This window comes from Streptomyces sp. NRRL S-646 (assembly GCF_000720765.1).
GTDB lineage: Bacteria > Actinomycetota > Actinomycetes > Streptomycetales > Streptomycetaceae > Streptomyces.
The window spans coordinates 284,516-341,698 of sequence record NZ_JODC01000006.1 but is presented as its reverse complement, the minus strand read 5'-3'; the positions used below and the strand labels follow the sequence as shown (position 1 = coordinate 341,698).

The following is a 57,183-nucleotide window of genomic DNA, read 5'->3' as shown; positions in this document are numbered from 1 at the left end:
TTGGGCGCGGGCTCGCCGGGGAACGCGTCGTAGATCGCGTCGAAGGCGAGCGCCGCGCCCTCCTCGTCGGCGGTCACCAGCGCGGCCACGCCCCGGTACCAGACGACCCGCCAGTCGTCGGGCCGCTCCGTCTCCAGGGTCTGCAGGGCGTTCAGCGCGGTGGCCGAGTCGCCGTTCTCCAGCCAGGCGCGGATCTGCCTCAGCCGGGTCTCGACCGAGGCGGCCGGAGCCGCGGCGAGCGCCCCGAGCAGCTCGGCCGGCGCGGTCGTCATCAGGCCCGCCAGGAAACCCGCGTTCGGGTCGGAGGGGTCGACGCGGGGGACGGGCAGGGCGAGGGCCGCGGTGGGGGAGTTGACGTGCTTGACGAGGGCCGCGGTGCCGTTGGACGCGGGGAGCTGCGGCTGCTGCCCCTTCCGCGGCTGCACCACCCGCGCCCCGAGCCGCGACACGTCCCCCGCCTGCTTCGGGAACAACTCCGTGTCCGTGACCTTCAGTTCGGGTCCGAACAGCGTCGACAGCGCGGGCCGCGCACGCCCCGTCTGCAGCGACACCACCTCACGCAGCACGCCCGTGAGCTGCTCCGCCATCTCCTGCGCGGACGCGAACCGGCGGGCCGGGTCGGGGTCGGTGGCGCGGACCAGGAGCCGGTAGAAGGACTCGTACTGGCGGAAGACCTCGATGTTGTCGGGGTCGGGCAGGGAGTCCACGAAGACGTTCGTGTAGCCCTGGAAGTCGAAGGACAGCACGGCCAGCGTGCGCGCGACCGTGTACAGATCGCTCGCCACCGACGGGCCGACCTCGGCGACCTCCGGCGCCTGGTAGCCCACCGTGCCGTAGATGGCCGACTCCTCGTCGTCCATCCTGCGCACCGCGCCCATGTCGATCAGCTTGAGCTGGTCCTCGGTCTGGATCGCGTTGTCGACCTTGAAGTCGCAGTACAGCAGGTTGCGGCTGTGCAGATGGCCGAGCGCCTCCAGCGCCTCGATGCCGTACGCGCAGGCCTGCTCCACCGGCAGCGGATCCCGCTTCCCGCCGGGGGTGCGGCGGTCGTTGGCGATCTCCTTCAGCGACTTGCCGCCGACGTACTCCATGACGATGTAGCCGTCGAGCGAACCGGTGCGCTGGTCGAGGTGCTCCACGAAGTTGTAGATCCGCACGATGTTGGAGTGCTCGATCTCGGCCAGGAAGCGCCGCTCCGAGATCGCCGCCGCCATCGCGTCCTGGTCACCGGTGTCCAGCAGGCCCTTGAGGACCACCCACCGGTCGGAGACCGCCTTGTCCACCGCGAGGTAGACCCAGCCGAGGCCGCCGTGCGCCAGACAGCCCACGACCTCGTACTGGCCGTGCACCACGTCGCCGGCCTTCAGCTTCGGTACGAAGGAGTACGGGTGGCCGCACTTGGTGCAGAAGCCTTCCGTCCGGCCCGGCCGCTCACCGCGCGAACGTCCCACCGGCGCCCCGCAGTCGGAGCGCGAGCAGAACCGCTTGCGCTCGGGCACCTCCGGGTTCTCCAGCACCATCGCGCGCGGATCGGGCCGCGGCACGTCCGGCACCTGCACCAGGCCCACGCCCAGCCGGCCCCGGGAGCCGGTGCTGGTGCCGGAACCGGAGCTGCGCACCGACACCGAACGGCCCGTGGATCTGCCCGACAGGGAGCGCGAGAGCCGCCCCGACACCGAGCGCCGGGACTTCGACGACTGCGAGGACGTACGCGAGCTGCTGCGGCTGCCCGCCCGTGAACTGCCGCTGTCCTGCGAGCCCTTGCCGCCGCCGGTGATGCCGGTGGCCGACGAGCCCACCATGCCCTTCGCCGACACGACCGGCGCGAGACCGCAGGTGTCGCAGTACAGCTCGCCGCCGCCCACGTCCTCGTACGTGCCCTCGCAGTCCGGTCGTTGACAGGTCTGCTGTGCCTCACTCATGACGTCTCCCCCCTGCCGTCCTGCGGCCCGCCCTGCGGCGGCACGCGCGGGGCGCCCAGCACCTCGGCGGCCGCCTGCTGGTAGCGCAGCACGGCCTGTTCGGCGACGCGCAGGTCGCACGGTGCGCTCCACAGCATGCGGCGCGCTGCGTCGTACCGCTCGATCAGGAACGGGTCCTCGGCATACCCGAGCCGGGCGACCTTCGCCTTGTACGCGTCGAGGCGGCCGCGCAGCTCGGCGCGGACCGCCAGTGGCGCGGTGACCGCGGTCAACGACTCGCGGGCGCGCAGCAGTTCGTCCTCCGCCTTCTGCTCCAGGGACTCCAGGAGCGGGGACAGGCGGTGCCACTGGGCGTGTCTGCGGTACTCGGCGGCCGTCGCCAGCTGCTCCTGCAGCACGGTCGGCGGGCCGCTGACGACGGGCACCTCCGTGGCGGCGATCTTCGCGAGGACCTCCCCGCGCGCGTTGCGTGCCTCCGCGAGCGTGCGGTCCGCGCGGCTGAGCACGTCCCGCAGCTTCACCAGCCGCTGCTCCGCGTCCTGCCGGACGGTGAGCACGGCGTCGATCTCCCGGCGCACCTCCTCCAGGGCGCGCGCCTCCCGGTCGTACACCGTGGTGTCCGGGCGGCCGCCGCCCGGCGCCGAACTCCCCTGCGCGGGAATCCAGTACGCGAGCGGGTCGGAGATCACCTGCTCGCGCAGGGCGGTCAGGGTGCGGGTGATGCGCTCCAGGTCGTCACCGGAGGGGTGCTCGCCGGGGCGCACACCGACGGAGTGGGCGAGCGTACGGGTGCGCTGGAGTTCCGCGGCCAGTAAATCGATCCGGGCGGGCAGCGCCGACCAGACCGCGTCGGCCGCGACCACCATGTCCAGGCTCGTCGCATACAGCTCGTTCATCAGGTCGACCAGGGCGGCCAGGGAGAACTGCCGGCTGAGCCTGCCGGGGGCGGACAGCAGCGTCGGTGCGTTCGCCGCGGCCGTCGTCGAGCCCGCGACCGTGACGGACTCGCCGCGCAGCAGCTCCGTCAGCTCCACCAGGTCCTCGCGGCTGGACCAGCGGCGGCGTGAGCGGATCGCCTGGGCGGAGCGCAACGCGTCCGTGTACGCGTCGAAGTACGCCCACAGCAGCGTGATCGACGCCTCCGCGGCCGCCCACCGCTCCTTGGTGATGCCCGTCAGCTCGGCGCCCTCGAGGAGTCTGCGGCCCGCGTGGTCCTGCAGGGCGAGGAGCGAGGTCTCGATCGCCTCGTGCTCCGCGCCGAGCCGCGCCAGCGCACGGTCCACCTCGTCCCGGTCCATCACCGGCCCGGCGGGGTCCGTGACGCCCATCGATCACCTCTCGCTGCTGTCGTGTTCCGTCGTGTTCCGTCGTGTTGTGCCGTACGTCCGTCAGTTGATGGTCGGTCACTTGTAGTGGGCTTCGGGAGGGGTCGCCGACGCCGATTTCTTGTCGCCCTGGTCCATGGTCGGGTGCAGCCACTTCTCGTACGAGGCCGCCCAGTCGCCGTCCTTGATGTAGTTCTGCAGGGTTCGGTTGACCTGGCGTATCAGATCGCGGGAGCCCAGCTTCATCGCCACGCCGTAGTACTCGTCGCTGAACAGGCCGCCCTTCAGCTGCACCGTCGGGTCCTGTGCGGCCTGGCTCGCGGCGAGCGCGCCGTCCGTGACGACCGCGTCGACCTCGCCGAGCTGCAACTTCACCAGGCAGTCGAGCTGGTTGGGGACCACCGTCCGGATGTCCGCGCCGGTGGGGAGAGTTCCCTTCCCCTGGTCTCCCTGCAGTCGCTCCAGCGCCGTCGAACTGTCCGCCGAGCAGATCTTCTTGTGGGCGAGGGTCTTGTTGTATCCCGTGATCGCCGAGGTCCGCGGGGCGAGGACCTGCTGTCCGGTCCTGAAGTAGGGGGCGGAGAACGCGACTTGCTTGATCCGGTCGCAGTTGATCGTCATGGTGCGGACCACCATGTCGACCTCGTCGTCCTGAATTGCCTTGATACGGCGGCTGGTGGGGATGGCCTTGAACGAGACCAGGTCCGGGTCGCCCAGGATGTCCTTGGCGATCTGGTGGACGAGGTCGATGTCGAAGCCCTCCGGCGCACCGGACGTGTTGTTCGGGTTGAGATAGCCCCAGCGGTAGCTGTTGGTGTCGATGCCGACGATCAGACGCCGGTCCTTGCGGGCCTTGATCCTGTCGATGATCGGGGTGCTGCCGTCGCTGCCCGACGGCGACAGGCTGCGGTCCTGCGGGTTGTCGCACTTGGCCGCCGCCCTGACCTGCAGCCCCTGGGCGACACCCTGGCCGCCGATGCCCGCGGCGTCGTCCGTGCCGCTCGACTGGGTCACGGGCAGCAGCAGCGCGAACGCCAGGGCCAGGGCGCACAGAGCCGCCATCGCGCCGACCCCGCCCCAGCCCCTCAGGCCGGTCCGCAGCCGTTGTGCCAGACGCCGTGCATCCATCGTCACGCCCCCTCTCACCGGTACTCCGACAGCCTGCGCCCGATGCCGACCACCGCGCCGGCCGCACCCAGCACCGCGAGGACCGCGGCCCCGTACGGCAGGCCCGTCAGCGCGTCCTTGCCGTCGCCCGCGGCCTGCTTGAACTCGGCCTGCTCATGGTCGAGCGCCGTCTCCAGAGCGATGTCGATGTTGTCGAAGCACTCGCTCGTCGGGTCCTTGCCGACGCCGATGACCTTGTCCCGGGCCTGCTGGTACTCGCCCTTGTCGTTCCAGCCCTGCGCGACCTCGTGCCGCTGCTTCCACGCCTTCATGAAGCCGTTCGCGTCCTGTACGGGTTTCCGGCCCGACGAGTCGTCCGCGAGACCGTCGGCCCTGGTCAGCGACTTGGCCAACTCGTCGATCTGCTCGTCGTACCCCGCGGCGTAGGCGTCCACCGGATTGCCGCCCACGACCTTGGTGTCCGCGCCCCGGCGGATCAGGCTCAGGTTCTCGTCGCTGCGGGCCGTCAGGGACGCGATACGGGCGTCGTGCAGCACGTTCAGTGAGCGGACGCCGTGGTTGTACGAGGCGTTCAGCCCCGAGCGGGCGACCGTGTGGCCGACGACCAGCCAGAGCAGCACCACCACGGACGCGGCGGAGGCGGTCACCAGGCCGTGGTTCAACACCCGGTTGGTGCGCAGGTAGTTGCGGCGCTGGGCCCAGGCCAGCCCGCCCAGGGCGAGCAGACCGAGGCCGATCGCGGCCCAGGGGAACGACTTCGCGGCCGCGTAGTCGGAGCTCAGCCGCTGGTTCTCCTTCTGGTACAGGGCCTCGGCCTTCGGCAGCATCTGCTTCTGCATCTGCTCGTTCGCCGCACGCAGATACGCGCTGCCCACCGGGTATCCCTGCCGGTTGTTGGCCCGGGCCGTCTCGACCAAACCCTTGTACTGGGGCAGCAGCTTGTTGAGCTCGGCGATGGTCTTCGCCGACTGGGTTCCCGGCTCCGAACTGGAGGCGGCGGTGACCAGCTTTTCCGCGGCCCTCCTGATGCCGTTCTCGTACCGCTGCCGCGTCTCGGGCTTCTCCTGCGGGCCCGCGAGATAGCCGCTGGCCGCCGCCGTGTTGGCGTCGGCGAGCGAGCGGTAGATCTCGGCCGCGTCGGAACTGAGCGGCTGGCTGCGGGTGAGCACTTCGTCGGCGGCCGTCGCCCGGGCCGTCATCTGCCAGGCGGTGACCGCACCGAACGCGACGACCAGGACGGCGAGGAGCGCACCGATGATGCGCAGCCGCCCGGGCTCCGTGGTCGCGGCCTCGCGCAGCCGGTCGACGCCCTCCGCGAAGGCCGTACGACGTGCGGATACGGCGTCGGGAACGGCTGCGGGGCCCGTCGGGGTGGGGGGAACGGGCGGGCCCGGCTGAGGCGGTACGGCCGGCATCGTGGGCACGGCGGTGCCCGGCCTTGCCGCACTGCTCTTCGGCGGGTGTGTCACTTTTGACCTCCCCCATGGTCATCCGTCACAGCAAGTATCGCCGCCGGGACCGACATCCGCACGGGGTGCCTGCCGACGGCTGCAGGATCCGGTACCACCCCTGCCCATGAACACGTCTTGGGAATCAGTTCGGTTCCGTCTGGGGGCTGCCCTCGGTGGACGGGTGCTTCGGCCCTTGAGTGGCCTCGTCCTCAAACTCCCCCACCTTCGGCTTCGCTCGAGCGGGGGGACCCCACGACGGGCTGAAAATACCTGATGGCGTTCAGCCTTCGAAGTGTGCCCGCACCCGCTCGTGCACCTCCGCTTCCGCGCCCACCCTGTCCAGGCCCAGCAGTGCCGCCCCCAGTACCGGGCTCGCCGTCACCACCCGGGGTACCGCCTTCGGGGCGCGTGCTGTCAGCAAGTCGCGGATGCCGTCCGTCAGTTGGGGGTGCTGGGCGGCCAGGACGCCGCCGCCCAGGAGGACCGGGGTCTCCTCCTCCAGGAGGTCGAGGCGGGTCAGGGCCACCGTGGCCATGGTCACCACCTCGTCGGCCAGGCGGTCGACGATCGCGCGGGCGACCGGGTCGCCGTCCGCCGCCGTGGCGAAGAGGACCGGGGTCAGTTCGTGGCGCCGGGCGGGCGGTACCTGCTCCAGGTGGAGGGCCTCGACGAGGGCGAGCATGGTGTCGTGGCCGAAGTGGGCCGGGAGGGTGTGTGCGAGGGCGGTGGGGTCGCCGCGGCCGTCCTCCGCCCGCGCCGCGTGCCACAGCGCCTCCTCGGCGAGGCCCCAGCCGCCGCCCCAGTCGCCGGAGATGCGGCCGAGGGCGGGGAAGCGGGCGGTGCGGCCGTCGGGGCGCATGCCCACGCAGTTGATGCCCGCGCCGCAGACGACGGCGACCCCCCGGGGCTCGGTGACGCCGGCACGAAGAATGGCGAAGGTGTCGTTGCGGACCTCCACGCCCGCGCCCCACGCGCGCGCGTGCAGCGCGGCCGCCAGCTGCTCCTCCTCGACGGGGAAGTCGGCGTTGGCGAGGCAGGCGGAGACGTGGTCCACCGAGCTCACCGAAGCCGCGGCGAAGGCCCGTTCCACCGCCTCGGCGACCTTGTCGACGGCCGCCTCCACACCCACCACGGGCGGGCGGAACCCGCCGCCGCGGCTCGTTGCGAGGACGGTTCCGTCGGCCGCCACGACCGCGACGTCGGTCTTGCTGTTGCCCGCGTCGACGGCGAGGACACGTGCGGTCATGCCCACGCGAGATGCTCCCGGTTGTGTGCGATCAGTCGGTCGGTGAGGGCTTCTGCGTACTCGTACTGGCCGACGAGGGGGTGGGCGAGGAGGGCTTTGAACACCCGGTCGCGGCCGCCGCGCAGCGCCGCCTCCAGGGCCAGGTCCTCGTACGCCGTCACATTCGCCATCAGGCCCGCGTACAGCGGGTCGACGGGCGGCACCGGCAGCGGGAGCGGCCCCTTCGGGCCCACCGCCGCCTGCACCTCGATCACGGCGTCGTCCGGCAGGAACGGCAGCGTGCCCCGGTTGAGGGTGTTCACGACCTGGTACGGGCTGCCGGCCGAGCCCAGCAGGGCGGCGGCAAGGTCCACCGCCGCCTCCGAGTAGTAGGCGCCGCCCCGCTTGGCGAGCAGCTCCGGCTTCTCGTCGAGGGCCGGATCGCCGTACATCTTGAGCAGGTTCCGTTCCATCTCGGCGACTTCGGCGGCCCGGGAGGGCTTGGTGCGCAGCTCCCGTACGACCTCGTCGTGTGCGTAGAAGTAGCGCAGGTAGTACGACGGGACGACGCCCAGGCGGTCGAGCAGGACCCGCGGCAGCCGCAGGTCGGCGGCGATCGCGTCGCCGTGTTCGGCGAGCAGCTTGGGCAGGACGTTCTCGCCCTCGGGGCCGCCCAGGCGTACGCCGGTCTCCCAGGTGAGGTGGTTGAGGCCCACGTGGTCGAGGTGGATGTCGGCCGGTGAGACGCCGAGCCGGTCCGCGAACTTCCGCTGGAAGCCGATCGCCACGTTGCACAGGCCGACCGCCTTGTGGCCCGCCTGCAGCAACGCGCGCGTGACGATGCCGACCGGGTTGGTGAAGTCGACGATCCAGGCGCCCGGGTTCGTACGGCGGACCCGTTCCGCGATGTCCAGCACCACCGGGACCGTGCGCAGCGCCTTGGCCAGGCCGCCCGCGCCGGTGGTCTCCTGGCCGACGCAGCCGCACTCCAGCGGCCAGGTCTCGTCCTGCTCACGGGCCGCCTGCCCGCCCACGCGCAGCTGCAGCAGCACGGCGTCGGCGCCGTCCACGCCGGCGTCGAGATCGTCGGTCGTCACGATCCGGCCGTCGTGCCCCTGCTTGGCGAAGATACGGCGGGCCAGGCCGCCCACCAGCTCCAGGCGTTCGGGCGCCGGGTCGACGAGGACCAGTTCCTCGACGGGCAGGGTGTCGCGCAACCGGGCGAAGCCGTCGATGAGTTCGGGGGTGTAGGTCGAGCCTCCGCCGACCACGGTGAGTTTCACAGGAGGATCCCTCCCTTCCGGGCGCCGGGGACGGGCTTGATCGGCCGGGGGTCCGGGGGTTGTCCCCCGGGGAGACGCAGCATGAATGGTTAACCCTTCACTCCGGTCAGCGTGACGCCCTCGACGAACGCCTTCTGGGCGAAGAAGAACACGAGGATCACTGGGGCCATGACCAGCACGGTCGCGGCCATGGTGAGGTTCCAGTCGGTGTGGTGCGCGCCCTTGAAGGACTCCAGTCCGTAACTCAGCGTCCAGGCGCCCGGGTTCTCCGAGGCGTAGATCTGGGGGCCGAAGTAGTCGTTCCAGGCGTTGAAGAACTGGAAGAGGGCCACCGCTGCGATGCCCGGCTTGGCCATCGGAAGGACGACCTTGAGCAGGGTCCGCAGTTCGGTGCAGCCGTCCACCTTCGCTGCGTCCAGATACTCGTTCGGGATGGTCAGCAGGAACTGGCGCAGCAGGAAGATGGAGAACGCGTCCCCGAACGCCAGCGGGATGATCAGCGGCCACAGTGTGCCCGACAGGTCCAGCTGCTTCGCCCAGAACAGGTACATCGGGATGATGACCACCTGGGGCGGCAGCATCATCATCGAGATGACCAGCATCAGGGAGAGATTGCGGCCCCGGAAGCGGAACTTGGCGAGCGCGTACGCCACCGGGATCGACGAGACGACTGTAAGGACTGTTCCCAGTCCCGCGTAGATCAGCGTGTTCTTCCACCAGGTGAGGAAGCCCGGGGTGTCGAAGACCTTCTTGTAGTTGCCCCACTCCCAGGTGTGCGGGAACAGGTCCCGGCTGAGGGCCTGGGTGTCGCTCATCAGGGAGGTCAGGAGGACGAAGACGAAGGGGAGGGTGAAGAAGAGCGCGGCGGCCACCCCGAGGGAGTGGATCGCGATCCACTCCAGCAGCGTCTTCCGGCGGGCCGTGCGTTCGGCGGGGGTGACGGGTGTCGTCAACCGCACGGGCTTGTCCAGTACTTGGGCCATGGTCAGTCACCTGCCAGGTTGAGACCGCCCCGGCGCCGCATCAGGAACGCGGTGAACGCCATGGACAGGGCGAACAGGACCAGGGCGACGACGCACGCGGAGCCGTAGTCGAAGCGCTGGAAGCCGAGGTTGTAGACGAGTTGGGGGAGGGTGAGGGTCGACTTCTCCGGGTAACCGGGCTCGAACTGGGTGCCCGCGCCCTGGATCACGCCCGAGGCGACCTTCCCCGCGATCAGGGGCTGGGTGTAGCACTGCATGGCCGCGATCACACCGGTGACGACGGCGAACATGATGATCGGCGAGATGTTGGGAAGGGTGACGAACCGGAACCGTTGCCAGGCCGACGCGCCGTCCAACTCGGCCGCCTCGTACTGCTCCTGGGGCACGTCGAGCAGCGCGGCCATGAAGATGACCATGAGGTCGCCGATCCCCCACAGGAACAAGAGGGTGAGGGCGGGCTTCGACCAGGCCGGGTCGTTGAACCAGCCGGGGGCCGGGATGCCGAGCTTCTCCAGGATCGAGTTGACCGGGCCCGTTCCGGGGTTGAGGAGGAACGCGAAGGCCATGGTGGATGCCACCGGCGGAGCCAGGTAGGGCAGGTAGAACAGAGTGCGGAATACGCCTGTGGCTGTCTTGATCTTCGTGATGAGCAGGCCGATGGCGAGCCCGAACAGGACCCGGAGCGTGACGGTCACCAGGACCAGCCAGAGCGTGTTCCGCAGGGCGGGCCAGAAGTAGGGATAGTGCTCGAAGACGTAGGTCCAGTTCTTCGTGCCGCTCCACGTCGGCGGTTTGAAGCCGTCGTAGTGCATGAAGGAGAAGTAGACCGTGGAAAGCATCGGGTACGCGAAGAAGACCGCGAACCCGATCAACCAGGGCGACATGAAGGCGAGGGTCCGAAGCGCCGATTTACGGCGCTTCGACGCCAAGGTGATCGTGGCCATCTACTTCGCCTGCGCGATGTCCGTGTCGATCTGCGCGGCCGTCTTCTTCAGGCCCGCCTCGAGGTCGGTGACCTTTCCGCTCTCGTAGTCGTAGCCGAAGTTCTGGATCGTCGTGAGGTACACCCCGCCGTTGATGGAAGCGGGAGAGGTGGTCGAGTTCGGGTTCGCGGCGATGTCCAGGAATGTCTTGAAGCGCGGGTCGTACTTCAGCTTCGGGGACTTCAGGGCGGCCAGCGTCGAGGGCACGTTGTGGATGGCGTTGGAGAAGTTCACCACGGCGTCCGTGTCCGTGGTCATGTACTTCACCAGCTCCCAGGCCGCGTTCTGCTTGTGGCTGGCGGCGGAGATGCCGGTGATGGTGCCGGTGATGTAGCCCTTGCCGTACTGGCTCGCCTGGTCGTCGGGGACGGGCAGCGGGGCCACCCCGATGTCGAACTTCGGCTTGGCGTCCAGGGCCATTCCCAGGCGCCATTCGCCGTCCAGCTGCATGGCCACCTGACCGGTGTGGAAGGGGTGCTTGACACCCCATTCGTCACCGAGCTTGGAGCGGTAGGTCTCCAGCTTCTTGAAGCCGCCGAGTTCGTCGACGAGCTTCTTCTGGAGCGTGAATCCGGCCTCGAATGCGGGGTCCGTGGCGAGCTGAGACTTGCCGGCCCTGTTGAAGTACGTCGGAGAGAACTGGCCGAAGTAGTGCTCGGTCGTGGTCTCCCAGCCGTGGTAGTCCGGCATGAAGCCGAGCTGCTTGTAGCTGTCGCCGTCCGGGACGGTCAGTTTCTTGGCGTCGGCCTCGAATTCGGACCATGTCTTCGGCGGAGTCCTGATACCCGCCTTCGCGAAGGCCGTCTTGTTGTAGTAGAGCCCGTACGCGTCGCCCAGCAGCGGTGCCGCGCAGCGGTTGCCGTCGAACTGGGTGTACTCGCTCATCGCCTTCGGGAACGTCGTCGCCGGGTCGATGCCCGCCTTCTTGAAGAAGGGGCCCAGGTCGACCAGCGCACCCGACGAGCAGAACTTTCCGACGTTGTTGGTGGTGAAGGAGGAGATGACGTCCGGAGCCTTGTCGCCGCCCGTGCGCAGGGCCTGGTTGATCTTGTCGTCGGTCATGTTGGCGACGACGTTCACATGGATGTTGGGGTGTGCCTTCTCGAAGCCGGCGATCAGGGAGTTGACGGCCTTCACTTCATTGGGCGCGCTCCAGGCGTGCCAGAAGTTGATGGTCGTGTCCTTCGAGGCGTCGTCGTCGGCGCTCGAGGAGGACTGGCCGGTACATGCGGTGGCGAGCAGGGCGAGGGAGGCGGAGGCGGCGAGAGCGAGGGCCGCTTTCCGGGATATTCCGGGCATGGCAGGGTCTCCCAGGGACAGGGCAGGGGATGGTGAGGGAAGGCGGGGGGTGAGTGCGGGGGCCCGTACGCGGTGCGGACGCGGTGCGTACGGGGTGTCAGCGCGAGGTGTCGAAGACCTCGTCGCGGGTGGTCGCGAGGGCGCTCTCCAACGCGCCGCGCAGCACGGGGTGTTCACGGACGTCGCCGACCACGAGCCGGGGCCGGGAGGCCGCCAGCTCCTCCAGCTCGGCCTGGACGAGGGCGCGCAGCACCTCGCCGCCGGAGGTCAGCGAGGCGCCGCTGAGGACGACGAGTTCGGGGTCGAGGACGGAGACGAGGGAGGCGAGACCGGTGGCCAGCCGGGTCGCGTACGTCTGCAGCAGCTTGCGGTTCAGGACGGTGTCCTCGGCGGCGGCCCGCTCGACGAGGGCGGCGGCGACCTCGGCGTACGGCCCTGAGGGGATGTTTCCGATGCCGAGTTCACCGGCGAGGTGCGGGATGGCCTGGGAGCCGGCCAGCTCCTGGTAGCCACCACTGTTGGCTTTGGTGACATGCCGGACCAGCGGCGCACCGGGAACAGGAAGGAAACCCACCTCTCCCGCGCCGCCGGTCCAGCCGCGGTGCAGTCGCCCGCCGAGGACGAGGGCGGCACCGAGGCCTCCCTCGTTCCACAGCAGTACGAAGTCCTCGTGTCCGCGGGCCGCGCCCAGCCGCTGTTCGGCGACGGCGGCGAGGTTGACGTCGTTCTCGTACTCGACCGGCATCGGCAGGGCGGCGGCGAGTTCGTCGAGGAGGGCCGGGGTGTGCCAGCCGGGCAGATGGGAGGCGTAGCGCAGGCGGCCGGTGTTGGGGTCGAAGGCGCCGGGGGTGCCGATGACGAGCCGGTGGATGTCGTCGCGGGCGAGCCCCGCGGCCTTCACGGCGCCGTCGAGGGCGTCGGTGACCTGCCGGACGACGGGCTGGGTGGGCCGCCTGCCGGGGGTCGGGAGCTCGAAGGAGCCCACCGTGCGGCCGGTGATGTCGGCGACGGCGGCGAGGACACGCTCGGGGGTGACGTCGAGCCCGGCGGCGTATGCCGCGGCCGGATTGACCTCGTACAGCTGGGCGTTGGGGCCGGGGCGTCCCTCGGTGGTGCCGGTGGCGAGGACGAGCCCGGCCGCTTCGAGGCGGGCGAGCAGCTGGGAGGCGGTCGGCTTGGAGAGGCCGGTGAGCTTGCCGATCCGCGTGCGGGACAGCGGGCCGTGCTCCAGGAGGAGGTCCAGGGCGGCGCGGTCGTTCATGGCGCGCAGGACGCGCGGGGTGCCCGGCGTGCCGGCTGTTCCTGCCATGTGGGTCGCCACCTGCCTTTCGACTGCCCAGCTTCTCATTGATCACTGTGTCGAGGACCCACTGATCACTGTTAGGAAAGTTTCCTATTGGCTGGAAAGGAACGTAAGCCCAGGGCGAAGGAGGCGTCAAGAGAAACCGCCCCCGAGGCAACGGACTCGTTACCTCGGGGGCGGCGGGAGTGACTGGTGGGGCCGGCCGGGCCTTACTTCGGCGCCGACCGCTGCTGGATGATCGGTGATGCCGCTGCCGCCTGCGGGGAATCGGAGTTGGAGAACACCGACGGAGCCGCGACCGCCGCCGTCGGGTCGGCGGCCTCCTCCTCGTCCAGAGGGGCCGTCGCGCCGCCCACGATGCGGATGTTCGCCGCGTCGAAGGCGCGCTTGATGCGCCAGCGCAGTTCCCGTTCGACGGTGAGGGACTTGCCGGGCATCGTCTTCGCGGAGACGCGGACCACCATCGAGTCCAGCAGCACGCTGTCCAGGCCGAGGACCTCGATCGGGCTCCACAGGAGCTCGTTCCAGGGCTCCTCCGCGCTCATCTTCTCGGCGACCTCGTCGAGGGTGGCCTTCACCCGGTCCAGGTCCTCGTTCGCCTTCACGGTCACGTCCACGCCAGCCGTCGCCCAGCCCTGGGAGAGGTTGCCGATGCGCTTGACCTCGCCGTTGCGGACGTACCAGATCTCGCCGCTCGCGCCGCGCAGCTTCGTCACGCGCAGGCCGACCTCAATGACCTCACCGGACGCGACGCCCGCGTCGATCGAGTCGCCGACGCCGTACTGGTCCTCCAGGATCATGAAGACGCCGGAGAGGAAGTCCGTGACCAGGTTCCGGGCGCCGAAACCGATCGCCACACCTGCGACACCGGCGGAGGCGAGCAGCGGGGCCAGGTTGATCTGGAACGCGGCCAGGATCATCAGGGCCGCGGTGCCGAGGATCGCGAAGGACGCGACCGAGCGCAGCACCGAGCCGATCGCCTGGGAGCGCTGGCGGCGGCGCTCGTTGTTGACCAGCAGGCCGCCCAGCGAGGTGCCGTCGACCGCCTCGGCGGTGCGGGTCATCCGGTCTATCAGCTTGGTGATCGCCCGCTGCACGACCGCTCTGAGCACCCCGGCTATCACCAGGATCAGCAGGACCCTGAGGCCGATCGCGAGCCACGTGGACCAGTTCTGCTCCACCCAGCTGGCGGCGTTGGTCGCGCTCTCCTGGGCGTCCTGGAACGTGGGGACCGCCGGGGTCGTCGACTCCGAGGGGGTCGGCGACGGCGACGAACCGGCGGCCAGTAGGACGGCGGGCAAGGACACGGCAGGTACCTCCAGGTGCAACGGTCTGCCGTCCCGTACGTCGACTCGGTCAAGGTCACGAAAAGGTCACCGGGAGGGCAGGCCCACCACACTATCGGGGCATGGTGTGCGAATCCTTGCCATCTTCTGAGGAGAGACCGTGCCCACCCCGGGTTGAGCAGGTGGGATAAACCGATGCCCCTCCGGGGGATGAATCAGATGTGGTCGAAAACACTCCCAGCCCGTTACCGGGACATGGTGGCGCTTCCACCAGGCAAGAGGGGAGACTGACTACAGATCGTCCCGGCGCGAGCCACGCGCCGCCGACGCCCAAGGAGGCATCCGTGCCGCATGTCCTGGTCCTCAACGCGTCGTACGAGCCACTCGGCGTCGTACCGCTCCGTCGCGCGCTCGTCCTCGTCCTGGAGAACAAGGCTGTCTCCTTGGAGGAATCCGGCGCCTTCATGCACAGCGCAACCGTCACAGTCCCCGCACCCAGCGTGGTCCGGCTCAAGCGATTCGTCCGGGTTCCCTATCGGGGGCCCGTTCCTCTGACCCGTAGGGCGCTCTTCGCGCGCGACGGGGGCCGGTGCATGTACTGCGGTGGCGTCGCAACCAGCGTCGACCACGTCATCCCGCGCAGCCGCGGGGGCAAACACGTCTGGGACAACGTGGTGGCGTCCTGCCGCCGCTGCAACCACGTGAAGGCCGACCGACACCTCTTCGAGATCGGCTGGCGGCTGCGCCACAAACCCGCTCCACCCACCGGCCTGGCCTGGCGCATCATCGGCACCGGCCATAGGGACCCGCGCTGGCTGCCGTACTTGCAGCCGTACGGCGCGGAGGACGCCATGGCCCGGATCGACGGCATTTCCGCCTGACGATCCGGGCCTTCGCATACCCCCGGTGACGGGGCCTGCGGTCACCGCCCGGCCCCGGGAGTCCCCCGTGCTCCCGGAGCCGGACCGTCATGCGTAGCGCAGCTCCGCGGGGCGGATCGAGCGGCGCAGCAGCGGCAGCGAGGTGGCTGCCGCCAGCAGACAGGCCGGGTAGACGGCGAGCGGGACCAGGAGCGCGGCGTACGGCACGGGCAGTGCCGCGTGGGCCGAGGCGATCGAGCCGTACCAGAAGCTGATCACCGTGCCGCCGAGGCCGGCCGCCGCGATCGCGGGCGCCAGCGGCACCGCGGTCTCCAGCAGCAGCGCCCGGGCCAGTACGCCGTGCGGCACCCCGGCGGCGGCCTGTGCGGCCAGACCCCGGCGCCGGGTGGCGACGGACTCGGCGGTGCCCACGGCGAGCGCGGTCAGCAGGAGCGCGAGGGCGACGAGGATCGCGGCGCCGGTCAGGTTCAGACCGTTCTCGTAGAACCCGTTCCCTTCGGCGTACTGCTCGTGCGAGGAGTGCAGCTGCGACAGCATCACCTGCCGTACGCCCGCGAAGCCCGAGGCCACCACCGTCACCAGCAGCACCGCGGCATGCGTGCGTGCCGCCGCCCACGGGTCGTCGCGCAGCCGTCCCGCCGCGATCAGCACCGCCGGGCTCTTGGCGCGGGCGGTGAGTCCCTCGCCCAGCTGCCGGGCCGACGCCCCGGTCAGCCACACCGCCACCGCGCCGACCAGCAGACACACGGCGAACACGGTCAGCGGGGCGAGCGCGAACTCGAACGGGATGTCATGGAAGAAGGGGATGACGACGATGTACACCACCGTCAGCGCGAGCACCGCGGTCGCCACCCGGAACATCCGCCCCGGACCCTCGGCCGGCCGCACCCGCCGCACCCGCCCCAGCGGCGAGGCCACCACGCCCCGCAGCACCAGCACGCTCACGGCCGCGCCAAGCACCGGCACCCCGACCGCCACCACGGCGACGCCCGCCCAGGCCAGGGGGTCGGGGCTGCGCCACAGCCGCAGCAGCATCAGCACGGAGAACACCGTGGCCACCGCCGAACCCGCCAGACACGCCAGCCCGGACTCCAGCGCCGCGATCCGCCGCACCTGGGCGGGCGTGGCCCCCGCCAGCCGCAGCGCGGCCAGCCTGCGGTCCCGGTGCACGGCGCCGATCCGAGCGCACTGGCCGAGGAATCCGAGCACCGGGATGAACAGCATCAGCAGCGCGAAGATCACGCCGATGCGGGTGCCGGGGTCGTCGAGCAGGCCGCCGCCCACGGACATGCTGTGGTGGCCCTCCAGCGGCAGCAGCACGGCGATCACCAGCCCCAGTCCGGTCGCCAGGGCCGCGCCGACCGTGGTGAGGAGCACGCGCCAGCCTTCGCGGCGGTCGGAACTCCGGGTCAGCAGCCACGCCAGCCGCAGCTCGGCCCTCATGCGGTCACCCCCGCCGGCAGCACGGCCCCGTCGCTCAGCCGGACCTCGCGGTCCGCGTAGGCCGCGACCTGCGCGTCGTGCGTGATCAGCAGCACCGCCGTGCCCGCCTCGCGAGTCGCATGGACCAGGGACGTCATCACCTGCTCGGTCGCCAGGGAGTCCAGTGCACCGGTCGGCTCGTCGGCGAAGACGACCTTGGGGCCGGTGACCAACGCCCGCGCCAGCGCCGCCCGCTGGGCCTGGCCGCCGCTCATCTCGCCGGGCCGCAGCGCCTCCTGCCCCCGTACGCCGAACCGCTCCAGCCACTCGCCGGCCGCCGCCCGGGCGTCCTTGCGGGAGGCGCCCGCGAGCATCAGCGGCAGCGCCACGTTGTCCAGCGCCGTCAGCTCCGGAATCAGCTGCCCGAACTGGAACACCACCCCGAAGTCGGTCCGGCGCAGCTCGCTCAGCCGCTTCTCCGGCAGCTGGTCGAGCCGCTGCCCGTCGAACGTCACCGAGCCCGCGTCCGGGCTGACGATGCCGGCCAGGCAGTGCAGCAGAGTGGACTTCCCGCTGCCGCTGGTGCCGGTCACGGCCAGGATCTCGCCGGCCCGCAGCTCCACCGAGGCGCCGCGCAGCGCCTCGGTCCTGCTGTGCGCCTTGGTGAGGTCACGGGCCGCCAGGAGCGGCACCGTGCTGTCCCCGTTGCTCATGCTGCGTCGACCTCCGCGGTCAGGGTGGTGAGCCGGGCCGCCGTCGTGGTCATCCAGCGGAGGTCGGCGTCGAGATGGTTGAGGGCGTAGTCCGTCGAGAGCACGGTCGCGAGATCGGCGCCGGGCGCCGTCTTGACCGCCGTGAGCTCCCGCATCCGTTGCATGTGTGCGGCGCGCTGGGCGGCCAGATAGGCGTCCGCGTCGCCGCCGGAGAGGATCGAGACGACGACCTTGGCGAAGATCTCGTTCGTCACGAAGGGGGCCGGCGGGGCGACCTCTCCGGCCCACTTGGCCAGTTCACGCGCCCCGTCGTCGGTCGAGCGGTACGTCGTCCGCTCCGGGCCGCCGTCCGAGTCCGTGCCCTCGACCTCCGCGAGGCCGTCCCGGACCAGGCGCTGCAGGGTCGTGTAGACCTGCCCGTAGGCCAGCGGACGGGCCTGCGGGAAACGTTCGTCGTGCCGCCGCTTCAGGTCGTAGCCATGGCTCGGCCCCGAGGCGAGCAGCCCCAGCAGGATGTGGCGGGTGCTCATGGCGATCATTATGCACTCGATACATGTACTGAGTGAATAGTGGCGGCTGCCGGGTCTTGGAGTTGACGCAGAATGTGAGGAGGGGCACGTAGTCCCCTTCTGTACGTCTGCCGCCGCGCCCCGTGGGTAGGGCTGCGTTAACCCGCAACCTCGCCGTACTCGACAAGGAGGCCCCCGTGGCCGCACCGGCTTACCCCCTCTCCAAACCCGTGGCGCAGCTGCCGTCCCTCGATCCCGAGCCGCACTTCTGCGTCTTCAGCGCGGAGGGCGCCTGCGCCGAGACCCCGCTGACCAGCGAACCGCCACTGCCCGAGGCCGAGCCGCTCACCAGTGAGCCGCCGCTCGCCGACGCCGCGCCCCTGACCAGCGAGGCGGTGGCCCCCGAGCCGGACGCTCCGAGGTTCTAGATGATGGTGCAGGGGTCGGCCGACCCGCCCTCCGAGGACCTGTCCCGGCTCGCCGCACTGCACGGCGTCGCCACCTCCTACAGCCCCTCCCCGGACCGCACGGTCGCGGCCTCCGCCACCGCCGTCACCCTCGCCCTCGCCGCCCTCGGCATCGACGCGAGCACCGACGACGTGACCCGTGCCGCGCTCGCCGCCCGCGAGCGGGAGCTCGGCGAACGGCTGCTGCCGCCGACGGTGGTCCTGTGGAGCGGCGCCACGTCCTCCGCCCTCGAAGCCCTCCCGGCCGGTACCCGACTGCGCATCGAGACCGAGCAGGGCGAGACGCGGGCGTCCGCCGAGCACCTCCCGCCCGGCGTCCACCGGTTGACGGTCACCGCCCCCGACGGCCGCAGCGCCGAGGCCCATCTCGTCGTAGCCCCGCCCCGGCTGCCCACGCCCACCGCACGCTCGTACGGCCTGCTCGTCCAGCTCTACTCCCTGCTCTCCCGGCGCTCCTGGGGCATGGGCGACCTCGGTGACCTCGCCGAACTCACCGCCTGGGCCGGACGTGCGCTCGGCGCCGGATTCGTCCAGGTCAACCCGTTGCACGCGGCCGTGCCCGGCGCCCCCACCGACCCCTCCCCGTACCGCCCCTCCTCCCGCCGCTTCCCCGACCCCGTACACCTGCGCGTCGAGGACATCCCCGAATACGCCCACGTCGAGGACCGGGAGCGGGTGCGGGCGCAGCTGGGGCGCGCCGCCGAACTGCGCGAAGCGGTGCTGGAGAAGGGCGCGCTGATCGACCGGGACGCCGTGTGGGAGCTCAAGCGTCAGGCGCTGGAGCTGATCCGCGAGGTGGAGCTCGGGCCCGGCCGGCGCGCCGCGTACGTCGACTTCCTCGCCGAGCAGGGCGAGGCCCTGGAGGACCACGCCACCTGGTACGCCCTCGCCGAGGTGCACGGCTCCGACTGGAGCCGCTGGCCCGCCGCCCTGCGCGATCCCCGCTCGGCCGAAACCGCGCGCGCCCGCAGGGAGTTGATGGACCGCGTCGACTTCCACTCCCGCCTCGCCTGGCTCACCGACACCCAGCTCACCGACGCCCAGCGCGCCGCCCGCGAGGCCGGGATGCCGGTCGGGATCGTGCACGACCTGGCGGTCGGGGTGCACCCCGGCGGCGCCGACGCCTGGGCGCAGCAGGAGTACTTCGCCGCCGGGATGTCGGTGGGCGCACCGCCGGACGCCTTCAACGCGCGCGGCCAGGACTGGGGCCTGCCGCCCTGGAGACCGGACCGCCTCGCCGAGTCCGGCTACGCGCCGTACCGGCGATTGCTCCGAGCCCTGTTCCGCTACGCCGGCGCCCTGCGCATCGACCACGTCATGGGCCTGTTCCGCCTCTGGTGGGTGCCGCAGGGACATCCGCCCACGGAGGGCACATACGTCCGCTACGACGCCGAGGCCATGCTCGCCATCCTCGTGCTGGAGGCCTCGCGCGCCGGGGCGGTCGTCATCGGCGAGGACCTGGGCACCGTTGAGCCGGGGGTGCGGGAGACACTGCGCGAGCGCGGGGTGCTCGGCACCTCGGTGCTGTGGTTCGAGCGGGACTGGGAGGGCGACGGACAGCCGCTGCCGCCTCAGGCCTGGCGTGCCGACTGCCTCGCCACCGCCACCACCCACGACCTGCCGCCCACCGCCGCCCGCCTCACCGGCGAACACGTCGAACTCCGCGAGCGCCTGGGCCTGTTGACCCGCCCGCTGGAAGAGGAGCGCGCGGAGGCGGCGAACGACACGGGGGAGTGGCTGGGCCTGCTCGCCCGCCTCGGCCTGCTGCACGGCACCGGCGGCGCGCACGGCGTGTCGGAGGAGGAGGCCGAGATCCAGGCCGTCCACCGCTTCCTGCTGCGCACCCCGTCCCGCATGATCGGCATCTGGCTCCCCGACACGACCGGCGACCGCCGCCCGCAGAACCTCCCCGGCACCTGGGACCAGTACCCGAACTGGCGACTGCCGATCGCGGACGCGGAGGGTCGCCCGGTGACGCTGGAGGAACTGGCCGGGTCGCCGCGGCTGCATGCGCTGATCGACGTACTGCGGACGGTACGGCCGGAGTGAGGAGAGGGGGGCGTAGAGCACTCCCCGAACGAGCGGCCCCACGCTCTCAGAACCTGCCGGGGACCTGGGGCCAGTACCCAATTGGCGACTGCCGATCGCGGACGCGGAGGGTCGCCCGGTGACGCTGGAGGAACTGGCCGGGTCACCGCGGCTGCATGCGCTGATCGACGTACTGCGGACGGTACGGCCGGGGTGAGGAGGGGGCGGATCTCGTAGGGCACCCCCCGAACGAGCGGCCCCAATCGTCGTTCGATACTTTTGACAGCGTGGACAAGAAGAACGCCCTGCGCGCCGGCGCCCTGGCCGCCGGTACGACGCTGATGATGCTGCTCATGTCGTCCCCCGCCTCCGCGCTGATCCGCGACGACGGCGACGACCCCGGCAAGGGCCTGAGCGTCGGCGAGACGCTGGGCCTCTACGTCCTGGCACCGCTGGCACTGTTCGCGGTCATCGCGGGCCTGGTGATGGTGCTGGACAAGTCCAAGGACCGTCAGCCGAAGGCCAAGGCGAAGGCCTGACCTCCGACTGACCCCACACGTCTTTCGAGGGCACCGGTCCCGCCGTACAACGGGCGGGACCGGTGCCCTCGGCATGTTCTGCAGGGGGCTCAGCCCCGGGGCGCTCGGTCTCAGGGGCTCGGCGCCGTCAGGTACCGCTGCAGCGTCGGGGCCAGCCATGCCGTGAGCTCCTCGCGGCTCAGCGCCACGGTCGGCGGGAACCGCAGGACGTAGCGGGTGAGCGCCAGCCCGAGCAGCTGCGCCGCAGCGAGCGCGGCCCGTGCGGGGGCCTGCTCGGGATCGGGACACACCGTGCGGGCGACCGGCATCATCTGGTCCCGGAAGATCTCCTGCATCCGCTCGGCCCCGGCCCTGTTGGTCGCCCCGACCCGGAGCAGGGCCGTCAGCACCTCGTTCTCCTCCCACATCGCGAGGAAGTGCGCCACGAGCACCCAGCCGACCTGCTCCCGGGGGAGCGCGGTCACGTCCGGCATCCTCAGATCGATGGAGACGGCCGCCGCGAACAGGCCCTCCTTGTTGCCGTAGTAGCGCATCACCATGGAGGGGTCGATGCCCGCGTCCTTGGCGATGGCGCGGATGGTGGCCCTGTCGTAGCCGTCGGTCGCGAAGCGTTCGCGGGCCGCGATGAGGATGGCGTTACGGGTGGTCTCCGAGCGGCGGCGGGTGCCACCGGAACCGGAATCCGTGCTGCTGCTGTCGCTGACTTTCACGTCAACAAGCGTAGGCCAGCGCGCGTTGGCCAACAAGTGTTGACTTCCCTCGCGCCGCCGCCCTACGCCCGTCGGCAAGCGTTGGTCAACAGATCTGCGCGGCGGCAGGTTCCTACTGATCACCCCGGAGGTCTACGAGGACCAGGGCGCCCGCAAGGACCGGCTGGCCGTGGAGCGCTGGGCGAGCGACCGGCGTACGACCGTCCTGGTCCGCCCCGACGGGTACGTGGCCTGGGTGGCGGACTCGGCGGACGCGGCGCGCATCGAGGACGCGGTGGCCCGGTACGTGGGCTAGTGCCCGGCCTCCTGTGTACCCGCCATCAACTCCCGTAGTAGGTCGGCCAGTTGGCCGGCCTGTTCGTCGTTCATGGTGGCCAGGGCCTCCGTCTGGACGGCGAGGCCGGCGCCGACCGCCTGGTCGATGACCGCCAACCCCTTCTCGGTGAGGGTCACCTGGAGGGCCCGGCGGTCGTGCGGGTCGGGGGAGCGGCGCAGCAGGCCGGCGCGTTCCAGTTTGTCGAGGCGGCCGGTCATGCCGCCCGTGGTGAGCATCAGGGTCGCCGAGAGCTGGCGCGGCGAGAGGGCGTACGGCTCTCCGGAGCGGCGCAGGGTCGCCAGCACGTCGAACTCGCCGCGCGAGATGCCGTACGGGGCGTAGGCCTTCTCCATGCGGTCGCCCATGGTGCGGGAGAGGCGGTAGATCCGCCCGAAGACCTCCATCGCCCTGGTGTCGAGGTCCGGTCGCACCTCCGCCCACTGCTCGATGATCGCGTCGACGGCGTCCTTGCGCTGTGCACTCATGTCCCGAGTATCCGCATGCGCAGAGTCACTCGCAAGAAAGTAGCTTGACGGAAAGTGGCTTAGCGCTAAGCTAATCACTGCCAAGTTAATCGTCGGCGGGCTGTCTTCCGCTCGTCGTCGAGCGCATCCGATTCCGAGAGGTCAACCGTGAAGAAAGCGGAGAAACCGGACCGCATACCCGGCCAGTGGGCCCTGCCCGTCGCCGCCGCCGTCAACGGCGTCGGCACGGGCATGTACGTGCCCTTCACGCTGGTCTTCTTCCACTACGTCACCGGCCTCTCCTTCACCACCGTCGGGCTGGTGCTCACCGTGACCGGGCTCGTCGGTATCGCCGCCCTGCCGCTGGCCGGTGCGGCCGTCGACCGGTTCGGCGCGCGGCGCGTGCAGCTCGCGCTGTACGGGGTGCGTGCCGTAGGTTTCGCCGTCTACCCCTTCGCCGGCTCCCTCGCCGCCTTCGCCGCGGTCGCGCTGGTGACCGCCGCGGCCGACCGCGCCTTTCCCGCCGTGCAGTCCTCGCTCCTCGGCGAGGTGGCGCAGGGTGCCGGGCGGGACCGGCTGCAGGCCGCCACCCGGGCGCTGCAGAACGGCGGCAACGGCGCCGGCGCCCTGCTGGCCACCCTGGTCATCGCCTTCGCCGGACCCACCGCCTACACCTACGCGGCCTGGGGCAACGCCCTGTCCTTCGCCCTCGCCGCGCTGCTGCTGCGACCGCTCAGGCCGTTGCCTGCCGCCGACGATACGGCGGCTCGGCGGCCCGGGGCCGGTTACCGGCTCGTGCTCGCCGACCGGCCCTTCCTGGTCGTCACCGGCGCCAACTTCCTGAACGCGCTGAGCTATTCGGCCCTGTCCGTGCTCTTCCCGCTGTTCCTCGTGGAGTGGCTGCACGGGCCCGCGGTGCTCACCGGCGCCGCCTTCACGATCAACACCGTGCTGTGCGCGGCGGCCGGGGTGTTCGTCGGCGGACGGGTACGCAGGGCCGGTGCCCGGCGCACCCGGGCTGCCGCGCTGGGCGGGGGTCTGTTCGCGGTGGCGTTCCTCGGGCAGATCGCGCTGGGCACCCTGCGGCCGCACTCCGGCCCGGTGCTGGGCGGGGCCCTGGCCGCCGTGGTCCTCGTCTACACGCTCGGCGAGCTGATCCACAGCCCCGCCGCCGAGGTCCTCGCCGTGTCGGCTGCGCCCGGGGCCGCGCGCGGGCGCTACCTGGCGGCGTACCAGATGTCCTGGTCGCTGGCGAAGGCGGTGGCGCCGTCGCTGTTCACGGCGCTGCTCGCGGTGGACGGCCGGGCGCCCTGGGCGGTCCTGGTCCTCACTTCGGCGCTGGCGGCCGCCCTCCTGATCCGCGCGGAACGCCGGCTGCCGGCCGACGCGGTACGGCCGGTCGCAGAGACCGTCGTACGCAAAGCACGCTCCGAGGGGGCCCGGACGGCCGGAATTCCGTCCCTCTCCTCCCGTCACCCCGAAGGAACCCGGTCATGAAACGGACCGCGACCGTCCTGGTCACCGCCCTCGCCCCCGTCTCGTGGGGCACCACCTACGCCGTCACCACGCAGTTCCTCCCGGCCGACCGTCCGCTGTTCACCGCTCTGGCCCGAGCCCTGCCCGCCGGTCTGCTTCTGCTGGCCGTCACCCGGGTGCTGCCGCGCGGTGCCTGGTGGTGGAAGTCGGCGGTGCTCGGTGCGCTGAACATCGGTGCCTTCTTCCCGCTGCTGTTCCTGTCCGCATACCGGCTGCCCGGCGGCATGGCGGCCGTCGTCGGCTCGGTCGGGCCGCTGTTCGTGGTCGGACTGTCGGCGCTGCTGCTGGGGCAGCGGCCGACGAGGCGGGCGCTGCTCGCCGGGGTCGTGGCGGCGTTCGGTGTCAGCCTCGTCGTACTGAAAGCGGCCGGAGCGCTCGACCCCGTCGGTGTGCTGGCCGCCCTCGCGTCGTCCGCGTCGATGTCCACCGGCACGGTGCTGACCAAGAAGTGGAGGCGCCCGGAAGGTGTGGGTCCGCTCGCCCTCACCGGCTGGCAGCTGACAGCCGGCGGGCTGCTCATCGCCCCGCTCGCCCTCCTCGTCGAGGGCGCCCCGCCCGCCCTGGACGCCCGCGCGGTCGGCGGCTACCTCTACCTCGCCCTCGCCAACACGGCCGTCGCCTACTGGCTCTGGTTCCGCGGCATCGGCCGGCTCACCGCCACCCAGGTCACCTTCCTCGGCCCGCTCTCCCCGCTGACCGCGGCGGTGGTCGGCTGGGCAGCCCTCGGCCAGGCGCTCACCCCGGTCCAACTCGCGGGCATGGCGCTGGCGTTCGGCGCGACGGTGGCGGGTCAGGCGGCAAAGCCTGCTCGCCCTCAATTGTTCAGTTCTGCTGAAATGAATCGTCGAAAAGATTCGATGGACCTGACAGGTGTGTCGCTGCGACGGTAGATCCACCGAGATCACCCGTCACCGAAAGGACCTCCGTGGCCGTCGCCCTGGACCGGACCGCCTCCACCCTCACCACCCGCTCCCTCCGCGGGCTCGCGCCGGCCGCGCTCGCCACCGTCGTCTGGTCCGGCAGCTTCGTCACCTCGCGGGCACTGCACGACAGTGTGCCGCCGGTGCAGCAGGCGTTCTGGCGATGGGTGGTCGCATTGGTGGCCGTGGCGCCCTTCGGGGCCCGGCAGGCCTGGCGGCAACGCGAGTTGATACGACGTCACCTAGGGTTCGTGCTGCTCGCCTCGCTCCTCGGTGTCACCGTCTACAACACCCTGGTCAACCAGGCCGGGCTGACCGTCCCGGCCGCCGACATGGGCATGATCATGGCCGCTTCGCCGGTGCTGATGGCGCTGTTCGAGCGGGTGGGCGGTGCCCGGCTGGGGGTGCGCCGGGCCGTCGGGCTGCTGACGGCGTGCGGGGGTGTGGTGCTCCTGGTCGGGGGCGGAGCCGCAGATCCATCCGGCGCGCCCGGCGACCTGTGGATGATCGCCGCCGCCTGCTGCTTCGGCTCGTACAGTGCGCTGCTGCGGCGCAGGCCGACCGGGCTCGGCGGTACGGCCTTCCTGTTCACCACCTTCCTGTTCGGCACCGCCCTGCTGCTGCCCGCCCAGGCTGTGAGCGTGGCGGCGCAGGGCACCTTCACACCGACGCCCGGGACCGTCCTCCCGCTCCTCTACGTCGGCGTCGCCTCCTCCGCCGTCGCGTTCTTCGCCTGGAACAAGGCGATCGGCCTGATCGGTGCGGCCCGCGCGGGAGCGGTCTACTACCTCCAGCCGGTGTGCGTGGCACTGCTGTCCTGGGCGGTGCTCGGTGAGCAGGTCGGCCGGACGCAGGCGCTGAGCATGGCGCTGATCCTCGGCGGGGTGGTGCTGGGCGCGGCCGTATAGGTTGCCGCCATGGTCGACTGGGACATCCGGAAGCTGCAGATCCTGCGGACGCTCGGGGAGCGGGAGACGGTCACCGCGACCGCCGAGGCGCTGCGGATGACGCCGTCCGCGGTGTCCCAGCAGCTGACCAACCTGGCCAAGCAGCTCGGGGTGCCGCTGTTGGAGGCGCAGGGGCGGCGGGTGCGGCTGACGGACGCGGCGCGGCTGGTGCTGCGGCATGCGGAGGCCGTGTTCGAGCAACTGGAGTGTGCCGACGCCGAGTTGGCGGCGTACACGCAGGGCGAGGTCGGCGAGGTGCGGGTCGGCGCCTTCTCCACGGCCGTACCCGCTCTGGTCGTGCCTGCCGTACGGGCGCTGCGGACCCGGCACCCCGGAGTGACCGTACGGGTGCGGGAAGCGGAGGCCGGGGAGGCGTACGAGCTGCTCGCCGCAGGGGACGTCGACCTCGCGCTCTCCCTCGCCGCCCAGGCCCCGACCGCCGCCGATCCCCGCTTCACCCGCGTCCCGCTGCTCGCCGACCCCCTCGACCTCGCCCTGCCCCGCGACCACCCCCTTGCGGCCGCCGACGGGCTGCGGCTGGCCGACCTCGCCGGGGAGCCGTGGATCTTCGGCGGCAGCGGGCCCTGGTCGGACATCACCCGCGGGGCCTGCGAGGCGGCCGGGTTCAGCCCCGTGCAGGGGCATTCGGCGGCCGGGTGGACGGCGATCCTGGCGATGGTCGAGGCCGGGATGGGGATCGCGCTGGTGCCGCGCATGGCGGTCGTGGGCAGGGAGGGCGTCGCGATGCGGGAGCTGACGGAGGACCGGCCGCGACGGCATGTCGTGGCGGCCGTACGGAAGGGGGCCGGGGAGGGGGCGGCGGTGGGACGGGTGCTGGGGGTTTTGCGGGAGGTATGCGGCTCCGCCGCGGGGGCGTGATGCCGTCGGCCGTCTGCGGCGCCGTTGTGGCTGGTCGCTCCCCATCGCGGCGGAGCCGCAGATCGATGGAGCCCCGCGACCCTTTGTCGCGCTGCCGAACCCGCGGCAGACTGCGCCCGACCCGCTCAGGCGAAGTAGTGCCCCTCCTCCAGATCCTCGATCAGGCTGGGCCCCGTCGGCTCCCAGCCGAGCCACTTGCGGGTCAGCGTGTTCGAGGCCGGTGCGTCGAGGCCGGCGACGTTCGCCAGCCAGCCGAAGTGGGCGGGCGCCTCCTCGGCGGTGATGCTCCTGACCGGGACGTCCAGGTGGTGACCGATGGCGGCGGCGATGTCGCGGAACGGGACGCCCTCGTCGGCCACGGCATGCAGACGGGTGCCCGCGGGCGCCGACTCCAGGGCGAGGCGGACCAGGCGTGCCGCGTCCGTGCGGTGCACGGCGGGCCAGCGGTTGGCGCCGTCGCCGACGTAGGCCGCGAAGCCCTTCTCGCGGGCGATGCCGATCAGCATCGAAACGAAGCCCTTGTCTCCCCGGCCGTGCACGGTCGGGGAGAACCGGACGGCCGCCGACCTGACCCCGCGGCCGGCCAGCGCGACGGCCGCGTCCTCGTTCCGCGCCCGGACCGCCCCGAACGACTCCGGCGGGGCCGTGTCCTCCTCGGTGTTGAGCCTTCCCGGCTGCAGCAGCGCCGTGCCGGAGGACATCACGAAGGGCTTGTCCGAGCCCTCCAGTGCCGTCCCGATCGCCTCGATGGCCCGCAGATCGGCCGCGCACGCGGCGGCGAAGTCGAAGTCGGCCGAGAAGTCGTGGATGAAGGCGAAGTGGGCGACGCCGTCGGCCGCGGCCGCCCCCTCGCGCAGGCTGTCCAGGTCGTCCAGCGCACCGCGCCGCACTTCGGCCCCAGCGGCCGCCAGCGCCGCGGCGGAGGAGTCCGAGCGGGCCAGCCCCGTGACCTGGTGCCCGGCGTCGAGGAGTTCGCGGACGACCGCGGAGCCAATGAAACCGGTCGCGCCCGTGACGAATACGCGCATGGTGGAGCCCCTTCGAGGGTGATGAGTGGGTGTGCCTCCATCCTCCGGAGCGGGTGGCGGCCGCGTCCAAAGCCTGTTCCGAATAGCGCAATACGGTTCGGGCATCACCGCAGGTGAGTAGGGTGGATACATGGCTGACCTCGACCTGCGTCTGGTCCGGTACTTCACCGCCGTGGCCGAGCACCGCCACTTCGGGCGTGCCGCCGAGGCTCTGCACATCACCCAGCCGTCCCTGAGTAGGCAGATCGCGGCCCTGGAACAGCAGCTGGGCGCCCGGCTGCTGGACCGCACCCCGCGCGGCACCCGGCTCACCGAGGCCGGCGAGGTGTTCCTGCCGCGTGCGAGGGCGCTGCTGCGCGCCGCCGAGCAGGCCGCGGCCGAGACCCGTGCCGCCGCCGAGCCCAGCCGGTTCACCGTCGGCTTCACCAGCGGCCTGATCGTCACCTCGGCCGTGCGCGAGCTGCGGCGCCGGCATCCGGACGCGGACGTACGCAGCCGGCATCTGCGCTGGGACGGGGCGCGCGCCGCTCTGCTCGAACGCCGGGTGGACGCCGTGGTGACCCGACTGCCCTTCGCCACCGACCAGTTGGAGGTGACCGTCCTCTACGACGAGCCCAGGGCCGTGGTGGTCCCCGTCGATCACCGCCTGGCCGGCAAGGAGTCCGTCACCGTCGACGACATCGCGGACGAGCCGATGCCCAGGATCACCGGCGCCGACCCCGCCTGGGCGTCCTTCTGGCGCCTCGAACCCCGGCCGGACGGCCGCCCGGTGCCCGAGGGCCCCGAGATCCTGGATCTGGAGGACAAGTTCGAGGTCGTGGCCGCCGGGGAGGCCCTGGTCATCACGGCCTACCCGACCGGCGTCCGCCTGCGCCCCGACGTCACCGCGGTCCCGCTGCACGGCGTGGAGCCCAGCCAGGTCGCCCTCGCCACCCGCGCCGGTGACCGCAGCCGTCTGGTGTCCGCGTTCCGCAAGATCGCCCGCACCCACCTCACCCGGCCGTCCGAACCGGCGTGACCGCAGGCCCCCTCGGGCCCCCGTATCGCGATAGCGTCACACCGTCCCCGCGTGACGCAATGCCTTCCCTACTCCGGAGGTGCCCCGTGGTCGCCGACACCTGTGCCCACTGCGGCAAACCGCTCCCCGCACGGGCGGGCCGCACCGGCCGCAGCTCCGTGTACTGCTCGGCCGCGTGCCGGCAGAAGGCATACCGGGAGCGGCAGGGGACCGGGACGGGAGCCAGTGTGCAGGGTCTGATCGACGACATCGGGCGGCAGGTCAAGGAACTCACACCGCAGCCGCCGTCCGTGCTGTACTCCGGGGTGGCCGACCTGTCTTCCGCCGTGGCGCGGCTGCGGCGGGTAGCCCGGACCGCCCGGGACACCGCGAAGGAGCCCCAGGGACCCACCGAGGCATCCGTAACACCGAAGGCCGTTACGGAAATCCCCCTCACCGAGGCAGACTTCGCCACCCTCACCGAGTCCCACCGCCGGGAGATCCACGTCCACTGCTACCGCATGACCGGCTCCTACGACGACGCCGAGGACCTCGTGCAGGAGACGTTCCTGCGGGCCTGGCGGGCCCGGGAGTCCTTCGAGGGGCGGGCCGGCGCCCGCACCTGGCTGTACCGCATCGCCACCAACGCCTGCCTGGACTTCCAGCGCCGTACCGCCCGCCGCCCGCAGCGCTACGAGCCGATCCCCGGCATGAACCACGGCACCGGCGAGGCCCCGGCCCGCATCACCTGGCTGCAGCCCTACCCCGACGACGAGCTGCCCACTGCCGAGGAGGACCGGCCGGACGTCGCCGCCGTCTCCCGCGAGACCCTGGAGCTGGTCTTTCTCGCCGCCATCCAGCACCTCCCGCCCCGCCAGCGGGCCGTGCTGATCCTGCGGGACGTGCTCGGCCTGACCGCCGCCGAGACCGCCGAGGCCCTCGACCTGACCGTGGCCTCAGCCAACAGCGCCCTGCAGCGGGCCCGCCCCACCCTCCGCGACCATCTGCCCGGGCAGCGCGCGGAGTGGAGCGCCGGCGAGCCGACGGAAGCCCAACGCACCGTCCTGCAGCGGTACATGACCGCCGCCGAGCAGCTCGACTTCGCCGCGATGACCGACCTGCTCAGCAAGGACGTCACGCTCACCATGCCGCCCAACCCGTTCTGGTTCACCGGCCGGGACGCCCTCGTCGAGTTCCTGCGCCCCACCCTCGACCCGGCGTCCCCCATGTTCTTCGGCCACTGGCGCCACCTGCCCGCCCGCGCCAACGGGCAGCTCGCGGCGGGCGGTTACGTCCGCAGACCCGGTACGCACGTCCACCGCGCCCAGGTCCTCGACGTCCTGCGCTTCGACGCCGACGACCGGATCGTGGAGATCACGTCCTTCGAACCGCATCTGTTCCCGGCCTTCGGACTGCCACTGCGGCTGTGAGCACCGATGAGTGATCGGGGCGCGGTGCGTCTGTATGACCGACCGACACGGAACACCCCTACCGAGGAGATCACCATGCTGCTCAGCGACAAGACCGCGATCGTGTACGGCGCCGGCGGCTCCATCGGCGGTGCGGTCGCCCGCGCCTTCGCCGCCGAGGGCGCACGCGTCCACCTGGTCGGACGGGCCCGCAAGACGCTGGAGGCCGTGGCCGCCGACATCAAGGACGCCGAGGTGGCCGTCGTGGACGCCCTCGACGAGGCGGCCGTCGAAGAGCACCTCGCGGGCGTCGGCGACGTCGACATCTCGTTCAACCTCGTCACCCGCGGTGATGTGCAGGGCGCCCCGCTCACCGACATGCCCGTGGACGACTTCATGCGGCCCGTGCTGGGCGGTGTCCGCGCCAACTTCATCACCGCCCGCGGCGCCGCCCGCCGCATGGCCGAGCGTGGCTCCGGCGTGATCCTCACCCTCAACAGCGGCTCCGCGCACGGCAGCCCGATGATGGGCGGCACGGGGCCCGCCGACGCCGCCATCGACACGCTCGTCCGCAACCTGGCCGTGGAGTGCGGTCCGCGCGGGGTGCGCGCCGTCGGCCTGTGGGCGGCCGGGGTGCCCGAGACCTTCACCGTCGAGAAGCTCTCCGCGGTCAACCCGGCCATCGACGAAGCCGCCGTCCAGGGCATCGTCGCCAACCTCGCCGGGATGCGCATGACACACCGCAACCCCACCCTCGCCGAGGTGGCCGCCACCGCCGTCTTCCTCGCCTCGGACCACGCGGGCGGCATCACCGGCACGTTCGTCAACGTGACGGGCGGGATGATCGCGCGCTGAGCGCGGGAACGAGGAAGGGCGCCCGGTGTGACACCGGGCGCCCTCGTTCACGTACTCCTGCGGGTGGCTACGCCTCCGCGTCTGCCGCCTGTGCCCTCAGCGCGCGCTCGACCCCCGAGCGGGACTCCGAGACCAGGCGGCGCAGGGCCGCGCCGGGCTCGGCGGAGGAGAGCCAGGCGTCCGTCCTGTCCAGGGTCTCCTGGGACACCTGGACGGCCGGGTAGAGGCCGACCGCGATCTGCTGGGCGATCTCGTGCGAGCGGGAGTCCCAGACGTCCTTGACCACCTCGAAGTACTTCTCGGTGTACGGGGCGAGCAGCTCGCGCTGGTCGGTCTGGACGAAGCCGCCGATGACCGCCTCCTGGACGGCGTTCGGCAGCTTGTCGGACTCGACGACCTGCGCCCAGACCTCCGCCTTCGCCTCCGGGGTCGGCCGGGCCGCACGGGCGCCGGCCGCATGGCGCTCGCCCGCGGCGGTCCTGTCCCGCTCGTACTCGCCGGCGATCTCGGTCTCGTCGTAGCGGCCGACCGCCGCCAGCCGCTGCACGAACGCCCAGCGCAGCTCCGTGTCGACGGCCAGCCCCTCGATCGTCTGCGAACCGTCCAGCAGGGCCTCCAGCAGGTCCAGCTGCTCCGGCGTCCTCGCGGTCGCCGCGAACGCCCGCGCCCAGGCCAGCTGGTGGTCGCTGCTCGCCTCGGCCGCGCGCAGATGGGCCAGCGTGGCGTCGGTCCAGCGGGTGAGCAGGGCCTCGCGGGCGGCCGGGTCGGCGTACAGGTCGATCGCCAGCTTCACCTGGCGGTGCAGCGACTGCACGACACCGATGTCGGACTCCTTGCCGATGCCCGACAGGACCAGCGAGAGGTAGTCGCGGGTCGCGAGCTCCGCGTCCCGCGTCATGTCCCAGGCGGAGGCCCAGCACAGGGCACGCGGGAGGGACGACTCGAAGTCGCCCAGGTGCTCGGTGACGAACGCCAGCGACTGCTCGTCGAGGCGGACCTTGGCGTACGACAGGTCGTCGTCGTTGAGCAGGACGACGGCCGGGCGGCGCTTGCCCACCAGCTGCGGTACGGCGGTCAGTTCACCGTCGACGTCCAGCTCGATGCGCTCGTCGCGGACCAGCTTGCCGCTGTCGTCGTCGAGTTCGTACAGGCCGACCGCGATGCGGTGCGGGCGGAGGGTCGGCTCGCCCTTCGCGCCCGCGGGGAGCGCCGGGGCCTCCTGGCGGATGGCGAAGGAGGTGACGACACCGGCGGCGTCCGTCTCGATCTCGGGACGGAGGATGTTGATGCCGGCGGTCTGGAGCCATTTCTCCGACCAGTTCTTCAGGTCGCGGCCGGAGGTCTCCTCCAGCGCGCCCAGCAGGTCGGACAGGCGGGTGTTGCCGTACGCGTGACGCTTGAAGTACGCCTGCACGCCCCCGAAGAACTCGTCCATGCCCACGTACGCGACGAGCTGCTTGAGGACGGAGGCGCCCTTGGCATACGTGATGCCGTCGAAGTTCACCAGCACGTCGTCGAGATCGCGGATCTCGGCCATGATCGGGTGGGTGGAGGGCAGCTGGTCCTGCCGGTAGGCCCACGTCTTCATGGAGTTGGCGAACGTGGTCCAGGAGTGCGGCCAGCGCGACTGGGGGTGGTACGCCTGGCAGGCGATGGAGGTGTAGGTGGCGAACGACTCGTTCAGCCACAGGTCGTTCCACCACTCCATGGTGACCAGGTCGCCGAACCACATGTGCGCCAGCTCGTGCAGGATGGTCTCCGCGCGCAGCTCGTACGACGCGTCGGTGACCTTGGAGCGGAACACGTACTGGTCCCGGATGGTCACCGCACCGGCGTTCTCCATCGCGCCCGCGTTGAACTCCGGCACGAACAGCTGGTCGTACTTCTTGAACGGGTACGCGTAGTCGAACTTCTCCTGGAACCACTCGAAGCCCTGCCGCGTGACCTCGAAGATCGCGTCGGAGTCGAGGAACTCGGCGAGCGAGGGCCGGCAGTAGATGCCCAGCGGCACGCTCTGCCCGTCCTTCTCGTACACGCTGTGCACGGAGTGGTACGGGCCGACGATGAGCGCCGTGATGTACGACGAGATCCGCGGCGTCGGCTCGAAGACCCAGGTGTCGTCCTTGGGCTCGGGCGTCGGCGAGTTGGAGATGACGGTCCAGCCGGAGGGCGCCTTCACCGTGAACTGGAAGGTCGCCTTGAGGTCGGGCTGCTCGAACGACGCGAACACACGACGGGCGTCCGGGACCTCGAACTGGGTGTAGAGATAAGCCTGTTGGTCGACGGGGTCGACGAAACGGTGCAGCCCCTCACCCGTGTTGGTGTAGGCGCAGTCGGCGACGATCCGGAGGATGTTACGGCCCTCCAGCAGTCCCGGCAGGGCGATCCGCGAGTCCTTGAAGAGCTCGGCGGGGTCGAGGGCGTCGCCGTTCAGCGTCACCTCGTGGACGGCCGGGGCCACCAGGTCGATGAAGGACTCGGCGCCGTTTTCGGCCACGTCGAAGCGTACCGTCGTCACGGACCGGTAGGTGCCGCCCTCCTGCGCGCCGGAGAGGTCGAGATCGATCTCGTACGAGTCAACGGTGAGCAGCTTCGCCCTCTGCTGCGCCTCTTCGCGGGTCAGGTTTGTGCCAGGCACGCGGTCATCTCCTCGTCATGTGTCGGTTCAGCCATCCTTCCACGGGACCGTGGGGAGGGCGACGAGGGTTATCCCGATGATCCGCTGCGGCTCGCGCATCCCGGGGGCTGCCGCCCCCCGCCCCCCGCTTCGGCCCTGAAGGGGCCTCGTCCTCAAACGCCGGACGGGCTGATCGATGCCGGCCGGTGGCCTGAAAGCGAGGAACGGAGGCCCGGGGCGGAGCCCCGGCGGGGCTGACGGCAGCCCCTGGGGATGGGACGGGTAGGGGCGGCGCGGGCGAAGAAGCGTGCCTTCCGTAACGCATTCGACGACCCGTCCGTGGCGCTCGTCCACGTCCGGGCCGTCGAGTACGGCTGTTTCCTCTACGAGGTCAGGAGGCCTCAGCCCTTCAGCTCCGCGGCCACCAGCTCCGCGATCTGCACGGCGTTGAGCGCGGCGCCCTTGCGGAGGTTGTCGTTGGAGATGAAGAGCGCGAGACCGTTGTCCACCGTCTCGTCGCGGCGGATGCGGCCCACGAAGGACGGGTCCTGGCCGGCGGCCTGGAGCGGGGTCGGGATGTCGGAGAGCGCGACGCCCGGGGCGCCGGCCAGCAGCTCCGTCGCCCGCTCGGGGGAGATCGGGCGGGCGAAGCGGGCGTTGACCTGGAGGGAGTGGCCGGAGAAGACCGGGACGCGGACGCAGGTGCCGGAGACCTTGAGCTCCGGGATCTCCAGGATCTTGCGGGACTCGTTGCGGAGCTTCTGCTCCTCGTCGGTCTCGTTCAGACCGTCGTCGACGATCGAGCCCGCGAGGGGGAGCACGTTGAAGGCGATCGGGCGCTTGTAGACGCCGGGCTCCGGGAAGTCGACCGCGCCGCCGTCGTGGGTGAGCTTGTCGGCGTCGGCGACGACCTTCTGCGCCTGGCCGTGCAGCTCCGCGACGCCCGCGAGGCCCGAGCCGGACACCGCCTGGTAGGTGGCGACGACCAGCGCCTCCAGGCCGGCCTCGTCGTGCAGCGGCCTGAGGACCGGCATCGCGGCCATCGTCGTGCAGTTCGGGTTGGCGATGATGCCCTTGGGGCGGTCGGCGATCGCGTGCGGGTTCACCTCGGAGACGACCAGCGGGACCTGAGGGTCCTTGCGCCAGGCCGAGGAGTTGTCGATCACGACGGGGCCCTGTGAGGCGACCTTCTCGGCCAGCGCCTTCGAGGTCGCGCCGCCCGCGGAGAACAGCACGATGTCCAGGCCGGTGTAGTCGGCGGTCGCCGCGTCCTCCACGGTCACACGGTCCAGCTCCGTCCCCGCCGAGCGGGCCGAGGCGAACAGCCGCAGCTCGGTGACCGGGAAGTCGCGCTCCTTGAGGATCCTGCGCATGACCGTGCCGACCTGCCCGGTGGCTCCGACGATTCCGACCCTCACGGCGACTCCTTCTGCGTGTTCCTGTATGTCTGCGGCGTTTCCATCATGCGGCCGACCCGGGTCCGCCTGTCCAATTCTTTGCGCTCCATGCCCGAAGCCTGGGACGCCGCGCCGCGATCAACGGTTGCGGAACTCCGCCCACACCCGCGCTGAGCTGGAGAAATTCGCCCTACGGCGGCCCGGTGCCGCAAGCTGTGCTGGCCGCGGGCGGTGGTGTGACGTACACCTCTGCAGGATTTCCCGCGGTCGGGCCGAACGTTTCCGCCGGCTCCGGCGTCGTAGAGGAAACGCGGTAGGGGGTGGCTTGTGCTGCGCAGAAAGGCCCGCCGTGGCCAGGAGGACGATCATGGCGATCCTCTGGACGCGGCTCAGGAACGTCGGGTGCGGGCGGTGCTCGCGCTGGGCGGGGTGCCGCAGACGGACCTGCCGGACGGGGTGCAGCAGGTCCGTCTGCGGCTGCTGGAGCGGGCGGCGAAGGGGTACGAGGCCCCGCGCGACGTCTCCGCATGGGCGGCCGTCGTCGCCTCCAACCTGGCCATGGACTGGCACCGGTCCAAACGCCGCCAGGAGCGGATCGGCGAGCGGCTCGCCTCCCTGCGCCAGCTGGAGCACCCGTCGGGGGAGGACACCAGCGTGCTCTCCCTGGCCGTCGCCCAGGGGCTAGACGAGCTCCCGGACTCCCAGCGCCAGGTCCTCGTCCTCCGCTTCTACGCCGACCTGCCCGTCCGCTCGATAGCCGACGAGCTCGGCATCCCGGAGGGCACGGTCAAGAGCAGGCTGCACACGGCGGTACGGGCACTGCGCGCCCGCCTGCACGAGGACGAGGTGGTGTGAGATGACCGCCGAACACAACAGCGTCGATGCGCTGATGGCCGCGATCACCGGCGAGCGGCTCCCCGACGAGGCCGACGACGCCTTCCGCGCCGAGCACCGCAAGGCCGAGACCGACCTCGCCCTGCTGCGGCAGCAGCTCGGCATCATCGGGGACGCGCTGGCCGAGGGGCCACGGCCGGAGCGGGCACCCGCGAGGGTACGGGCGCCCCGGGACTGGCGCCCGGTGCGCAGGTTCGCCTTCGGCACGGTCGCGGTGGCCGCAGTCGCGGGGGTGCTGGCGGGGATGGGCTGGCTGGTGTCGCAGGCCGGGGGCGGCGCGAACGAGGACTCCGGCAGCGCTTCGGGCGCCAAGGCGGACTCGGCTGTCCGCTCCCCGTTCTCCAGCTCCGGCTACCTCGCGTGCACCCGCCTGGTCGCCGAGGGCGAGGTCACCCGGGTGGAGCCGGTGCCCCCGGGCGCCGAGCAGGAGCGGATCACCCTGCACGTGACCCGCTCGTACAAACCGGAGAAGTCCAAGCAGGAGCTGACCCTCGTGATCGACGAAGGCGTCCTGCAGAAGGCCCTCCACAAGGGCGACCACATTCTGGTGGGCGTCCCGCAGCATGCGGCCACCCCGGACCGTGTGCTCGTCGGCGAGAAGTCGATCGCCGGCGAACGCGCCCGGCTCACCAAGGCACTGTCCGAGTCGGCCCACGTCACCTGCGGATGAGACACGAGAAAGGGCGGGCGCCCATACGGACGCCCGCCCTCACCGCCGTACCACTGGCTACGGAGTGACCTTCTCGATCTTCACGCTGCCGGTGCCCGCGGCCGTGCCGTGTGCGTTCACCAGCTGGACCTGGCCGAAGAACTCTCGGCCCTCAGGAGCGGCCGCCGCGGCGGTGACGCTGCCCGAGACGGTCGCGGAGTCGCCCGTGCCGAGCTTCACCGGCACCGACTCGTCGACGGTGACGGTGCCCAGGGCCGCGGAGAAGAAGACGTCCCGGTAGTCGTAGGCGGTGGAGCCGGACGGGACCGAGTAGCCCGCGACCTCGATGGTGTACGTACCGGCGGCGGGCGAGGCGATGGAGACCGCCTCCTCCGAGTCGCCGTCGGCGGAGGTGCCGACGACCGTGCCGGCCGCGTTCTTCACCGTCAGGTCGAGGTCGGCGGACGCGTCCGACACATTGCCGATCGCGACGTCCAGCGACTTGGCGCCCGCGGGCACCTCGACCGTGGTGGTCTGCGTCTCGCCCTGCTTGATGGTCGGGCGGGCCGTCTTGGACGAGCCGAGCGGGCCGCCGACCAGCTTGCCGTCGAGCGCGGCGAGCTTGTTCGTCACCTTCCAGGAGACGGCGGCCGGGCTACCGACCTTGGCCTCGGGGACGGTCACGGTCTGCGGGTCGAAGGCCGCGCCGAGGACGGCGACGTCCAGCTTGTACGGGTTGTCGAGCAGCGGCGACGTACGGCGCGACTCGACCTCGATCTCCCAGACGCCGGCCTGCGGGTCCGCGTAGGAACGCACGTCGGGCTTGCAGCCGTTGCCGTCGAGGTAGTTCGGGTAGCAGTACGGGGTGCCGGTGTTGTCGACCGGGGTGCCGTACGGGTGGATGGCGATGAACCGGGTCTGGCTCTTGTCCGCCAGCCCGCCCATCGCGACCTCCAGCGACTTGGCGCCCTCGGGCACGGTCACGAAGTACGACTGCGTGCTGTTGCGCTGCACCGTGTCCGAGGCGGTGAAGGTGTACTTCACCGGCGTCGAGACCACGACCGTGGCGAGGATCTGCTTGTCGACGCCCTCGGTCCTCGGGTCGTCGACGTCGAGGATCGCGCTCTTGATGCCCGCGGACCTCGGCTTCGCCTGCACCTTGACGGTGACCGGCTGGTTCAGCGGCAGCTTCACCCAGTCCTTGCCGACGATCCGGAAGGTGTCACCGGCGTTGTTCTCGATGCTCAGCTCGTGCCAGACCGCCTTCTCGGAGCCGGAGGTCCGGGTGATCGTGACGTCGTACGTCTTCCTGTCACCCACCTTGAGGCCGCCCTCGCGGTCGTACAGGCCGGTGCCGAAGCCCGGCGTCTTCAGCGCCTGGTCGAGCGCGGTGTCGACCGGCGCCTTGACGGCGTAGTTATTGAGCACAGCGTCGTGAGACGTGGCACCGTCGCGGATCGCGTCCCAGGCGTCGACGATGTCGATGCGGCCCGCGCCCTCCTCGTATGCCTGAACGCCCTTGATGTGGTGGGCGGTCGAGGTGAGAGCCGTGCGCAGGGTCGCGGGCTTGAGCTCGATGTGCTTCTGCTTGGCGGCCGACAGCAGCAGCGCGCTGGCGCCCGTCGCCTGCGGGGAGGCCATGGACGTGCCCTGCAGCATGGAGTAGCCGGCCGGCAGCGAGTAGCCCGACTCGGCGACCGGGGAGCCCGGCAGCCAGGTCTGGGTGGTGTTGATCGCGGCACCCGGCGCGACCAGGGTCGGCGTGAAGCCGCCGTCCTCACGCGGGCCGCGGGAGGAGAAGGGCATCATCGCGTACTTCTTCTCGACGGCGGAGCCGTAGTTGGACGCCCAGGTCGCCTTCGAGATGGCGGCGCCGACGGAGATCACCTTGTCGGCGAGACCGGGGTCGCCGATGGTGTTCGCGCCCGGGCCGGAGTTGCCCGCCGAGATCACCAGCTGCACGCCGTACGTGTCGATGAGGCGCGTGTACAGCTCGGCGCGTGCGTTGTTGCCGTCGTTGAGGGCCGGGAGGCCGCCGATGGACATGTTGACGATGTCGACACCGCGGTTCACGACGAGGTCGATCATGCCCTCGGTGAGCGCGACGTTGGTGCAGCCGCCGGTCCAGGTGCAGGCGCGGGACGAGACGATCTTCGCGCCGGGGGCCGCGCCGTTCATCTTCCCGCCGAACAGACCGTTGGCGGCGGTGATGCCGGCGACGTGCGTGCCGTGCTCGGACTCGATGACACCGATGTTGACGAAGTCGGCCTTCTTGCCGACCCAGTCGCCGCCGAACGGGTCCATCGGCACGTCCTTGCGGATCTGCACGACGAACGGCTGGCGCTCCACGACGTCGGTCGACGGGTTGTCGGTGCCGAAGTAGCCGACCTGGAACCCGTCCTTGTACGGCTTCATCGGCTCGTCGTCGCTGAAGTCGTTGTTGTTGTTCAGGTCGACGCGGACGGTCCCGGCGGCGGCGTCGTAGAGGACGCCCCACTTGTCCGTGGTGTCCCCGTCCCGGTTGGCGTCGCCCTTCGCGTCGCCGCCCGCGGTGGCGGCCTCGCTGAAGGTGCTGACCTGGTACGACCCGGCGGGCGCCGTCCAGGTCCTGCCGCCGTAGGTGAAGGTGGGCCCGGAGACCGCGGTCACCATCGGGCGCCAGGTGGCGTCGCTGTCGAGGATCGGGTCGGTCGCCGTCACCCAGTCGACGATCTTCCGCTCACCGGTGGTGGTCTTCTGCAGCGCGGGGTGGCCGAGGTCGACGCCGGAGTCCAGGATGCCGATGGTGACGCCGCGGCCGTCCGCCTTCGGGTGGTCCTTCACGAAGTCGACGGCGCCCGTCTCGAAGGACGGGTTGTACGGGTTCTCGGCGGGCGTGTTCTTGTCGGGAGCCGGGTAACCGGCCGTGCCCGACGCCGACTTGGAGCCGCTCGTCGCGCTCGGGTCGTCCAGCGGTATCTCCTCGCGCAGGTCGATGCCGTGCACGGAGGAGAGCTTCGCGGCGGCGGCGATGGCCGCGTCCGCCTGCGAGGTGGGGACGGTGGCGCGGACGTAACCGAGCTTGTCGTAGGTCCGGCCGACGGAGCCGCCCTTGACCGCGTCCAGCTTCCCGGCGACCTGCTCGGTCTGCCCCGGGGCGGTGGCGATCATCATCGTGACGTTCTTGTCGCCGTCGGCCTTGGCCTCGGCGAGCAGGTCCGCGTCGTCGGAACCGAGCTTTTTCTGCGCGGACTTGACGCTGCCGTCCGAGGGGGCGGTGGAGCCCGGGGACGGCGCGTCGGCGGAGAAGGCCATGGGTATCGGCCCGGCCGCGGAGAGCGCGGCGACGAGACCGGCGGCCACGGCTATTCGGGCCACGGGTCTGAGGGGGGTGAGGGTCATCGGCATCCCTAGGAGTGAAGATTTCTGTGCCGGACGAGCGCACAGCTTTACCCAGGGGACAGTTGTTTGGGAAGCGTTGACCGAAACGATATGGACGCATGGGGAAAACCCCCGATGCTCTTTACGGGGATGAGTCCCCAATAGTGCCAAATGATCCGGCGGATCCGGACTAACGTCCCTACGTGCGCAGGAAATTGAGGGTGGCGGCCTACGCCATATGTGTCCGCGACGACCAGCTCCTGCTTGCCCGCTGGATCGACGACCTGGGCCGCCCCGAGTGGACCCTGCCCGGCGGCGGCGTGGAGCACGGCGAGGACCCCTACGACGCCGCCCTGAGGGAGGTGGAGGAGGAGACCGGCTACCGCGTGGACCTCACCGCCCTCCTCGGCGTGAACTCGATCCGCCGCACCGCCCGGCGCCGCTTCGGACGGTCCGTCGACCATCACGGCGTACGGCTCGTGTACGAGGGGCGGGTGACCGGCGGCGAACTCCGCCACGAGGTCGGCGGCTCGACGGACATGGCGGCCTGGCACCCTCTGGAGACGGTGCCCGGGCTACGGCGGGTCGGACTCGTCGACGTGGGGCTGGCGCTCTGGCGGGAGCGGCCGGTGGCGGGGCGGGTGACGGTGACTTCCGAAGACTGACAAGGGCCGTATGCCCGTATGGGTTCCATGTCATCTCTCTCCCGGATCAATGCCCCGTCTGGGATGCTGGGTCGAGCTGAACGGCGCCATCGCCGAGGGGGACGGCCATGGAGTGGAACGCGTCCATCACATACGGCGCACTGGGCGGCCTTGTCGTGGAGATCGTCGTCTTCTACGGGCGGATCGCGGCCTGGCAGACGGCCCGGCATCGCGCGCTGGCGAAGAACCGGCGGCGCGACCGTCTTCCGCGCCTCGACAAGTACATCGACCCGCCGTCCGACGCCCTGGCCGCGCTGACCCGGCTGTCGCTGGGCGCGGGCGCCGGGTGGATCTTCCACCCACAGCTGACGGGGGCGCTGGCGACGGTCGCGGTGGGGGCCTCGGCGCCTGCCCTGCTCAGGCAGCTGGGCAGCGCGCGAACCCTGCAGGCGGTACTGGGCGGAAGCGGCCCGCCCGCCCCGCCGGGCCCCGCGACCGGGGACGCCGCCCCGGCCGTACCGGGTGGCTCGGAGGTGCTGGAGTCATGACGAGGCTGGCACAGCGCTACTGGGCCTCACTGACGGATTCCAGCCCGGATGCGTGGGACCGGCTGATCGTTCAGGGGCGGCGGCGGGATCTGCCGTTGTGGCGGCGGTATGTGGCGTCGCTGCTGGACGTGGAGGCGGTGGGGCGGGAGCGGGCCGGGGCGGAGGGCTCGGAGCAGGAGGTCGCGGAACGGGATTCGCCGCAGTCCACGGTGTACTACACGCTCGATTCGGGTGACGAGGGCGGAGCTGGTGTGCCCAGGCGCGACAGAAGCCGGGGCATGGTCAGTTGGGCGCTGGCCGCGGTGTTCGTCGGCGTCACCGTTTTCGGTGTCTCCTTCCATCGCGCGTCGCAGGAGCAGGTGACCACACCCGTCGAGATCGGCGGTGCTCCGAGGCGGACCCCTCCGCCGGGTGCGCACCGGGAGCCCGGTGGCTTTGCGTGGGTGACCCCCAAGGGCTGGCATCGCGACGTGAAGACCGGCGCGGAGGTGCACTACACCTCACCGAGCGGCGATCAGGAGATCGTGGCCAAGTCCTCCCGCGCCCGCGGAGACCTGATGAAGACCTGGAGGGACTCGGAGAAGAACGCCCGCCAAGGCCAGGGCTACCAGAAGATCCAACTCGAGGAGGCCCGGTTCGAGGGCTGGCCCGCGGTTCTCTGGGAATACACCTTCACCCTCAGCGGCGTCCGTTGGCGTGCCGTGCTCCTCGGCTTCGACGCGAACGGCAAGTCGTACCAGATCAACACCTGGTACCACCCGAAGATCGAACCCCGGGCTCTCGACACCTACGCCGCAGTCCGGGACAGCTTCACCGTCCTCTGAGCGAACGTCCTGCGGGATAGCTTCACTACCCCGGAAGATGAACACGGAGTGACCGCCCCCCGGCCGCCCGACGAGCGGTCGTGAACGCACAGGGTGGCCCAAGATCCACGTACGGTGATCGGTGTTGCCCGTTGCCGTCTCGTTCATGTGCAGGTCATTCCCGGTGCCAACCATCCAGTACGAGCGGGTTGTTCGCGACAGCGAAACAGCCCGCGACCACTGCCGACGCGTTGCCACTCGGGGAGATCGCGCCATGTCGCGCATACGCACTGTCGCCGCCGCCATCCCGGCGGTCAACCGCCGTACCGTCCTCGCCGCCACCGGCGCGGCGGCCGTCTCCGCAGGCGTCGGCTACGCCCTGCGGCCCACCGACAGCCAGGCCGCCACCACCGACACCACCAAGGTCGTGGCGCAGTCCCGCAAGGCCCCGGCCGCCCCCCTCGCGCCCTACACCAAGGGCACCACCCTCGCCACGGTCGCCGCCCCGCGCACCTCCTCCGGCTACCGCCGCCTCGCCGACGGCCCCGGCTGGTCCCGGGTCGTGCGCAGCGAGCTCGCCGCCCCCAAGTCGGGCCGCGCCGGCCGCCGTACCGCGCTCGCCGCGTTCGTACAGCTCACCGACCTGCACCTGATCGACTCCCAGCACCCGATGCGCCTGGAGTACCTGCGCTCCACGGACAAGCACTCGTGGCGCCCGCACGAGGCGCTGACCGTGCAGGGCGCGATCTCGCTGGTCGAACGGATCAACGCGCTGCGCGGCGCCCCCGTCACCGGCTCCCCGCTGCACTTCGCGATGACCACCGGCGACAACACGGACAACAACGCCAAGTCCGAGCTCGACTGGTTCCTGAAGATCATGAGCGGCGGGAAGATCCGCCCCAACTCGGGTGACCCTCGTCACTACGAGGGCGTCCAGAACAGCGGCCTCAAGCTGTACTGGCAGCCCGACTCCACCGTCCGCGACGGCGACAAGCAGCTCGGCTTCCCGCATCTGCAGGGCTTCCTGGCCGCCGCGATCCGCGAGGTCCGCAGCCCCGGCCTGAACCTGCCGTGGTACTCCACGGTCGGCAACCACGACGCCATGCCGCTCGGCTGCTACGGCCACGGCGACTCCTGGCTCGCCGAGTACGCGGTCGGCGGCAAGAAGCTGATGTCGCTGTCCGCCTCCGAGGCGAAGAAGCTGCAGGACCACATCAAGAGCGGCAACGACCCGAAGGGCACGGCCTTCCGGGACCTGCTCAAGGCCCACGCGCGCGACATGCGTTCGGTCACCGCGGACGAGAGCCGGGCCCCCTACACCCCGGCCGACTACCTCAAGGCCCACCTCGACCCGGCGTACCGCGGTGTGGGCCCGGTCGGGCACGGCTACTCGACCGCCAACCTGGAGGCGGGCACCCAGTACTACACCTTCCGCATCTCCGACGACGTCATCGGCATCAGCCTCGACACCACCGACCCGGGCGGCCACTACGAAGGCTCCATCGGCACCGCCCAGTTGAAGTGGCTCGACAAGCAGCTGAAGGACAACAAGGACTCGCACGTCATCGTCTTCAGCCACCACACCAGCAAGACGATGGACAACACGGGCATCGTGGACCCGGCACGCCCGAACGAGCGGCGGCACGGCGGCCAGGAGGTCATCGCCCTCCTCGGCAGCCACTCCAACGTCCTCGCCTGGGTGAACGGCCACATCCACCGCAACGACATCACGCCGCACCAGGCCTCCGGCGGCCGTTCCTTCTGGGAGATCTCCACCGCGTCCCACGTGGACTACCCGCAGCTGGCCCGCGTCATCGAGATCACCGACAACAAGGACGGCACGCTCTCCCTGTTCACCACCCTCGTCGAGTCCGCGGCCCCGCACCGCACGGACTTCGCCGACCTCACCCAGACGGGCCTGGCCGCCCTCTACCGCGAGCTGTCGTACAACGCCCCCGGCGCCAGTGCGACCCTGGGCGGCGACCCGAACGACCGCAACACGGAGCTGGTCCTGAAGAAGGGCTGAAAGCTGCTCAACCGGCTCGCGGTGCATCAACCTTCGCACTGCGGGCCGGGTCTGCTCCCTCGACCGACTCGGTTCAGCACCGAGCCAGATGGGGGAGACCGACATGAACGCAGGCATACGTACGACTCTGGTCGCGGCGACGGCTGTCGCACTGTCCGCGGCCCTGGCCGCACCCGCGCTCGCCACCGCGTCCGCCAGAGGGGCCGAAGGCCACGGGGCGACCCAGCGGGCCGTCGAGGCCGCGGTGAAGCTCGGTGTGCCCGGAGTGACGCTCACCGCGAAGGACGCGCACGGCACCTGGTCGACGACCGCGGGCGTGGGGAACCTCAGGACGGGCAAGCCGCGTTCGGCCGATGACCGCTACCGCGTGGGCAGCATCACCAAGACCTTCGTGTCCACCGTGCTGCTCCAACTGGAGGCGGAGGGGCGGCTGTCGCTGGACGACACCGTGGAGAAGTGGCTGCCCGGAGCCGTCCGCGGTCACGGGCACGACGGACGCGCCATCACGCTCCGCCGGCTCCTCAATCACACAAGCGGCATCTTCAACTACACCGCGGACGACGAGTTCGGCCGCACGTACTTCCTCAAGGACGGCTTCTTCAAGCACCGTTACGACCGCAAGTCCCCGGCGGACCTGCTGGCGATCGCGATGTCCCACAAGCCGGACTTCGCACCGGGCACCTCCTGGAAGTACTCCAACACCAACTACCTGCTGGCCGCGATGGTGATCGAGAAGGCCACGGGCCGTCCGTACGGCGAGGAGATCCGCGACCGCATCATCGGGCCGCTCCATCTGACCGGCACCTCGGTCCCCGGCACCCGGGTCACCGTCCCGCAGCCCAGCAGCCGCGCCTACTCCAAGCTCGCGGAGTCGACGACGGGCCCGACGTACGACGTCACCACGCTCAACCCCGCCATCGCCTACGGCTCAGGCGAGATGATCTCGGACTCGGCCGACCTGATCCGCTTCTACTCGGCCCTGCTCACCGGCCGGCTCCTGCCTCCGCACCAGCTGAAGGAGATGAAGACCACGGTGCGGCAGAGCGCCGGGACGAAGGGCGGCTACGGCCTGGGCATCGCCGATGTCCCTCTTTCCTGCAACGGCCGTGAAGTGCACGTGTGGGGCCACGACGGCGGCATCCACGGCTCGCTCTCCCTGGCACTGACCACCGCGGACGGCCGGCACTCCCTCGCGTACAACTTCAACGGGGACTGGGCGGACAACAGCAAGGACGTGGTCGAGGCGGAGTTCTGCGGCGGTCAGGACCGCTGACGGCCCTCCTCGATCGCGGCGCGCAGCTGGGCCACCGCCGCCTCCACCGCGCCGTCCGCGAGATTGCCGTACCCGAGGACCAGGCCGTGGTCGGCGTGGTCCTCGGTGGCGTGATAGGCGGCGAGGTCGGCCACGCGCAGCGATCGGGCGGCCGCCGCCCTGACCACTGCCGGCGGGTCCACGTCGGCGGGCAGCCGCAGGAGGAGATGGAGGCCGGCCGCGATGCCGGAGACCGGGGAGTCGGGCAGCTGGTCGGCGAGGGCCCGGACGAGGGTGTCGCGGCGGTCGCGGTAGCGCTTGCGGCAGGCCCGCAGATGACGGTCGTAGGCGCCTGATTCCAGCAGGTCGGCGAAGGCCAGCTGGTCGAGGGGCGGGGGCTGGGTCGCCGTCTGGTCGGTCCTGTGCAGGTGCTCGGTCCAGCGGGCGGGCGCCACGATCCATCCGATGCCGAGAGCGGGGGAGAGGATCTTGCTGAGCGACTTGAACAGGACGACCCGGGACGGGTCCATGCCCTGCAGGCTCGCGACCGGCCGGCGGTCGTAGCGGAACTCGGCGTCGTAGTCGTCCTCCAGTACGACGCCGTCCACCTCGCGGGCCCAGTGCAGCAGGGCCGCGCGCCGCTCGGGGGCGAGCACGGTACCCAGCGGGAACTGGTGCGCCGGAGACGCCAGCACGGCCCTCAGACCGGTGTATCCGGCGAGCTCGTCCGTGCGCAGGCCGCCCCCGTCCGCGCGTATCGGCACCACGTCCAGGCCCGCGGCGCGGATCACCTCGCGCAGCCGGGTCCAGCCCGGCTCCTCGCAGCCGACGGCGGTGATGCCGCGGGCGCGCAGGGCCTGGCAGAAGCGGCGCACTCCGTCGGTCACGCTCGTGCACACCGTCACGTCCTGCGGGGCCGCGGAGACGCCGCGGGAGCGGCCCAGGTACTCGGCGAGCAGCCGTCTGAGCCGGAGGTGGCCGCCGGGCGGCGGGTAGCCGAGCTCCGTGAACGCCACGGTCGTCACCTGTGCGCGGACCGCGTCGGCCCACCGGCGCCGCGGAAACGCCCGCAGGTCCGGCAGGCCCGGGGCCAGGTCGTAGCGGGCCACCGGAGCGTGCTGCGGCGCGCGCCGGGCGGCGTCGGCGTCGGAACTGCCCGACCAGCGCACCCGGGTGGCGGAACCGGTCCGGGCTTCCAGATATCCCTCTGCGACGAGCTGGCCGAACGCCTCGGTCACCGCCCAGCGCGAACAGCCGAGGTCGGCGGCGAGCCGGCGGCTCGGCGGCAGGGCGGTGCCCACCTCGATACGGCCGTCCCTGATCGCCGAACGCAGCGCGCGCTTCACCCGTTCGTGCAGCGGTCCGTCGGCGGCCTGCCCCAGATGGAGCAGGAGATCGCCCGCCAGGTTGGTCTGCGACATCCGCGGATTGGTCTGTGATTCCGGCATGCCATTGGACGGTAGCAGCGAGCCATTTCTCCCTACCGTCGAAGGGCAGTGAGAAACAGACCAAGGAGGCTGTGGTGCACCAGTTGTTCCGTGCGGTGTTCGAGGACTGGCAGGTCAAGGCGGGGGTCTTCTCGGCGATGCCGGACGCGCCCGTCGTACCGGATGAGGCAGACCGTCCGGTAATCCAGCGGACTCGGATTCGAGACGCCGGGTTCATCCGTACGAAACGTCCATGCCGCCTCATATCGGCTAACCCGCACTCCACGGGGATGGCTCGATTTGTGCAAGGCGGGTGGTCGTATGCGCACAAGGCGCGGACTGCACGTGCTCTCGGTCTACGAGGGTTTCTTCTCCGGCGGTGCCCGGATCGTTCACAGTGACGTCGTACTCGGACTTCAGGAGGGTGACCAGCAGCATCGCGTGCTGAGCCTCCATGGCGAGGTGCACCGCGAGGCCACCCGGCAGCGCATGGAGGACGACGCCTGCTACCGGTCGCTGACCGCGGCCGGGGTGGGTGTCACCTCCCTGGGCCGGGTCTTCCCCGCAAGCGGTGATCCGGCCACCTTCACAGGACCGGAGCTGGCCGACACGGCGCGGGCGACGGCGGACGCGGATGTGATCCTCTCCCTGAAGGAACAGCCCCTGCGCCTCCTGAACCAGGCGGGCCTGCCGCGCCGCCCCGTCGTGGTCTGCCTGCACCGCTCCGACCCGGAGAACCAGGGGCCGGCCCTCGACGAGCTGAAGGCCGCCATCGCCGACGGCAGGGTGGTGGCGTGCGTGTGCTGCGCGGAGTCGACACGGGCCGCGTACGAGGCCGCCGGGATCCCGGCCGAGCTGCTGCACGTCATCCCGAACGGCGTGGACCTGCTCCGCTTCCGCCCCGACGCGGCCCGCCGCCTGGCGGTGCGCACCTCCCTCGACATCCCTGCCATGGCACCGGTGGTCGTCTTCGCGGCCCGCTACGACGCGATGAAGAACGTCCCGCTGTTCCTGCGGGCGGCGCGGGAGTGGCTGGGCCGGGAACCAGAGGGGCATGTGCTGATGTGCGGCGCGGGCATGACACGGTCGAACCCGGGGCTGGAGGCGGACATCGAGGCCGCTTTCGGGCCGCAGCGGACCTTGAGGGACCGCGTCCACCTGCTCGGCGTCCGGCACGACATGGAGTCGGTGTACGCCGGTGCCGATGTCGTCGCGCTGACCTCCTCCTGGGGTGAGGCGGCCCCGCTGTGCCTGGTCGAGGGCATGATGTGCGGGGCGGTGCCGGTTGCCACGGACGTCGGCGACAGTGCGGCGATCGTGGCGGGCCACGGCTTCGTCACGCCGCCGGACGCGCAAGCCATCGCGGCGGCGTGGGGGGAGGCGGCAGCCGCCCGGGCCGACCTCGCACCAGCTCTTGCGGCCAGCCGCGAACGCTTCAGCCGCACCCGCATGATCGCGTCGTACGCCACCCTCCTCGACTGGGTGGCCGCAGGCACCGCCACGAGCCCGGCCCTCCCGGAGCCGCGGTAGGGCCTCCGACTCGAGCGGAAGCTTCCCCGCCCCCGCCGCCCCTTCCCGTCCCGACCCTGGGGGCTGCCGCCCCCAGACCCCCGCTTTCGGCCTGAACGGCCTCGTCCTCAAACGCCGGACGGGCTGAAAAACTCAGCCCCTCCGGCGTTTGAGGAGCGGGGGTCCGGGGGCCGGCCCCGGGACGGGAAGGGGCGGCGGGGGCGAGAAAAACGACTACCCGTACGACCTCGTACCCGAGCCGGAGCCGATGAGGTCGCCGGCCTCCTGACGGTGCACGAGGAGGGGCCACCGGCACTCGGTGGCCCCTCCTCTCCCCTCCTGGTCCCGCCCCGGTCCGTCACTACCGGGGCAGCACCACGACATACGCGGCGGGCTCCCGGTCCCCGGACGCCATCAGCGCCGTGCGGACGACCGCCGCCTGTTGTTCCATCGAGTCGCGGAGCTTCTTCGGGGTGATGTGCACGACCGTGATCCCGAGCCGCTCCAAGTGCTCCCGCTTGCGGGCGTATTCGGACCACAGCGCGTCCTCGTCCTGCCGCGGGGCCCGGGTGTCCAGCTCCACGGCCACCGCCTGCTCCGGCCAGTACGCGTCGAGGCCGCCGAGGTGGGGGCCGCCCGGCAGACGGAGGTCCACGTTCCAGACCGGGTCGGGCAGGCCGTAGTCGTGGACCATCCGGTACAGGCGGTCCTCCGCGATGGCGCGGCCCTCGGCCAGCAGGGAGTCCACCGCGTCCACCACGTGCGGGCGGCTGAGCAGCTTCGCCTGGTTCAACGCCCGTACCACCGACGCCGGTTCGCAGTGGCCGGCGCGTACCGCCTCCGTCAGCAGCCGGCGGACCGCGCCCGCGTCCGCCAGTTCCGAGACCGCGTCGGCCAGGGCGCGCGGCACCGGCGCGATCGGAACTCCCGTCACCTGCTGGGGAGTCGGCAGTGCGTGCGTGCGGACGACCCGTGCGCAGCCCGCCGAGCGGAGCCGCCGCAGCCGGGGGACCAGGACGTCGATCTTCTCCAGGGACAGCAGCGGCGGTGCGGAGGTGAAGCCGTGCAGGGTCAGGGCGGCCAGGCCCGTGATCATCGCCTCTGCGTAGACCGGTCGGTGGGGTTCCTCCGCGCCCGGCTGCGACGGTACTCCGGGTGTCGACTCGCGCGCCGCGTACATCAGCACCGCGTGCAGCCGCTCCTCGCTGGTCGGCGGGCCCGGGTGGAGCAGGAAGACGCCCGGGAGGAACTGCTGCCAGGGGCCGCCGGTGCGGCACTGCTCGGTCATCTCCGCGGACGAGACGCCGTGCGCCCGGAGCTGAGCCGTCGTCAGAACGCGGCGGTGCACCTCGGCGAGGTGACGGAGGGGGCGGGGGGAGGCCGGGGGGAGCGGGGTGTTGTGGTTCATGCCGGGGGGTTTTCCGCGCTGGAACCGTCCTCTAACCGCTGTTACACGCTCGTCGACAAAAACGGACAAGGTGGCACTAAAGGACGCTTGTTCGGATGCCGATAGGGCATGGAAAACCCCTGGTCCGTTCGGGTCGGACCAGGGGTTACGGGTGTTATTGACCGGATTCCGTAACGGTCACGGGCGGATCAACCGTTGGCCAAAGCCTGGGCCCGCAGCGCCCGCGCCAGGTCGTCGCGCGCCTCAAGGACCAGCCTGCGCAGCGCCGGCGCCGCGTCCTCGTGGGCGGCGAGCCACGCGTCCGTCGCGTCCAGCGTCGCCTGAGCGCCCTGCTCCGTCGGGTAGGACGGGAACAGCCCCCGGACCACGTCCATGCCGATCTGGATCGACCGCTCCCGCCACACCCGCTCGATCACCGCGAAGTACTTCGGGGCGTACGGCGCGATCAGCTCCCGCTGCGAGGGCTGCGCGAAGCCCGCGATCGTCGCCTCCACCAGGGCGTTGGACAGCGCGTCCGACTCCACCACCTGCGCCCAGGCCTGCGCCTTCACCGCCTCGGAGGGGCGGGCGGCCAGACAGCGGACCTGGTGGCGCTTGCCGGACGCCGTGTCGTCGCGGGCCAGCTCGGCAGCCAGCACCGTCTCGTCCACGGCCCCGTGCGAGGCCAGCGGCTCCAGGAACGCCCAGCGCAGCTCCTGGTCCACCTCAAGACCGTCGACCTTCTCCGTACCGTCCAAGAGGCCGCGCAGCAGCGCCAGTTCGTCCGGGCCGGCCGCCACCGTCGCGAGGAAACGGGCCCAGGCCAGCTGCTGCTCGCTGCCCGGCTCGGCCGCCCGCAGATCCCGCAGGGCGACCTCGGCCAGCAGCCGCTCGCCGGTCTGCCGCCAGGCCGGCGCCGCATAGTTGACCAGCGCCGAGTTCGCCCAGGCGTGCAGCATCTGCAGGACGCCGATGTCGGACTCGCGGCGCGCGAAGCGCGTCACCAGGTCCACGAAGTCGGCGGCGGGCAGCAGCGCGTCCCGGGTGAGGTTCCACAGCGCCGACCAGCACAGGGCGCGGGCCAGCGGGTCGGTGATCGCACCGAGGTGCTCGCGCAGCGTGGCCAGCGAGGTGTCGTCGAAGCGGGTCTTGCAGTACGTGAGGTCGTCGTCGTTGACGAGGACCAGCTCCGGCGCCTGGGCACCCGCCAGCTCCGCCACGACCGTACGCGGTCCGTCGACGTCCGCCTCGACCCGCGCGTACCGCTCCAGCGCGCCCTCGGCCGTGCGCCGGTACAGGCCGACCGCCACCCGGTGCGGCCGCAGCTCGGGGTACGACTCGGCGGCCTCCTGGAGCACCGCCAGCTCGTCGACCCGCCCCTCCGCGTCCAGCAGCACCTGCGGGGTGAGGGAGTTGACGCCGGCCGTCTGCAGCCACTTCCGCGCCCAGGCGCCCATGTCCCGTCCGCTGGTCTCCTCCAGCACCGACAGCAGATCGCCGAGGCGCGTGCTGCCGTACGCGTTCCGCTTGAAGTAGCGCCGCGCACCCTCCAGGAACGCGTCCTGCCCGACGTACGCCACCAGCTGCTTCAGCACGGACGCACCCTTGGCGTACGTGATGCCGTCGAAGTTGAGCTTCGCGTCCTGCAGGTCGCGGATGTCCGCGGTGATCGGGTGGGTGGAGGGCAGCTGGTCGGCTCGGTACGCCCAGGCCTTGCGGCGGTTGGCGAAGGTGATCCAGGCGTCGGTGAAACGGGTCGCGCCGACGTTCGCGAACGTGCCCATGAAGTCCGCGAAGGACTCCTTCAGCCACAGGTCGTCCCACCACACCATGGTGACCAGGTCGCCGAACCACATGTGCGCCATCTCGTGCAGGATGACGTTGGCCCGTCCCTCGTACGAGGCCCGCGTGACCTTGCCGCGGAAAATGAACTCCTCGCGGAACGTGACCAGCCCCGGGTTCTCCATCGCGCCGAGGTTGTACTCGGGGACGAACGCCTGGTCGTACTTCCCGAAGGGGTACGGGTAGTCGAAGTGGTCGTGGAAGAAGTCCAGGCCCTGCTTGGTGACGAGGAAGACGTCGTCCGAGTCGAAGTAGGGCGCCAGACCCTTGCGGCACAGGGCGCCGAGGGGGATCTCAAGCCGCGTACCGTCCTCGAAGGTCCGCTCGTAGGAGTCCGTGACGTAGTGGTACGGGCCCGCCACCACGCACGTGATGTAGGTGGAGATCGGCTTCGTCTCCGCGAACCTCCACACCCCGTCCGCCTGCTCGCCGACCCCGTTGCTCCAGACCGTCCAGCCCTCCGGCGCCCGCACCTCGAAGCGGTACGGGGCCTTGAGGTCCGGCTGCTCGAAGTTGGCGAAGACCCGGCGGGAGTCGGCCGGCTCGTACTGGGTGTACAGGTACACCTCGCCGTCCTCCGGGTCGACGAAGCGGTGCAGGCCCTCGCCGGTGCGGGAGTAGGCGCACTGCGCGTCGACGACCAGCTCGTTCTCGGCGGCGAGGTCCTCCAGGTGGAGCCGGGAGCCGTCGAAGACCTCACCCGGGTCGAGATCCCTCCCGTTGAGTGAGACGGAGGTCACGCTCGGCGCGATCAGGTCGGCGAAGGTGGCGGCGCCGGGTTCGCTGCTGCGGAAGCGGATCGTGGTGACGGACCGGAAGGTGCGCGGACCGTCCCCGTCCCCTTCCCCCACCGCCGTACGCAGGTCGAGGGACACGTCGTACCCGTCGACGGACAGCAGGGCGGCCCGCTCCCGGGCCTCGTCGCGGGTCAGGTTCTCACCGGGCACGGGCAGCGCTCCCTCGGCTGGTGTTCGGTATGTGGACAGGGCTGATCCTGCCATGGGGCACTGGCACCGGGCACTCGGGAATGGGGACGGGCAGGGCTGTTGTTGCGGGCTGAAACGACCCTTTTCCTAGGAGAGCCATGTCCGAGACCGCGAGCAGCTCCGCCGCGAAGACGCCCGTCGACTTCTGGTTCGACCCGCTGTGCCCCTGGGCCTGGATGACCTCCCGGTGGGTGCTGGAGGTGGAGAAGGTCCGGAACATCGAGGTCCGCTGGCACATCATGAGCCTCGCGGTGCTCAACGAGCCCAAGATCGACGAGCTGCCCGAGGAGTACCGCGAGCTGCTGGAGACCAAGGCCTGGCAGCCGATCCGGGTGGTCACCGCTGCCTGGCAGAAGCACGGCTCCGACATCCTCGGCCCGCTGTACACCGCGCTCGGCACCCGTATCCACAACGAGGGCCAGGGCCCGACGCGCGAGGCTGTCGAAGGCGCCCTCGCGGACGTCGGCCTGCCCGCCGACCTGATCGAGTACTTCGACCAGAAGGACTTCGAGTTCGACGCCGAGCTGCGCGCCTCCCACAAGGAGGGCATCGACAAGGTCGGTCAGGACGTCGGCACCCCCGTCATCGCGGTACCCGGCCCCGACGGCGAGCAGATCGCCTTCTTCGGCCCGGTCGTCACCCCGGCCCCCAAGGGCGAGGAAGCCGCCCGCCTCTGGGACGGCACCCTCGCGGTGGCCTCGGTCCCCGGCTTCTACGAGATCAAGCGGACCCGGACGGCGGGTCCGGACTTCAGCAACCTGTAGGGCTCAGACGGGGTCGGCCTCCTCCTTGCGGAACTTCTCGGGGAGGAGGCCGCGCTCGCTCAGGTGTCCGGCGGGGAAGTACGTCAGACAGCCGACGGCAGTGCAGCGCCAGAGGTCGTCCACATAGTGGCGGTCCCCCTTTTTCTCCCGGACGGCCGCCCGTTCGGCGTCGTCCAGCTTCCGGAACTCCTGCATCGTCCCGCAGGTCGGGCACGCCCGGGTTCTCGTCATCAACGCCTCCTCGCGAACACCACCGCGTCGACTCACAGGCGGTATTACAGCGCGTACTCGGCGATCGCGCCCCCGAAATCGTCGGGTCCCGGTGGTGCGTCGTTCACGCCCGCGCCCTTCCCCGCGCCTCCGCCAGCCGCGCCAGATGGTCCCCGTAGGCCTTCGCGTAGAACGCCGCCCGGCCCGCGTCCGGCTCCACGACCGCCGTCGGCTCGGTCCACGCCGCCGCGTCCAGTGCGACCCCGTACCGCTCCGCCGCCGCCAACACCGCACCCCGCGCCCCCACTTCACCCTCGACGACCCGCAACGGCCGCCCCAGGACATCGGCGAGCAGCCGCATCCAGGCAGGGCTGCGCGTTCCCCCGCCGCAGACGGCCAGCGAGCCCGTCAGGCCTGCCGCCTCCAGACAGTGGCGGGCGGCGTACCCGATGCCCTCGCAGGTCGCGCGGATCAGGTCGCCCTTCGTCGACTCCAGGGAGACGCCGGTGAGTTCGGCACGCAGACGGGGTTCGACGAACGGGGCGCGCTCGCCGGAGGGGGCGAAGTACGGCAGGACGCGGACGCCGTTCGCACCGGGCGGGGTCCCGGCGAGCAGGCCGTCGACCTCCTCGTGGTGCACGCCGGTCGTCGACAGCATCCAGTCCAGGGCGGCTGTGCCGACCATCGCGGGCATGGCACGCAGCCAGTGACCGGGACGGTCGGTGGAGATGTACAGACCGGCCGGCTCGCCGGTCAGGTCGAGATCGGTCGTGGCCACCAGGCTGGCCAGGCAGGTGCCGACGATGAGCAGACCGTCCCCCGGGGTCGTGACACCCGCGCCGAGCGCGCACGCCGGGAGGTCGTACGGGCCGTTCGCCAGCCGGATGCCGGCCGGCAGGCCCTCGCCGCGCGCCTCGGCCGTCGCGATCGGGTCGCCGACGGGAGCCAGCAGACCACGGCGATGGGTCAGCCCCAGCAGCTCCACCACCCGGTTGTCGTACGTCCGCGTCCGCGGGTCGAGGAACGGCATCGACGCGTCCGACACATCCGTCGTCACCGGCGCTCCCGTCAGCCGCCGGAAGACCATGTCCTTGCAGTACAGGGCCGTGGCCGCCGCGTCCAGGGACCTCGGTTCGTACCGGTCGAGCCAGGCCAGCAACGGCCCCGGACACCCCGGGAACATGGCACTCCCCGTCCGCCGGAACACCGTCTCGAAGGTCCCGTCCGCCAGCCACTGATCGAGCAGCTCATGCGCCCGCCCGTCCATCCAGGACGCCGCGGGGCGGACGGGGCGGCCCTCCTTGTCCACCAGCCAGACGCCGTCACCCTGGCCGGTCAGCCCGGCGAGCTCGACGGGTTCGGGCACACGCGCCGTCAGCTCCTGCAGCACGCCGACGACAGCCGCGTACACCTCCTCCATGTCCTGCTCGACGACACCACCATGCAGGGCAAGCCCTACGGGCCGCGCCTCGACACCGAGTTCACGACCTTCGCGGTCGAACGCGGCGGCCTTCACCATGGACGTTCCTACGTCGATTCCGACATACATAAGCGAGTCTCCCTTGCGGTTCGGCAGCGCCCCTAAAGGGGCGCGGGGAACTGCGCGACCAGCCACAACGGCGGGGCAGACAAACAACGACCCATTGCGGCACTCACGTCAACGCGTGCGCGAGCGACTCCCCTCGCACCCACCGCCCCACTTCCGCGGCAGCGATCCGTGCCGCCTTCTCCGCCACCGCCCGCGAAGCCCCGCCCAGATGAGGGGTCATCACCACCCGCTCGCCCAGCCCGAACAGCCGTGACGCCGCCGGCACCGGCTCCTGCTCGAACGTATCGAGCGCCGCCGCCGACACCCCCCCACTCTCCAGCGCGTCGCACAGCGCCTCCTCGTCCAGCAATGCCCCGCGGGCGGCGTTCACGACGACCGCGCCCCGCGGCAGCAACGCCAGTTCACCCGCACCGATCAGCCCCCGGGTCTCGTCGGTGAGCCGCGCGTGCAGAGTGATCACCCGGGACCGCCGCAGAAGTTCGTCGAGCGAAGACACCCGCAGCCCGTGGATCTCACCCCGCACATACGGGTCGTAGACCATCACCTGCGCCCCGAACGCACACAGCGCCCGAGCGACCCGGCTGCCGACGGCCCCGTAACCGACGAGCCCGACCGGCAGGTCCTCCAGCTCCAGTCCGCTGTGTTCGTACGTGTAGTACGTCGCCCCCTGCCAACTGCCCTGTCCCGCCAGGAGGTTGTGGGCCTGCGGGATGCGCCGCAGGGCCGCCAGCATCAGGCCGACGGTGAACTCGGCGGTGGCGGCGGCGTTGCGGCCGGGAGCGAAGCAGACACGGACGTCGTGCCGTTTGGCCGCGTCCAGGTTGACGTTGACCGGGCCGCCCCGGCACACGACCACCAGCCGCAGGTCCGGGCAGGCGTCCAGGACGCGCTCCGTCACCGGTCCCATCTGGGTGACCAGCACCTGTGCCCCGGTGAGCGCGTCGATCAGCTCGTCCTCGGCGTCGCTGGCCTCCGTCACCTCGGCCACCGGGCCAAAGGGTTCCAGTGGCCAGCCGAGGGTCAACTCACGTACTTCACAGGCGAGTTCATGGCGGACCGCCGCTGTGATGAGCGACGGCAGGATGAAGTGGTCGCCGGCGGCGACGACACGCACGGGTTCGCTCATCGCAGGGAGTCTCCTGTCTCGGCGTCGAAGACATGGGTGTGGCCGGGATCGGCGGTGACACGGACCCGCTCGTGATGGGTGAGGCGCACCTCGGGGCCGGTGAGGACGACGAGGGCGTGTTCCACGCCGTCGAGGGCGAGGGTGGCGATGCCCGCCTCCAGGAGCGGCTCGTGGGCGACGACCTTGGCGGGCATGCCCTCGCCGCCGGTGAGGCGCAGGTCCTCCGGGCGGACGCCGACCACGACCGCGCGGCCCTCCGCCACCGGCACCGGCAGCGCGATCCGCACCGAGCCCGAGAGACGGGCGTGGCCGTCCGCGGCCGCGATGCCGGGCAGCAGGTTGATGGCGGGTTCGCCGACGAAATCCGCGACGAAGAGGTTGGCAGGGCTGTCGTAGATCTCGTAGGGCGTGCCGAGCTGCTGGATGACGCCGTCCTTCATCACGGCGATCCGGTCGGCGAGGGAGAGGGCCTCCTCCTGGTCGTGCGTGACCAGGATGGTGGTGTGCCCCAGGTCCCGCTGGATGCGCTTGAGTTCACGGCGGGTGGTGTCCCGCTGGGCGGCGTCCAGGTGGGAGAGGGGCTCGTCGAGGAGCAGTACGTCCGGTTCGCGGACGAGCGCGCGGGCCAGGGAGACACGCTGTTTCTGGCCGCTGGACAGGCCTGCCGGGCGGGCGTCGAGGATGCCGGTGAGGTCGACGCGTTCGGCGATCTCGGTGACCTTGCGGTCGACGTCCTTACGGTGCCGCTTTCTGCGTGCCTTCAGCCCGAAGGCCAGGTTCTCCGCCACCGTCAGCGGCGGATACAGCGCGTAGTTCTCGAAGGCGACGCCGATGTTGCGGCGCTGCGCCGGCAGCGCGACCACCGAGGCGCCGTCCACCAGGATGTCCCCGCCGGTCACCGTCTCGAGGCCGGCGATCATCCGCAGGGTGGTGGACTTGCCGCAGCCGGACGGGCCGAGCAGCCCGAGCAGTTCCCCGGAGTGCAGCGCGAGATCCATGCCGCGTACGGCGTCCACGGCCGGGCGGCCCCGCGACCGGTAGGTCTTGCGCAGATCACGTAGCTCCAGCTCGGTCATCGCCGCCCCTCGTCGCGCAGACTTGATAGGTGACCTTGTGCTCGTCCAGGTCCCGCAGCGCCTCGGCCGACGCTCCGTCGTCCACGAGGAGCAGGTCGAAGTGGGAGAGCGGGACGACCCGGTGCAGGGCGGTCCGGGCGAGCTTGGTGTGGTCGATCAGCAGGACGTTGCGGGCGGCCGAGTCGAGCATCGCCCGCTTCACCGACACGATGTGCTGCTCCTGGTGGTAGGCGTAACCCCCGTGCACGGCGGACGTCGACGCGAAGCACACGTCCACGCGGAGCGACTGCACCGCCTCCACGCAGGACA

Annotated in this window: 49 protein-coding genes and 1 pseudogene (2 of these 50 only partly in view); 22 read left to right on the top strand and 28 right to left on the bottom strand. The window is 71.2% G+C overall.

Annotation, left to right across the window (positions count from 1 at the left end):
- From IH68_RS0115050 to IH68_RS0115000, 11 genes are all read right to left on the bottom strand, one after another.
- Window positions 1-1,922 carry the 5' portion of a serine/threonine-protein kinase gene (locus IH68_RS0115050; RefSeq protein WP_030934609.1) on the bottom strand. The gene continues 571 nt to the left of window position 1, outside the view, so only the first 1,922 of its 2,493 coding nucleotides appear in the window; the start codon lies at window positions 1,920-1,922; its stop codon lies off the left edge, out of view.
- Window positions 1,919-3,250 (bottom strand): hypothetical protein, encoded by a 1,332-nt coding sequence (locus IH68_RS0115045; RefSeq protein ID WP_030934606.1) that lies wholly within the window; start codon window positions 3,248-3,250, stop codon window positions 1,919-1,921. Before IH68_RS0115045 ends, IH68_RS0115050 begins: the two co-directional genes overlap by 4 nt.
- Before the next feature lie 75 nt (window positions 3,251-3,325).
- On the bottom strand, window positions 3,326-4,375 hold the full coding sequence (locus IH68_RS0115040) for a glutamate ABC transporter substrate-binding protein (RefSeq protein ID WP_037884858.1): 1,050 nt from the start codon (window positions 4,373-4,375) through the stop codon (window positions 3,326-3,328).
- Window positions 4,376-4,389: 14 nt separating this feature from the next.
- Entirely contained in the window at window positions 4,390-5,844 is a 1,455-nt protein-coding gene (locus IH68_RS0115035) for a hypothetical protein (protein WP_030934601.1), read from the bottom strand.
- A 262-nt stretch (window positions 5,845-6,106) separates the two neighbouring features.
- The gene (locus IH68_RS0115030; RefSeq protein WP_030934598.1) at window positions 6,107-7,078 is read right to left on the bottom strand and encodes an N-acetylglucosamine kinase; all 972 of its coding nucleotides are present in this window, start codon (window positions 7,076-7,078) and stop codon (window positions 6,107-6,109) included.
- The gene (locus tag IH68_RS0115025; RefSeq protein WP_030934580.1) at window positions 7,069-8,334 is read right to left on the bottom strand and encodes a 6-phospho-beta-glucosidase; all 1,266 of its coding nucleotides are present in this window, start codon (window positions 8,332-8,334) and stop codon (window positions 7,069-7,071) included. The genes IH68_RS0115030 and IH68_RS0115025 overlap by 10 nt, the downstream gene beginning before the upstream one ends.
- 89 nt (window positions 8,335-8,423) lie before the next feature.
- Window positions 8,424-9,317, bottom strand: coding sequence for a carbohydrate ABC transporter permease (locus IH68_RS0115020; protein ID WP_030934577.1), 894 nt, complete (start codon window positions 9,315-9,317; stop codon window positions 8,424-8,426).
- A 2-nt stretch (window positions 9,318-9,319) separates the two neighbouring features.
- The gene (locus IH68_RS0115015) at window positions 9,320-10,261 is read right to left on the bottom strand and encodes a carbohydrate ABC transporter permease (protein ID WP_030934574.1); all 942 of its coding nucleotides are present in this window, start codon (window positions 10,259-10,261) and stop codon (window positions 9,320-9,322) included.
- A complete protein-coding gene (locus IH68_RS0115010; RefSeq protein WP_030934571.1) occupies window positions 10,262-11,599 on the bottom strand; it encodes an ABC transporter substrate-binding protein in 1,338 nt (445 codons plus the stop codon).
- A 97-nt stretch (window positions 11,600-11,696) separates the two neighbouring features.
- Window positions 11,697-12,908: an ROK family transcriptional regulator gene (locus IH68_RS0115005; RefSeq protein ID WP_030934568.1), complete on the bottom strand. Its 1,212-nt coding sequence runs from the start codon at window positions 12,906-12,908 to the stop codon at window positions 11,697-11,699.
- Window positions 12,909-13,111: 203 nt separating this feature from the next.
- Window positions 13,112-14,209 carry a mechanosensitive ion channel family protein gene (locus IH68_RS0115000; RefSeq protein WP_030934566.1) on the bottom strand — a complete coding sequence of 366 codons (1,098 nt, stop codon included), beginning with the start codon at window positions 14,207-14,209 and terminating at the stop codon, window positions 13,112-13,114.
- 323 nt (window positions 14,210-14,532) lie between these two features.
- On the opposite strand from IH68_RS0115000, the gene IH68_RS0114995 reads away from it, so the two are divergent.
- Window positions 14,533-15,069: an HNH endonuclease gene (locus IH68_RS0114995; protein WP_020116449.1), complete on the top strand. Its 537-nt coding sequence runs from the start codon at window positions 14,533-14,535 to the stop codon at window positions 15,067-15,069.
- Between the two features lie 87 nt (window positions 15,070-15,156).
- Here IH68_RS0114995 and IH68_RS0114990 read toward each other — a convergent pair whose 3' ends face one another.
- From IH68_RS0114990 to IH68_RS0114980, 3 genes are read right to left on the bottom strand one after another with little or no spacing between them, the layout of a single operon-like run.
- Entirely contained in the window at window positions 15,157-16,512 is a 1,356-nt protein-coding gene (locus tag IH68_RS0114990; protein WP_030934560.1) for an FtsX-like permease family protein, read from the bottom strand.
- On the bottom strand, window positions 16,509-17,204 hold the full coding sequence (locus IH68_RS0114985) for an ABC transporter ATP-binding protein (RefSeq protein WP_030934557.1): 696 nt from the start codon (window positions 17,202-17,204) through the stop codon (window positions 16,509-16,511). Before IH68_RS0114985 ends, IH68_RS0114990 begins: the two co-directional genes overlap by 4 nt.
- Entirely contained in the window at window positions 17,201-17,734 is a 534-nt protein-coding gene (locus IH68_RS0114980) for a PadR family transcriptional regulator (protein WP_030934554.1), read from the bottom strand. Before IH68_RS0114980 ends, IH68_RS0114985 begins: the two co-directional genes overlap by 4 nt.
- 176 nt (window positions 17,735-17,910) lie before the next feature.
- Between IH68_RS0114980 and IH68_RS0114975 the strand changes: the two genes are divergently transcribed.
- From IH68_RS0114975 to IH68_RS0114965, 3 genes are all read left to right on the top strand, one after another.
- Window positions 17,911-18,141 carry a hypothetical protein gene (locus IH68_RS0114975; protein WP_030934551.1) on the top strand — a complete coding sequence of 77 codons (231 nt, stop codon included), beginning with the start codon at window positions 17,911-17,913 and terminating at the stop codon, window positions 18,139-18,141.
- The gene (malQ, locus tag IH68_RS0114970; RefSeq protein ID WP_030934547.1) at window positions 18,142-20,229 is read left to right on the top strand and encodes a 4-alpha-glucanotransferase; all 2,088 of its coding nucleotides are present in this window, start codon (window positions 18,142-18,144) and stop codon (window positions 20,227-20,229) included.
- A gap of 266 nt (window positions 20,230-20,495) precedes the next feature.
- The gene (locus IH68_RS0114965) at window positions 20,496-20,747 is read left to right on the top strand and encodes a hypothetical protein (RefSeq protein WP_030934544.1); all 252 of its coding nucleotides are present in this window, start codon (window positions 20,496-20,498) and stop codon (window positions 20,745-20,747) included.
- Between the two features lie 110 nt (window positions 20,748-20,857).
- On the opposite strand, the gene IH68_RS0114960 is transcribed toward IH68_RS0114965, so the two are convergent.
- Window positions 20,858-21,457, bottom strand: a complete 600-nt coding sequence (locus IH68_RS0114960) for a TetR/AcrR family transcriptional regulator (RefSeq protein ID WP_030934542.1) — start codon at window positions 21,455-21,457, stop codon at window positions 20,858-20,860.
- Window positions 21,458-21,551: 94 nt separating this feature from the next.
- Here IH68_RS0114960 and IH68_RS53070 point away from each other — a divergent pair, with 94 nt between their 5' ends.
- Window positions 21,552-21,752: a hypothetical protein gene (locus IH68_RS53070; RefSeq protein WP_420718987.1), complete on the top strand. Its 201-nt coding sequence runs from the start codon at window positions 21,552-21,554 to the stop codon at window positions 21,750-21,752.
- Here the strand turns inward: IH68_RS53070 and IH68_RS0114950 are convergent.
- Window positions 21,749-22,258 (bottom strand): MarR family winged helix-turn-helix transcriptional regulator, encoded by a 510-nt coding sequence (locus IH68_RS0114950; protein WP_030934540.1) that lies wholly within the window; start codon window positions 22,256-22,258, stop codon window positions 21,749-21,751. The two genes, IH68_RS53070 and IH68_RS0114950, sit on opposite strands and share 4 nt — an antisense overlap.
- Before the next feature lie 147 nt (window positions 22,259-22,405).
- Here IH68_RS0114950 and IH68_RS0114945 point away from each other — a divergent pair, with 147 nt between their 5' ends.
- From IH68_RS0114945 to IH68_RS0114930, 4 genes are read left to right on the top strand one after another with little or no spacing between them, the layout of a single operon-like run.
- Entirely contained in the window at window positions 22,406-23,734 is a 1,329-nt protein-coding gene (locus IH68_RS0114945; protein ID WP_078912457.1) for an MFS transporter, read from the top strand.
- Entirely contained in the window at window positions 23,731-24,663 is a 933-nt protein-coding gene (locus IH68_RS0114940; protein ID WP_030934534.1) for an EamA family transporter, read from the top strand. Before IH68_RS0114945 ends, IH68_RS0114940 begins: the two co-directional genes overlap by 4 nt.
- A 35-nt stretch (window positions 24,664-24,698) precedes the next feature.
- Window positions 24,699-25,601, top strand: coding sequence for a DMT family transporter (locus tag IH68_RS0114935; protein WP_051833429.1), 903 nt, complete (start codon window positions 24,699-24,701; stop codon window positions 25,599-25,601).
- Between the two features lie 9 nt (window positions 25,602-25,610).
- Entirely contained in the window at window positions 25,611-26,519 is a 909-nt protein-coding gene (locus IH68_RS0114930) for a LysR substrate-binding domain-containing protein (RefSeq protein ID WP_030934529.1), read from the top strand.
- A 125-nt stretch (window positions 26,520-26,644) separates the two neighbouring features.
- On the opposite strand, the gene IH68_RS0114925 is transcribed toward IH68_RS0114930, so the two are convergent.
- Complete coding sequence (locus IH68_RS0114925; protein WP_030934526.1) at window positions 26,645-27,547, bottom strand: SDR family oxidoreductase; 903 nt, start codon at window positions 27,545-27,547, stop codon at window positions 26,645-26,647.
- Window positions 27,548-27,677: 130 nt separating this feature from the next.
- On the opposite strand from IH68_RS0114925, the gene IH68_RS0114920 reads away from it, so the two are divergent.
- The 3 genes from IH68_RS0114920 to IH68_RS0114910 all read left to right on the top strand — a co-directional run bounded on the left by IH68_RS0114920 (window position 27,678) and on the right by IH68_RS0114910 (window position 30,808).
- Window positions 27,678-28,565 (top strand): LysR family transcriptional regulator, encoded by an 888-nt coding sequence (locus IH68_RS0114920; protein ID WP_030934523.1) that lies wholly within the window; start codon window positions 27,678-27,680, stop codon window positions 28,563-28,565.
- Window positions 28,566-28,651: 86 nt separating this feature from the next.
- Window positions 28,652-29,974, top strand: coding sequence for a sigma-70 family RNA polymerase sigma factor (locus tag IH68_RS0114915; RefSeq protein WP_030934520.1), 1,323 nt, complete (start codon window positions 28,652-28,654; stop codon window positions 29,972-29,974).
- A gap of 75 nt (window positions 29,975-30,049) precedes the next feature.
- A complete protein-coding gene (locus tag IH68_RS0114910) occupies window positions 30,050-30,808 on the top strand; it encodes an SDR family NAD(P)-dependent oxidoreductase (RefSeq protein WP_030934516.1) in 759 nt (252 codons plus the stop codon).
- 67 nt (window positions 30,809-30,875) lie between these two features.
- On the opposite strand, the gene pepN (IH68_RS0114905) is transcribed toward IH68_RS0114910, so the two are convergent.
- Window positions 30,876-33,446 carry an aminopeptidase N gene (gene pepN, locus IH68_RS0114905; RefSeq protein WP_030934514.1) on the bottom strand — a complete coding sequence of 857 codons (2,571 nt, stop codon included), beginning with the start codon at window positions 33,444-33,446 and terminating at the stop codon, window positions 30,876-30,878.
- A gap of 288 nt (window positions 33,447-33,734) precedes the next feature.
- Here pepN (IH68_RS0114905) and IH68_RS55180 point away from each other — a divergent pair.
- Window positions 33,735-33,827 (top strand): annotated as a pseudogene (locus tag IH68_RS55180) (DUF1203 domain-containing protein); the annotation flags it as partial.
- Here IH68_RS55180 and IH68_RS0114900 read toward each other — a convergent pair.
- Window positions 33,827-34,843: an aspartate-semialdehyde dehydrogenase gene (locus IH68_RS0114900; RefSeq protein WP_030934512.1), complete on the bottom strand. Its 1,017-nt coding sequence runs from the start codon at window positions 34,841-34,843 to the stop codon at window positions 33,827-33,829. The pseudogene IH68_RS55180 and the gene IH68_RS0114900 sit on opposite strands and share 1 nt — an antisense overlap.
- A 306-nt stretch (window positions 34,844-35,149) precedes the next feature.
- Between IH68_RS0114900 and IH68_RS0114895 the strand changes: the two genes are divergently transcribed.
- Both IH68_RS0114895 and IH68_RS0114890 read left to right on the top strand, forming a co-directional pair.
- Complete coding sequence (locus tag IH68_RS0114895; RefSeq protein ID WP_030934510.1) at window positions 35,150-35,677, top strand: sigma-70 family RNA polymerase sigma factor; 528 nt, start codon at window positions 35,150-35,152, stop codon at window positions 35,675-35,677.
- Window position 35,678: 1 nt separating this feature from the next.
- The gene (locus IH68_RS0114890) at window positions 35,679-36,386 is read left to right on the top strand and encodes a hypothetical protein (RefSeq protein ID WP_030934507.1); all 708 of its coding nucleotides are present in this window, start codon (window positions 35,679-35,681) and stop codon (window positions 36,384-36,386) included.
- 57 nt (window positions 36,387-36,443) lie between these two features.
- On the opposite strand, the gene IH68_RS0114885 is transcribed toward IH68_RS0114890, so the two are convergent.
- Window positions 36,444-39,746, bottom strand: a complete 3,303-nt coding sequence (locus IH68_RS0114885; RefSeq protein ID WP_030934505.1) for a S8 family serine peptidase — start codon at window positions 39,744-39,746, stop codon at window positions 36,444-36,446.
- 182 nt (window positions 39,747-39,928) lie between these two features.
- Between IH68_RS0114885 and IH68_RS0114880 the strand changes: the two genes are divergently transcribed.
- From IH68_RS0114880 to IH68_RS0114860, 5 genes are all read left to right on the top strand, one after another.
- Window positions 39,929-40,390 carry an NUDIX hydrolase gene (locus IH68_RS0114880; RefSeq protein WP_063763518.1) on the top strand — a complete coding sequence of 154 codons (462 nt, stop codon included), beginning with the start codon at window positions 39,929-39,931 and terminating at the stop codon, window positions 40,388-40,390.
- Window positions 40,391-40,497: 107 nt separating this feature from the next.
- Complete coding sequence (locus tag IH68_RS51745; protein ID WP_051833427.1) at window positions 40,498-40,917, top strand: hypothetical protein; 420 nt, start codon at window positions 40,498-40,500, stop codon at window positions 40,915-40,917.
- Entirely contained in the window at window positions 40,914-41,741 is an 828-nt protein-coding gene (locus IH68_RS57085) for a hypothetical protein (protein ID WP_030934500.1), read from the top strand. Before IH68_RS51745 ends, IH68_RS57085 begins: the two co-directional genes overlap by 4 nt.
- Before the next feature lie 253 nt (window positions 41,742-41,994).
- Window positions 41,995-43,746, top strand: a complete 1,752-nt coding sequence (locus IH68_RS0114865) for a TIGR03767 family metallophosphoesterase (protein WP_030934495.1) — start codon at window positions 41,995-41,997, stop codon at window positions 43,744-43,746.
- Window positions 43,747-43,849: 103 nt separating this feature from the next.
- On the top strand, window positions 43,850-45,019 hold the full coding sequence (locus IH68_RS0114860; protein ID WP_030934492.1) for a serine hydrolase domain-containing protein: 1,170 nt from the start codon (window positions 43,850-43,852) through the stop codon (window positions 45,017-45,019).
- Here IH68_RS0114860 and IH68_RS0114855 read toward each other — a convergent pair.
- Window positions 45,007-46,446, bottom strand: coding sequence for a PLP-dependent aminotransferase family protein (locus IH68_RS0114855; protein ID WP_107057462.1), 1,440 nt, complete (start codon window positions 46,444-46,446; stop codon window positions 45,007-45,009). The two genes, IH68_RS0114860 and IH68_RS0114855, sit on opposite strands and share 13 nt — an antisense overlap.
- A 324-nt stretch (window positions 46,447-46,770) precedes the next feature.
- On the opposite strand from IH68_RS0114855, the gene IH68_RS0114850 reads away from it, so the two are divergent.
- Window positions 46,771-47,955 carry a glycosyltransferase gene (locus tag IH68_RS0114850; protein ID WP_030934486.1) on the top strand — a complete coding sequence of 395 codons (1,185 nt, stop codon included), beginning with the start codon at window positions 46,771-46,773 and terminating at the stop codon, window positions 47,953-47,955.
- 340 nt (window positions 47,956-48,295) lie between these two features.
- Here the strand turns inward: IH68_RS0114850 and IH68_RS0114845 are convergent, their stop codons facing one another.
- A complete protein-coding gene (locus tag IH68_RS0114845; protein WP_030934482.1) occupies window positions 48,296-49,342 on the bottom strand; it encodes a hypothetical protein in 1,047 nt (348 codons plus the stop codon).
- Between the two features lie 188 nt (window positions 49,343-49,530).
- On the bottom strand, window positions 49,531-52,110 hold the full coding sequence (gene pepN, locus IH68_RS0114840) for an aminopeptidase N (RefSeq protein WP_030934479.1): 2,580 nt from the start codon (window positions 52,108-52,110) through the stop codon (window positions 49,531-49,533).
- A 137-nt stretch (window positions 52,111-52,247) separates the two neighbouring features.
- Between pepN (IH68_RS0114840) and IH68_RS0114835 the strand changes: the two genes are divergently transcribed.
- A complete protein-coding gene (locus IH68_RS0114835; protein WP_030934476.1) occupies window positions 52,248-52,913 on the top strand; it encodes a DsbA family protein in 666 nt (221 codons plus the stop codon).
- A 3-nt stretch (window positions 52,914-52,916) separates the two neighbouring features.
- On the opposite strand, the gene IH68_RS0114830 is transcribed toward IH68_RS0114835, so the two are convergent.
- From IH68_RS0114830 to IH68_RS0114810, 5 genes are all read right to left on the bottom strand, one after another.
- The gene (locus IH68_RS0114830; RefSeq protein ID WP_051833426.1) at window positions 52,917-53,144 is read right to left on the bottom strand and encodes a hypothetical protein; all 228 of its coding nucleotides are present in this window, start codon (window positions 53,142-53,144) and stop codon (window positions 52,917-52,919) included.
- 103 nt (window positions 53,145-53,247) lie between these two features.
- Window positions 53,248-54,672, bottom strand: a complete 1,425-nt coding sequence (locus IH68_RS0114825) for an FGGY-family carbohydrate kinase (protein ID WP_030934470.1) — start codon at window positions 54,670-54,672, stop codon at window positions 53,248-53,250.
- 103 nt (window positions 54,673-54,775) lie between these two features.
- Window positions 54,776-55,798, bottom strand: coding sequence for a 2-hydroxyacid dehydrogenase (locus IH68_RS0114820; protein WP_030934466.1), 1,023 nt, complete (start codon window positions 55,796-55,798; stop codon window positions 54,776-54,778).
- Window positions 55,795-56,874, bottom strand: coding sequence for an ABC transporter ATP-binding protein (locus tag IH68_RS0114815; protein WP_030934464.1), 1,080 nt, complete (start codon window positions 56,872-56,874; stop codon window positions 55,795-55,797). The genes IH68_RS0114820 and IH68_RS0114815 overlap by 4 nt, the downstream gene beginning before the upstream one ends.
- Window positions 56,852-57,183 carry the end of a DeoR/GlpR family DNA-binding transcription regulator gene (locus tag IH68_RS0114810; RefSeq protein ID WP_030934460.1) on the bottom strand. It continues 511 nt past the right edge of the window, so 332 of the gene's 843 nt are visible here — the last part of the coding sequence; the start codon falls outside the window, past its right edge; the stop codon is at window positions 56,852-56,854. Before IH68_RS0114810 ends, IH68_RS0114815 begins: the two co-directional genes overlap by 23 nt.

Coding starts and splice junctions, on each gene's coding strand:
- IH68_RS0115045 (WP_030934606.1), bottom strand. CDS start 3,250: ATGGGCGTCACGGACCCCGCCGGGCCGGTGATGGACCGGGACGAGGTG.
- IH68_RS0115040 (WP_037884858.1), bottom strand. CDS start 4,375: ATGGATGCACGGCGTCTGGCACAACGGCTGCGGACCGGCCTGAGGGGC.
- IH68_RS0115020 (WP_030934577.1), bottom strand. CDS start 9,317: ATGGCCCAAGTACTGGACAAGCCCGTGCGGTTGACGACACCCGTCACC.
- IH68_RS0115015 (WP_030934574.1), bottom strand. CDS start 10,261: ATGGCCACGATCACCTTGGCGTCGAAGCGCCGTAAATCGGCGCTTCGG.
- IH68_RS0115010 (WP_030934571.1), bottom strand. CDS start 11,599: ATGCCCGGAATATCCCGGAAAGCGGCCCTCGCTCTCGCCGCCTCCGCC.
- IH68_RS0115005 (WP_030934568.1), bottom strand. CDS start 12,908: ATGGCAGGAACAGCCGGCACGCCGGGCACCCCGCGCGTCCTGCGCGCC.
- IH68_RS0114990 (WP_030934560.1), bottom strand. CDS start 16,512: ATGAGGGCCGAGCTGCGGCTGGCGTGGCTGCTGACCCGGAGTTCCGAC.
- IH68_RS0114985 (WP_030934557.1), bottom strand. CDS start 17,204: ATGAGCAACGGGGACAGCACGGTGCCGCTCCTGGCGGCCCGTGACCTC.
- IH68_RS0114980 (WP_030934554.1), bottom strand. CDS start 17,734: ATGAGCACCCGCCACATCCTGCTGGGGCTGCTCGCCTCGGGGCCGAGC.
- malQ (WP_030934547.1), top strand. CDS start 18,142: ATGATGGTGCAGGGGTCGGCCGACCCGCCCTCCGAGGACCTGTCCCGG.
- IH68_RS0114950 (WP_030934540.1), bottom strand. CDS start 22,258: ATGAGTGCACAGCGCAAGGACGCCGTCGACGCGATCATCGAGCAGTGG.
- IH68_RS0114940 (WP_030934534.1), top strand. CDS start 23,731: ATGAAACGGACCGCGACCGTCCTGGTCACCGCCCTCGCCCCCGTCTCG.
- IH68_RS0114930 (WP_030934529.1), top strand. CDS start 25,611: ATGGTCGACTGGGACATCCGGAAGCTGCAGATCCTGCGGACGCTCGGG.
- IH68_RS0114925 (WP_030934526.1), bottom strand. CDS start 27,547: ATGCGCGTATTCGTCACGGGCGCGACCGGTTTCATTGGCTCCGCGGTC.
- IH68_RS0114920 (WP_030934523.1), top strand. CDS start 27,678: ATGGCTGACCTCGACCTGCGTCTGGTCCGGTACTTCACCGCCGTGGCC.
- IH68_RS0114910 (WP_030934516.1), top strand. CDS start 30,050: ATGCTGCTCAGCGACAAGACCGCGATCGTGTACGGCGCCGGCGGCTCC.
- IH68_RS0114890 (WP_030934507.1), top strand. CDS start 35,679: ATGACCGCCGAACACAACAGCGTCGATGCGCTGATGGCCGCGATCACC.
- IH68_RS0114885 (WP_030934505.1), bottom strand. CDS start 39,746: ATGACCCTCACCCCCCTCAGACCCGTGGCCCGAATAGCCGTGGCCGCC.
- IH68_RS51745 (WP_051833427.1), top strand. CDS start 40,498: ATGGAGTGGAACGCGTCCATCACATACGGCGCACTGGGCGGCCTTGTC.
- IH68_RS57085 (WP_030934500.1), top strand. CDS start 40,914: ATGACGAGGCTGGCACAGCGCTACTGGGCCTCACTGACGGATTCCAGC.
- IH68_RS0114865 (WP_030934495.1), top strand. CDS start 41,995: ATGTCGCGCATACGCACTGTCGCCGCCGCCATCCCGGCGGTCAACCGC.
- IH68_RS0114860 (WP_030934492.1), top strand. CDS start 43,850: ATGAACGCAGGCATACGTACGACTCTGGTCGCGGCGACGGCTGTCGCA.
- IH68_RS0114855 (WP_107057462.1), bottom strand. CDS start 46,446: ATGCCGGAATCACAGACCAATCCGCGGATGTCGCAGACCAACCTGGCG.
- IH68_RS0114845 (WP_030934482.1), bottom strand. CDS start 49,342: ATGAACCACAACACCCCGCTCCCCCCGGCCTCCCCCCGCCCCCTCCGT.
- IH68_RS0114835 (WP_030934476.1), top strand. CDS start 52,248: ATGTCCGAGACCGCGAGCAGCTCCGCCGCGAAGACGCCCGTCGACTTC.
- IH68_RS0114830 (WP_051833426.1), bottom strand. CDS start 53,144: ATGACGAGAACCCGGGCGTGCCCGACCTGCGGGACGATGCAGGAGTTC.
- IH68_RS0114825 (WP_030934470.1), bottom strand. CDS start 54,672: ATGTATGTCGGAATCGACGTAGGAACGTCCATGGTGAAGGCCGCCGCG.
- IH68_RS0114820 (WP_030934466.1), bottom strand. CDS start 55,798: ATGAGCGAACCCGTGCGTGTCGTCGCCGCCGGCGACCACTTCATCCTG.
- IH68_RS0114815 (WP_030934464.1), bottom strand. CDS start 56,874: ATGACCGAGCTGGAGCTACGTGATCTGCGCAAGACCTACCGGTCGCGG.